Below are 57,671 nucleotides of genomic sequence, written 5' to 3' on the forward strand. Positions count from 1 at the left end.
TCTTTCCTTGGGAAGATCTTCTTTTTTCGTCTTTCTTCAGCTAAAAATTGTTTGAATGCCTGATAATGTTCAGTTGATACAGATTAACATATGGAACCTATCCACTACGCTCTTTTACCAAATTTTCCGATCAGCACATTTTCACCTCGCTCCAACATATCCATATAGTCAGCATACCATTGCAGCATTTCCCTGCGACCATCCAAATATTGGGCGTGATTGTATGTTCCTCTGATACTGTTCTTATCAACATGTGCAAGCTGTGTTTCAATCCATGCGGTGTTATAGCCTTGTTCATGTAAAATTGTACTCATGGTATGGCGAAATCCGTGGCCTGTTGCTCTGCCATCATAACCAATGCGTTTAAGAACCTGATTAATGGCATTAATGGCAGCTTCACTCATTGGCTTACTTGCATCATTCCGTCCATGAAAAACAAAGTTAAATCGACCTGTGATCGCTGCTAATTCTTTCAACAAAGCCAAAGCCTGCTCAGAAAGCGGGACGATATGAGGTCTACGCATTTTCATGCGCTCTTGAGGGATTTCCCAAATTGCTTTATCAAAATCAATTTCTGTCCAAGTAGAAGCGCGCAATTCTATGGTTCTCAATCCTGTAAGCAAAAGTAATTTGGTCGCGATTTGAGTAATTTTACTTCCGCTGTAGAAGGACAATGCTTGTAAGAATGCGGGTAATTCATCAACATTCAAATGTGGGAAATGCTTGGCTTTCGGTGTTGCTAATGCGCCAGCCAATTCAGCAGTAGGATTATATTCCGCTCTTCCCGTAACAATTGCGTATCTGAAAACTTGGTTACATGCCTGTCTGATCTTTTTCAGCTTATCGAGTACGCCACGTTGTTCCATTTTGCGCAGGACGGTGAGCATGTCTAAAGGTTTGATATCGGTGATGGCGTGTTTGCCAATGAAAGGAAAAATATCTTTTGTAAAGCCTTCTAAAAGGTCTTCTGCATATCCCTTTGACCAGTTAGGGAGCTTGTAAGTGTGCCACTCAAGGGCTATTTTTTCAAAGCTGTTATTTATGATGAGAGCCTTTTCCCTTTTTTCCTGCCTTTTGACCAGCCCCGGATCATTGCCATTTGCCAATATTTTTTTGGCGTCTTCTCTTTTTTTTCTGGCTTCTGCCAAGGTTACGGTAGGATAAGTACCAAATGCCAATCGCTTTTCTTTGCCAGCAAAACGATATTTTAACCGCCAACATTTGGAACCATTCGGGAAAATTTCTAAGTACATGCCCCCACCATCGGAGAGTTTGTACGATTTGTCTTTGGGCTTAGCGGTGTCTATCTGTCTGGCTGTCAACTTCATTTGGGGGCATCTATTTTGATTGAACCTAACAATGCCCCCGATTATGCCCCCAAAGATCTGTAGATTTCAACATACCTTAGTAGACATCAATAGATTGTAGTTTCTTGTTTTTCTTTGTTTCTTAAGGAATTTGTGGACTTTAAAAGACGTTTGGAGCCCTACAGGATTCGATATAAAGACATATAATGTTGATTATCAAAATATATATTTCATTCAATAAACATATATACCCCCAAATGTACCCCCCAATTAAAAAATCATTATTGTCTTTCATATAACAAATTGAATTTAAAGTAAAAATTAACACTTTTGGTTATCAAGTGTGATTTTTAGCTATAACCATTCTCGTTACGTGGCTTTATTGCATTTGGGATATAAAATAGATCTATGGTTTTTCTCAATTCTCTTAGTTGACTTGTTAAATTTTTTAACAAGTCAACTAAGAGAAGACAAGCGTAGCGCGTCAGCTAGAAAACACCCATGTCATAGTCATCAATAAGCTGATTTCGTCAGCGTATCTAATCAACCGTTTAATTCACTGATTAAATTATCTGTTCCCTATTGCTACGTGTTACATCCTGCGTTAACCTTGCTACACTTAATTGCTGTCATCGACAGCCGCCAATGTTTCCGAGGGAGCTGTAAGGAAACGCTTTCGAGTGATCCGCTATTGCTGCCATTGACAGCACTCAATGCTTCTAAAAGGTCTGTGAAGAAGCGCTTTCGAGCGACCATACCTAAAATTCTCCCTGATCTGAAAAGAGAAGGCCGTCAGATACCATGAGGCTGATAACCCCACTTATCCTTTGAGAGCGGGGATCGCGAAATGAAAGCGATGAAGGTGCACTTATACATTTGACTCACTCACGGCGTTGTTTATCCCGGAGGAAAAGAGTTCTTCTTATACCCAGGAGTCAGACAGGACAGCTTTACTTGCCTTTCGCTCCAATGAGATTAAGTTACACGTTTAACCTCATTCACTTCACGTAAGTTAAAGCATCCGCGGTTTGTGGTTTGCTTGGCTCACATCTTAACTATTGCTGCCTGAGTTATCAGGCGGTCAGGTAGGTTATATCTCAATATCAGCATATTGCGACAGTTTTACACTGCTACGGGCAGCACTTTGCTATGCCATCAGGCATCAGCAAACGCTTGCCCTCCTTCTGTTTACTCACTCCGATGTTCAGGCGTCACTTTCGCCGGTTTACCGCTGAAAGTGACGCCGCAGCATAAAGGCAACATTCATATTATAGGTGTATGCCCGTTCAACAAATCAGTGCTTCTGTCACTGCTAATTAAGATTAAAAAAACATCAAAAAGGAGGACTTGACGATATCGAGGCTGGCTTTTGCCAGAGGGGATAACCTGTTCACACAGGCGGTAGTACAGCGTACTGAAACCGATGCCCCGCAATACCTCAACAGCGTTCACTCTGGCGCACAGGTATCGTTCAAGGGCAAAACAGATAACCTCTGTTTTGTCAGAATTGTCGCGCGCCAGAGATTTAATGTTATCAGGTGAAAAATAAGGGGTGATATGAGTCGATTAGTCAGGGAAATGCAAACTTTTGCCCGACAGGCCGGAGGCAGTCATAAAACCTGCCATGACCGTATTAAGATAGCGGGACGATTAGGAGAGTTTTTACTGAGGCTGAATATCCAGGTGAAAAGCCTCAGCCATTTAAAAACCAAACACATTGAAAGTTATATCCATGCCCGACTGTCTCAAGGGATAGCCAAACGTACCCTGCAAAATGAAATGTCGGCGCTTCGCCATATCTTTCTTCTGGCGGGTCGGACCAAGTTAAGCACCTCTCCCCGGCTGAGTAATCAGGCATTGGGATTGAGTGGTGCCAGCCGAGCAGGGACAAAACAAGCTATTCCTGATGTGCTTTTTCAGGCGGTTTATCAGAAAGCAACAAAATACGATGCCGGACTGGCTGTCACTCTCCAGCTTACTCGTTTGATGGGGCTGCGTTCTCAGGAAGCCGTTCAGTGTAGTGCTTCGCTGAAAAGCTGGCAAAAACAGCTTAACCAGCCTGAACCTAAACTTCATATAATTTTCGGTACAAAAGGTGGTCGCCCAAGGCAAACCCATGTACTGAATGTGGAAGCCGTGAAAAAAGCCGTTGAGAAAGCCATTGAAATTGCAGAACAACGTGGCGGCAGACTGATTGATAAACCCAACCTCAAACAAGCTATGAACTACTGGCGTGCTCATACGACACAATTGGGATTAACAGGCTGTTATGCCCCGCACAGTTTGCGCTACGCATGGGCACAGGATGCATTGAAGTTTTACCAAGAAAGCGGTTTTACTCGTCAGGAAGCCAGAGCCTTAGTCTCAATGGATTTAGGTCACGGTGATGGTCGCGGGCGTTATGTTGAACGAGTTTATAGTCAAAAGGAAGATTGAAAAATGGCAGAGACAACCTTAATACGTCTGGCGGATGTCATGAAAAAAGTCGGTTTAAAGAAATCATGGATTTACCATTTGATGCAGCAAGGCGAGTTTCCTAAATCTGTCAGTCTGGGAGCACGCTCAGTTGCATGGGTAGAAAAAGAAATTGATGAATGGATTATCAATAAAATCAACAATCGCAAGGAAACACAGGGATGAGTCTGAATGAGACTTTTAACCTTAATTATAAGTTGATAATCAGTAAATTACTGAGGTATAGTTCACGCGCTGCGGCAAAATCCGCAGCCGGGATTTGCAGCCCGTACTCCTTACTGTCGATACCAATTTTCCTTGGTATTACGGCCTTAGCATACCTGTATTATATTCAGTATTGTCATTACTGCTATATACATCAGTCAATGGTAGCTCAGGCGGGGCAGCCTTTGGGCTGGCCGGTGTCCAGTAAGGCCGGTACTGCAAACTCCGTTTGGGCTACCACCAATGAGATTTGCAGCTCAGGTGGTAGTTATAAGTACTACTTACCGGAGGCCATTTTATGGCTACAATCCCCTATCATTCCTATTGGCTATCTTATCCACAATGTCAACTATTCTCCCGTTCTAAGGCTTTTTCTCTGGCAGGGGTGTTTTATGCATGATTACCGCCCTGAAAACTCAGAAGAAGTACTTGACCACTGCCGGGCACTTATCAATAGTATTATTGAGCAAAATAATCTCGCGTTTAAGGAAATCCTAGCTTTCATTTTATGGGAACGCATTGAACTGCTCAGTAAAATGCTGGTTGGAGAAACCTCTGAGGAGGAAAGTCATGCCCTCCTTCGTTTCTGATATTGTCCGGCAGTCCCGCCACCGCTGGCCCGCGATTCTGTCTCAGGCGGGCATTGTTGTGCCTGCCAATCATCGTCATGGGCCTTGCCCCATGTGTGGAGGGAAAGACCGGTTCCGATTTGATGATAAAGACGGTAATGGCACATGGATTTGTAATCGGGCTGAATGCGGTCATGGAGATGGACTGGATTTATTGGCAAAATTTAAAGGCTGTCAGTTGATTGAAGCGGCAAGGTGGATATCTGAGTTGTCAGAACTTCCGTCAACAGCGCCAGCCAGAAAAAAAGCCTCTGTTATTCAGGTGCCGATTGCTGAACGGGTCAGTTTATTATTAAATCAGTGCATTAAGGGCGCAAGCCCTTATTTGCTCCGCAAAAATTTAGCTGAACCCGTTTTTCTGTTCCCGCCGGCTTACTGTCAAAAGACAGGCAATGTGATGTTTCCAGAAAATACACTGGTGTTGCCACTGGTTAATATTTCGGGAGAATATTGCGGCGCCCAATTGATTCACCCTGACGGCAGTAAGCGACTATTATCCGGCAGTCAGTTAAAAGGGGCTTTTGCTGTTGTCCGCGAGCCTGATTCTCATGATGACATTATCATTACAGAAGGTTATGCCACTGGCTTATCACTGGCCGTTATTAACCGTAACAGTGCAATCTATGCCGCCATTTCCGCTAATAATCTGCTCAATGTAGCAAAAACGCTTAAAGCTCAACATCCCCACGGTGTTTTTATTATCGCGGGGGATAATGATATTAATGCAGATGAAGAGAACACCGGAAAAATTAAGGCAGAACAGGCCGCTAATGCAATACAGGGAAAGGTTGCCCTGCCACCAACAGACTATCAGGCTGACTGGGATGATTACCGCAGGCAATACGGTGATGAAGCCACCCGAACAGCCTTTTATCATCAGACAGATAAAATCATCAGTCCCCTTCCTGTAACTCGTCTTCCGACGACTTACAGCACATCATTACCTTTACGCAGAAATTCTGAAGGATTTGATACTCATCAGGATTATCTGATTAAAGGCCATTTGCCCAGTAACTCCTTAGCCAGTATTTACGGCCCCAGTGGTTCTTATAAATCTTTTTTGGCGGTGTCATGGGCATGTCATATTGCCACAGGTAAAGCATGGGCAGGTAAACGAGTCAATCGGGGAGCGGTGGTTTATGTAGTGGGTGAAGGGGGACTGGGAGTTCCTCGTCGTATCCGGGCATGGGAAAGCAGCTTGAATGATAACAGCCCGATAGACGCCCTTTACCGTATAGACTGCCCGGTATTTCCTGCTAACCCGGAAAGCGCTGAACAGGTGATTTGTGCCGCCAAAGATGTCGAACAGGAAACCGGATTACCTGTTCGTCTGATTGTACTGGACACCCTCGCCCGTTGTTTTGGCGGCTCAGACGAAAACACCGCTAAAGATATGGGCGCGTTTATTCAGGGTTGCGACTATATCAAAGCCAAAACAAACGCCACCGTACTTGTTGTGCACCATTCCGGCAAAGACCAAGATAAAGGCGCAAGAGGCTCCAGCGCCTTTCGGGCAGCACTGGATGCGGAGTTTAATATCCGCCGTGAAAATGATAAAGAAGCACTGATATTAAGCTGTACTAAAATGAAAGATGCTGATGAACCGCCACAAGTCGCTTACGACCTGCATCCGGTCAGCATTTGTATTGATGAAGATGGTGAAGAGATTACCTCTCTGGTGTTGTCAGATCAGCCCAGACAACCTCAAGATACCGCAGCCAGTGATGTGGCACTGGCCCATGTCCGGCGTCTGTCAGACAATCATCTGGCCCTATGGGAATCTGTTCGTAACCGAACAGCCCAAAGCGATTTCTGCACAAAATCACAGGTACGGGATGACTTACGGGCAAAAGGCATTGATGTATCAAAGAAATTCAGCCGCTGGCTGGACAAACTGGAAAATGATGGTTTATTAACCGTATTGGGTGAAGATATCCGCATTAATCAACGCCATTCCAATACGGGGGAATAAATGGTAAATGTGGGGGATATTGTCAGAAATCCGGCAATACTCCCCACTTGCCACTTATTAAGTACACCTAAAAGGGGGAAGCACGTGAAACCCTTATTCTGTCTGACCTTAAGCGACTTTAATAATATCAACGTGGGGGAAATAAAAATCCATATATCGTGGGGGATAAAACGGGGGAAACATGGGTATATTTCTTCTATGAACACGTAGTTATTTAATCCGTTCATAATATAATATCTAAAGCAATCCTATTCATTGACATTCAATAGAATACCTACATTGCTCTGCAATTATAAAAACACCTTTTCTTTATTTAAAGGGAATAAAATGGGTAATAAATGGGGGAGTTTCATTTAAACGGGGGAATAGTAAGATAATAGTATTTTTTAACTTCAACTATTTACAGATAGAGTCCATGAAAGGATAATTATTTTATGTCACCACTCAGGGGAATATAAAATATGATTCAACAAGATTGGCACCCAGCCGATATTATTGCCGGACTAAAAAAGAAAGGAATAACATTAGCTGCTTTATCAAGGAGCGCTGGATTAGCTTCATCTACACTAGCCAATGCATTGACACGCCGCTGGCCTAAAGGAGAAAGAATTATTTCTAATGCGTTAGAAATTGCGCCAGAAATTATCTGGCCTTCCCGTTATAAAAGGTAACAATATTAAAGTATCTAGGTCAGAGAGACTTTATAACTCTTAAAAAAACATCCCTCACTCAAAACATCTATTGCCCACTATTTAAGGTGGGCATTTTATATTATTTTTTGCTGTTTTTATCTGAAGAAGTGTAAGGAGCAATAAAATTTTTTACATTGTTTCAAATAATCTACTCATCATAGGAGTTTTTTATCTCTATCTCTGCAAATAATAATTAAGCTCTTTTGCCAAATGTACTATAAATTACATTTTCACCGTATTCTAAGCTATCCATATAGTCAGCATACCATTGCAGCATTTCCCTGCGACCATCCAAATATTGGGCGTGATTGTATGTTCCTCTGATACTGTTCTTATCAACATGTGCAAGCTGTGTTTCAATCCATGCAGTGTTATAGCCCTGTTCATGTAAAATTGTACTCATGGTATGGCGAAATCCGTGGCCTGTTGCTCTGCTACCATAGCCGATACGTTTAATAACTTGGTTAATAGCTGCTTCACTCATTGGTTTATTGGGATCATTACGCCCATGAAAAATAAACTCAAAACGCCCAGTGATGACCTCCAATGTCTTAAACAGAGACAGAACCTGCTCAGATAGTGGAACGATATGTGTGCGGCGCATCTTCATACGTTCTAGTGGAATTTCCCATATCTTTCTATCTAAATCTAATTCATCCCACTTTGCAGCTCTAAGTTCTATAGTTCGAACACCGGTTAACAATAATAGTTTTGTCGCTATTTGAGTAATGATACTTCCCTTGTATTGAGATAATGTTTGCAGGAAAAGAGGTAATTCATCGGCTAAAAGATGTGGAAAATGTTTAACTTTCGGTGATGCTAACGCTCCAGATAATTCAGCAGCAGGATTATATTCACTTCTACCAGTTACAATCGCATATTTAAATACCTGACTACAAGCTTGACGAATCTTCTTAAGCTTATCCAGAACGCCACGCTGTTCCATTTTACGAAGAGTTTCCAACATATCTAGAGGCTTAATATCCGTTATTATTCTTTTGCCAATATAAGGAAATATGTCTTTATTAAAGGATTCAAGTAAATCATCAGCATAGCCAACAGACCAATTCGGCAATTTATAGGAATGCCATTCTTTAGCTATGGCTTCAAAAGTATTAGTTGCTTGCCTGATTATCTCCTTCTGCTTTGTCTTCTTCACCTCAGCGGGATCAACACCATTAGCCAAGTGTTGCTTAGCTTCATCTCTTTTGGCTCTGGCATTAGCTAAAGACAAATTAGGGTATATCCCCAATGCAAGCAGTTTTTCTTTACCTGCAATCCGATATTTTAGACGCCAATAACGCGCTCCGTTCTTCTTCACCAGTAAATACAAACCACTACCATCAGCTAATTTATAATCGGTAGCTTTAGCCTTTGCTGACTCTACCTGTCTGGCATTTAATTTCATATGGGGGTATCACTTTCCATTGAACCTGAACATACCCCCAAATGTACCCCCAATATAGGATGGATTTCAACAAACTATAGTGGACATAGAAAGAATATGAACTGTAGTAGTGTCTTGTATTTACTGGGTTTAATGGACTTCGGTAGACATTAACGGAATTGATGATGGCACGCCCTACAGGATTCGAACCTGTGACCTACGGCTTAGAAGGCCGTTGCTCTATCCAGCTGAGCTAAGGGCGCATCTTGGGAGATGAGCTGCACCAGTAATGCTCTGATGCGGGGTGAGATTATACGGGGACAAGCCCTTGAGTCAATGGCTTTTCTGCTTATAAATCTTCATCTGGCTATTTTCTGATTATCAATAAAACTGACAGCACGTTCATGTTCTGACAAAATAGGCGATATCCCAATGTTTGATTTATGGATTTATGAGTACATGCCAGCAAAAATTATTGACGGGAAAACGATTGCGCAGACAATCAGAAGAGAAGTAGCAGAACGTGTTCAACAACGTGTCTCAGCAGGAAAACGTGCTCCCGGCCTCGCCGTTGTTTTAGTCGGAGAAAACCCCGCTTCTCAGATTTATGTCGCCAGTAAACGTCGTGCCTGCGAAGAAGTCGGGTTTGTTTCCCGTTCCTATGACCTGCCAAATACCACCAGCGAAGCAGAATTGTTAAACCTTATCGATCAGCTTAATGATGATTCAGACATTGATGGGATTCTGGTTCAGCTTCCTTTACCTGCCGGGATCGATAACGTTAAAGTTCTGGAACGTATCCAACCTGATAAAGATGTTGATGGTTTCCATCCTTATAATATTGGCCGTCTGTGTCAACGCGCACCAAAGTTACGCCCCTGCACTCCACGCGGCATTGCAACTTTGCTTGAACGTTGTGGAATCAACACATATGGCCTGAATGCCGTCATTATCGGTGCCTCAAATATTGTTGGTCGTCCAATGAGTCTGGAACTGCTACTCGCTGGCTGTACCACGACGGTTACTCATCGTTTTACCAAAAATTTACGCCACCATGTGGAACATGCGGATCTGCTAATTGTGGCTGTCGGTAAACCAAACTTTATCCCTGGTGAGTGGATTAAACCAGGCGCCATTGTGATTGACGTCGGCATTAATCGCCTGGAAGACGGTAAAGTCATTGGTGATGTTGATTTTAAAACCGCTTCAGAACGAGCAAGCTGGATCTCTCCTGTTCCGGGAGGCGTTGGTCCAATGACAGTGGCTACGCTTATCCAGAATACCTTGCAAGCTTGCGAGGAATATCATGATGTGGAAAAAACTGAAGGTTGTTAATGGAAATTTTTCATTTAAAAGGTCATCCCCATGTGGAGCTGTGCGATCTGCTGAAGTTTCAAGGATGGAGTGAAAGTGGCGCTACAGCCAAGGCAGTTATTGCTGAAGGTCTAATTGAAGTCAACGGCCAAACAGAGACACGCAAACGCTGTAAAATTACCGCCGGACAGGTTGTCACTTTCAATGGTGATTCTGTTTGCATCAAAGAATAACTAAAGTAGGCTCCCCAAAAGGGAGCCTTAATTACTAAAGCAGTTGTACTCTCTCGAGCTTATTTACGACGCCAGCTAGTCCCTTGCGGACCATCTTCCAGTTCAATGCCCATCTCATTCAACTGATCACGAGCAGAATCTGCCAGCGTCCAATCTTTGTTTTTACGAGCATCATTACGTTGCTTAATCAATGCTTCAATTTTAGCAATGTCTTCATCATCAACTTGAACACCACTATGCAGGAATTGCTCTGGATCTTGTTCCAATAGACCTAAAATTCCAGCCAGTTTACGTAACACAGCTGCCAGACCATTCGCGGCTGATAAATCTTCCGATTTCAGGCAGTTGATTTCGCGTGCCATATCAAATAGCACTGAATAAGCCTCTGGGGTATTGAAATCATCATTCATTGCTTCAATGAAACGCGCCTCAAATACTTCTCCACCTGCCGGTGATACAGACGCATCTGTACCACGCAGAGCCGTATAAAGACGCTCAAGCGCAGTACGTGCCTGCTTCAGATTCTCTTCAGTGTAGTTAAGCTGGCTACGATAATGACCTGACAGCAGGAAGTAACGTACTGTTTCCGCATCGTAATATTTCAGTACGTCACGGATAGTAAAGAAGTTGTTCAGCGATTTGGACATCTTCTCTTTATCCACCATGACCATCCCCGAATGCATCCAATAATTCACATACGGACCATCATGAGCACAGGTAGACTGAGCAATTTCATTTTCATGATGTGGAAACATCAGATCAGCACCACCACCATGAATATCAAAATGATTGCCCAACTGTTTACCGTTCATTGCAGAACATTCAATGTGCCAACCCGGACGCCCTTTTCCCCACGGCGATTCCCAGCTTGGTTCACCTGGCTTAGACATTTTCCACAATACGAAATCCATTGGATTACGCTTAACATCAGCCACTTCTACTCGTGCTCCTGCCTGTAACTGACTGAGATCTTGCCGGGAAAGCGCTCCGTAATCCGAATCACTTTCGACAGAAAACATGACATCACCATTATCTGCAACATAAGCATGACCACGTTTTATCAATGATTCGGTTAGTTCAATGATTTCTGGAATATGACGAGTCGCACGGGGTTCCAGATCAGGGCGTAAAATATTCAGCGCATCAAAATCTTTATACATTTCAGCCAACATACGGCTGGTTAGATCATCGCAACTTTCGTGATTTTCTGCTGCACGTTTGATGATCTTGTCATCAACATCAGTCACATTCCGCACATATGTCAAATCATATCCCAAATAACGCAGGTAACGAGCAATTACATCAAAGGCAACAAATGTTCTGCCGTGACCAATATGGCATAGGTCATAAATCGTGATACCACACACGTACATCCCTACTATCCCTGGATGAATTGGCTTAAATTCTTCTTTTTGACGACTGAGGGTATTGAAAATTTTTAGCATCGGGATTTTCCGTAAATTCACTGTACGCGTGATTAAAAATAACGAATTGATAACTCTGGACTTATGTCCCTATCTCATAAATAAATTTTCGATACGGCATCGTCCAATAAGATATTGAAACCCGATATTAAGCACTTTGCAAGGTTGACGATCAATATAGCTTACTGAAATTAATAGGTACTGACTCATTATGGTAGATGTGATATAAAAGCCACCTGGTCCAAATGCCCTGAATCGGGTTAATCAAAATTATTATTAGGATTTGAATTATGGTGACTTTCCATACCAACTTTGGCGATATTGTGATTAATACTTTCGCCGATAAAGCTCCTGTAACTGTCGAGAATTTCTTAAACTACTGCCGCAATAGCTTCTACGATAACACCATCTTCCACCGCGTTATTAACGGTTTCATGATCCAAGGTGGCGGATTTGAACCCGGAATGAAACAAAAACCGACTGATGCAGCCATCAAAAATGAAGCCAACAATGGCCTGAAAAACAATCGTGGTACCCTGGCTATGGCCCGTACCAACGATCCACACTCAGCAACTGCACAATTCTTCATTAATGTTGTTGATAATGATTTCTTGAACTTCCGCTCTGAACGCCCTGATGGTTGGGGTTACTGTGTGTTTGCCGAGGTTATCGAAGGTATGGACGTTGTTGATAAAATCAAAGGCGTTTCTACTGGCCGCAGCGGTATGCACCAAGACGTACCACGCGAAGATGTTATCATTGAAAGAGTGACCGTCAGCGAGTAACTTACTACGTATGTACACACTTTTTATCGCGGATTTACATCTAAGCGAGCACGAACCGGCAATCACTGCCGGTTTTCTGCGTTTTCTGCGTGAAGATGCTGTTCAAGCTGATAGCCTCTATATTCTCGGTGATCTGTTCGATTACTGGATTGGCGATGATGATAACAACCCTCTCCACCGAGAAATCGCCTGTGCATTAAAAACACTGCATCAACAAGGTGTTGCCTGTTATTTTATTCATGGCAACCGCGATTTTCTAATCGGTTCCCGTTTTGCTGAGGAAAGCGGCATAATATTACTACCACAAGAAAAAGCCCTGGAACTGTATGGTAAGCGCGTGTTAATCCTGCACGGAGATACCTTGTGCACTGATGACACAGGTTATCAACAATACCGTAAGCGGGTTCATACTCCGTGGATTCAGCGGCTGTTTTTACTATTACCACTGTCTATCCGCCAGAAAATTGCCGTAAAAATGCGCGCAAATAGTCAATCGGTCAACAGTCGGAAGTCGGAAACCATTATGGATGTCAATCAGCAAGCTGTTATTGATGCTTTTGAGCGGCATCAGGCTGACTGGATGATCCATGGACATACGCATCGCCCTGCGGTACACGAAGTTACTCTACATAACAAAATGTATCATCGCGGTGTGCTTGGTGCATGGCACTATCAAGGATCAATGTTCAAAATAACGGACAAATCAACCGATCTTATCTTTTTCCCATTCTGAATCACCTACCAGGTCACAATGTAAAGTATAAAGTAACGCAATCGTTTTCCTTAGCTTGTGAGCATGATATGATCCGCAGCCTTAAAGCGCTATATTCGTTCTGGTGGACGTTAAAATACAGGAGCATTTAACTTATGACTGCCCGGCCTGATTCAACAGGAACAGCTCAATACAACGCCAAAATCGCTATCGTCATGGGTTCTAAAAGCGATTGGACAACCATGCAGCACGCAGCTGATATTCTCACTTCTCTTGATGTCGCTTTCCATGTTGAAATTGTTTCTGCCCACCGCACACCAGATAAATTATTCAGTTTTGCCGAACAAGCCGAACAAAAGGGCTTCGATGTCATTATTGCTGGAGCAGGCGGTGCCGCCCATCTACCCGGAATGCTGGCTGCTAAAACCCTGGTGCCTGTTCTGGGCGTCCCCGTACAAAGTGCCGCGCTTAATGGTGTAGACAGCCTCTACTCTATCGTACAAATGCCAAAAGGTATTCCTGTCGGCACACTTGCTATTGGAAAGGCAGGCGCAGCAAACGCAGCGCTGTTAGCTACACAGATGCTGGCTCGTCATGATAAAGATTTGCTGAAGCGCCTTACTCATTGGCGTGAAACACAAACTCAGGATGTACTCGATAATCCCGATCCACGGGAGGAAGTATGAAACCAGTTTGTGTATTAGGTAATGGTCAGCTTGGGCGGATGCTACGTCAGGCCGGTGAGCCTTTAGGTATCTCGGTTTACCCTGTTGGTCTGGATGCAGAACCCGAAGCCGTTCCTTACCAGAATAGTGTGATTACCGCTGAAATTGAACGCTGGCCAGAAACAGCCCTTACCCGGGAACTTGCTCGCCATAAGGCTTTCACTAATCGGGATATTTTCCCTCGCCTGGCGGATCGTCTACCACAAAAGCAATTAATAGATAGCTTGGGGCTTGCAACTGCCCCATGGCAATTACTGGCTGATACCAACCAATGGCCACAGCTGTTCACCGAACTTGGTAATTTCGTTATCGTTAAACGTCGCATTGGTGGTTATGACGGCCGCGGACAATGGCGCATTCACCCCGGGGATGAAACAGAGTTACCAGATGATATTTATGGTGAATGTATTGCTGAGCAAGCCATTCCTTTCTCTGGCGAAGTTTCTCTGGTGGGTGCCCGCAACGAAAGTGGCAATTGTGTGTTCTATCCATTGACTCACAATCTGCACCAAGATGGCATTCTGCGTACCAGTATTGCCTTTCCTTCGGAAAATTGTCATCTACAGCAACAAGCTGAAAGCATGTTGTCAGCCATTATGCATGAGCTGAAATATGTCGGTGTGATGGCAATGGAATGTTTTATTGTCGGTGATAATTTACTGATTAATGAACTGGCGCCGCGGGTTCATAACAGTGGTCACTGGACTCAAAATGGCGCATCTATCAGCCAGTTTGAATTACATCTCCGCGCTATTCTGGATTTACCCATGCCTCAACCAGAAGTTACAGCGCCATCAGTCATGGTTAATTTGATTGGTACAGATGTCAATACACAATGGCTCAACTTACCATTGGTACATTTACATTGGTATGAGAAAGAAGTTCGCCCTGCACGTAAAGTTGGTCATCTTAATCTTTCTCACGCTAATAAAAACGAGTTAAAAAATACATTGCAGAAACTTATTCCAATGCTACCGCCTGAATATCAGAGTGGCCTTGAATGGGTGCAAGAAAAATTAACTTAGTTAACAGCTTCGTATATGGTCTTCCCCTGTATTGTTTAAGAACTATCAATTCAGAAGTACACGGATTCAAGCAAGCGCAGCTGAAGTCAAGTCTGATACTGACGTTGTTTATTTATTGATCTGATTATCTTGATTTGTATCCACAATAGTCCCACAGTAAGGACACAAATAGTAGGAAACAAAGAGGCACATATGAATACAGCCACGTTAAAAGTTCGTCTTTCTGAAGAGCTAAAAAATGCGGTAGCACAAGCCGCCCGGGATAATAAGTTTGGACATGTCTAGTTTTATTCGCTTGGTACTAACTAGAACTACAAAAGAGTACCATGTTCCTAATGCTACAACGCAGACAGCTATCCATGAATTGGAAAGTGGTGGCGGTACAAATGCAGATACCATAGATGAATTTTGGGACAAAATTTTCCAATAAAATATGCTAAAAATTCGCTATTCATCCGCTTTTAAAAAGGATTTAAAACCCTATCAACACGATAGATCAGTTATCGTCATTGTTTCACCCCGGTCACATAGTTAGCTATGCTCCCGGGGATTCGCTCCCTTGCCGTCGCGATGCATCTTGAAATCTATTGGGTATATATCGGATCGGAAGCCATGCAAAGTTATTCAAGATATGAGACTTATAATAGCCCAATAATAGCCCAACCCCTTGGGCTATTTTTTATTAAATTAGCTGAAAAAATTCCTCATGAATAGAATAAGAAGATGTAAGGCTTATCGCTCTGCATTCCAACCTATTTAAACGCTGCTTTGTTGGCTGCTTTCACTTACCCCAATCACATCATTATCTATGCTCCTGAGGATGCGTTCACTTGCCGCCGCACTGCAACTTAAAATCTATTGGATATATTCTTTCAATTATCATATTGATCTATTAACATTAATCGATCTAGATATAGTATCTACAATCGTTCTCGTTGTTTGATCTATTTCATAGTTAAGTAAATCACCAATTTTAATATTACCAAGATTAGTAGCTCTTAACGTTTCTGGAATTAAATTCAATTCAATGGTTTTATTTTCTTCATTTATACCATTGATTGTTAAGCTACAACCATGTAGCCCAATAAAACCTTTATGAAAAAAGTATTTTATATTATCTCCAGGAATATTAATCACTAATCGATACGTTTCTCCCGTTTTAATAAAATCAACGACTTTTGCAACACCTTCAATATGTCCATATAAACTATGACCACCATTTTCCTTATTCATTTGATGTGATCTTTCAATATTAACTTCATCCCCCACATTCAAAAACTTTAATGTGGTCACATCAGCCGTAAAATCTGATATATCAAAAGAGACTATATCGTCTTTAAATTGTGTGACAGTCAGGCATGTACCATTAATCGCAACACTAGCTCCCACAGAAACATCATCAAAGAAATGGTTATTATTACTGACGGTTAACGTACTAAATCCATCTCTTTTATCAAGAGATAAAACGCTTTCTTTTCCTTGCACAATTCCAGTATACATAATCACCCTCTTTTATTAAGTAGAAATGTCATTGTCACACTGAGATAATGTATTCTTTTCATGAACATATGTCTAATAAAAGTTTATTAAAGCTATTAACCACACTTTTCTAATCTATATTCAAAAAATGCCTTATATCCAATTGACTTAAATCAAAGTTTAAATCAAACATTAAAAAATCAATAAACTACTTTATCCTATGGTTTTTAATTATATTAAAGTAAATCTTCATTTATTATTTCCCATAATAAACTTGAATTAATTAACAATGCTATTTCAAATTCACAACACAAAATTAAACAAAAAGTCCCATTGCTAATTAAATAATCAATATATTACTGATACTAAAAAATCACTAAGGTTAAAATAATCTTATTTTTTTACTCACCTCACCTTTACATCAATAAAATCAAATATCCCTTTGACAAAACCACCCTGTTAGATCAATGTTAACTCCCATCATCCCAATACCACATGAGAAGGGGAACCTTCGTGTTATTTGCCCCAAAAACCCACGATACGAAAAACTGCCTAGCGCTTTTTTTCTCTTCAGGGATCTCTTTTCCATTTCCTTGTACCTCTTATTTAACAATTGCCTGGCACTGGATCGACGCCAGATTAAAGAAGAGTGGATTACTTTCAATCCTATTATTGTTGCCAGTAATCCATCAAGCTCGGGCCAACAATTTTGTTAATTTTCAATCTATTGATACCAGCCTTTATATGCAATTTGAAAATCGGGTCGATCCCAGAAAAACCATTTCACCGATTTTAGAGGCTTTCGGTGACTATAGCGTCGGAGATATGTACGTCTATAGTATTTGGCAAAACTCGCTGCAAAGTGATTATAAAGGCGATAAAAGCACCTACTATTATAAATTTGTGCCAAGAATGAGCTTTAGTAAAATCACGGGTAATGACCTCTCTTTTGGTCCGTTCAAAGATATTCTGTTCGCTCAATGGGTTGCTAAAACTAAAGATATAGATTACGACTATTTCCCTGGTATCAGTATTGATTGGCAGACAAATTGGATTAGTTGGTTACGTACAACTTTTTATTTTGAGAATAACGACAAAGGGAGCTGGAACGATCAGCGAATCCATATCGATTACGGAATTCCCTTCAATAATCGTTTAGGTGATTTCCGTGTTGTCGGTACTTTTGATTATACTTTGGGTTTACATGGACAACCTGAGACTATCGATTTCAAACCCGAGTTACATTACGATTTAGGAAAACGCCTTGGTAACCAACCCAGCCATTTATGGATAGGCATTGTCCTGAATCCAATAAAAAATAAATATAAAATAAGAGATACGTCTTATTATCGAACGGATCAATTTAGCTATGGGATCTTTCTTCGATATAGTTTTTTCTGATACCGCAATAAAATATCAGAAATTTTCTGATTACCTTTATCCATTATGGAGTCAAGATGCCCATTCAACATGACAGGTTCGGACGTACTTATCAGTGGCTCCTGCTGATACTTTTAGGTCTGGTTTACTTTCTGGTCACCGCAACCACATTTACCTCACTGGGTGTTGTATTACCCAGTATGATCAAGGAATTAAACTGGAGTTGGACTGATGCAGGTCTGGGGTTCACTTTACTTGGCCTGTCATGTGGACTATCCAGTTATCTTCCAGCAATGTTTATCCGCCGGACAGGTGTTCGTGCCACCTTACTGATCGGTACACTTACTTTTATCACCGGCTTTTACATCCTCTACAACACTCACAGTATCACCGCTTATTTCACCGGTACAACACTATTAGGCATTGGCTTTAGTCTTATGGCTACTGTTCCCGGAACTTATGTCATTAGCCGGCTCTTTGAAAAACAGTCATTAGCTTTCGGTATCTATTTCACCATCGGAGGATTAGGCGGCGTGGTCGGTCCGTGGATCTATTTCCTGGCAACGGTGTTTTGGGGAAACTGGCGTATGCATTGGGCAATTTCCGGGGTATTACTTACGTTGATCAGTATATTGACCATTTTGATTATGCGAGAAGGCAAAAAGGAAAATGCCCATGCTGAAAGAGTCAGCAAAAATCAACAAGACCATGTCCCTTCCAGTATCTATCGCACGAGGGAAATATGGAATGTCCGGCAAGCATTGCATACTTGGCAATTTTATGTCATTGCAGCCGCTTATACCTCTTTTTTACTGTGTGGGATAACCGTTAACAGCTTTGCTGTCGCCCATATTACTGAAAATGGATTCAGCGAATCTGTTGCTGCTTCCTCGCTCAGCATTTTGGCTTTTATCAACGCATTCTCCAGATTTGCGGGAGGCGCGGTTGGTGAATGGCTTGATCCCAAGAAACTGCTTATCGGCAGTCTGTCGATAATTATCTGTGGTCTTATCGCACTCAGCGTCGCCACATCATGGACATTTTTAATCCTATTCACTTTGTGTATTGGCATCGGCTATGGCATGACCTTTCTGGCATCCAGCATATTACTGTTCAATTATTTTGGTCGCGCACCCTATCTGGAATTATTCTCAGTGGTGAACTTAATCTCCACTATCGCATGTTTCGCCCCTTTTCTGGTGGGAGTAATTAAGGATTATTCAGGTAGTTTTACCCCCGCATTTCTCATTATTGCTATACCGGTGCTTACCATTCTGATTATCACTTTTAGGATGCAACCGCCTTTACAAATAGTCAGGAAACATTCTGACAACAGTTCCTTACTTAATTGAATTTAAAAATAAGAAAGCAGCAACTTGAAAGATGAAGGGTATAAAAAGGTATTCCTTATAACACACAAACAAGGAATTAATGATGGCAAACAAAGAATTCGGAGTTTTTCTACCTATAGCGAAAGGTGGATGGATTATTTCTAAAAATACACCACCGCTGGATGGCTCTTATCAGCAAAACCGTGAAGCCGCTATTTTGGCTGATCAAATTGGTCTGGATTTTATTATGTCCATGAGTAAATGGCGTGGTTTTGGCGGCGAAACAGAGCATTGGGGCTGTTCGTTGGAATCTGTCACGATGATGGCGGGCATTGCCGAAGTCACTCATCATGCCCGACTTATCGCAACCATGCATGCCGGGCTGCATAACCCTGCCGTGACAGCCAAAATGATCGCGACATTAGATCAAATTAGTCATGGACGTGCCGGGCTAAATATTGTCTCCGGCTCATTTAAAGACGAATTCGAGCAAATGGGGGAATGGGATAGCAATTTAGATCACGATCAACGTTACACCATGACCGAAGAATGGACTCAATTGATTAAACGGCTTTGGTGCGAAAAACAGGTTAATCACCAAGGAGATTATTTTAATTTAAAGCATTGCGTTTCCGAACCCAAACCAGTTTCTGTTCCACGTCCTTATTTGGTCTGCGCCGGCCAGTCAGAACGCGGATTACATTTTAGTGTACGCCATACTGATGTGTGTTTCATTGGTGGTAAAGATGAAGAAGAAACACGACAAATCAGTCTGATGGCTAAACGTATTGCAGCAGAATACGGTACCACCACCAAAACCTTTTGTATGAATACCATTATCTGCGCTGAAACAGATGAAGAAGCTGAAACGCTGGCTCAGTTCTATCGTGATGGTTTAGATACAGAAGCAGTTAAGAACATGATGCACAGTTTTGGTGTCGATGTTGGCGAAAAAAGCAATGCTATGGTTGAAAGATCCCAAAATGCTTTCATGACCCACACCGCTATTGGTAACCCGGAAACCTGTCGCAAACAATTATCAGATTTACTACGTGAATGCGAACTGGATGGAGTTATGTTGATCTTCCCTGATTATATTAAGGGCTTAACCACTTTCGGCGAAAAAATCTTGCCACAACTCAGAGCAGAATTTGCCTAAAATTAATATCTTTACTCATTACTGGCTTAAAAATCGGGACAACTCAAGGTCAAAAGGTTGTCCTGATTGCAAAACGTCATAAATAACATAAACAGTAAAGTTAACGTTCTGTTTTTTCGGTAAAATGATCACTAGTGTCACAATTTCATTACATAGAATAATTTTATAATTAAGGGCAATGGATGAAATGGCATCTTGAAATTGGTACTCTGACTGTGGCTCTGTTGCCTATAGGTAATACTCCGAACAATAAGAATAACGAAAATAACAGGTTATTCCTCTTTGACTGGCCAATAGCAATATTGGCCTTTTTTTATCTCGGTTCTTCTAGCAACATCTGAAGCAAATTGCCTTCCCCATACAGGTGCAAAGCGCCGACAACAACCAGATACCGCCCGGCAGGCAATTCCCGCAAGTATTTATTCCACTGCTTATTACGATCAATCATCAGTAGTTGATAGATATCCTCACTGAAAGTTGTTGGTAAAGAATGTGTTTGCTGTTTAGGTTGATAATCCATCCACCAGCTTATCATGGTTTGTAAAGCACGAGCGTTGGTGTGCCAATGTAATAATGTATCTTCTAGTAGTGACAAACCATTATTCGGGAGCTGATGAAGTAAATTAATCTGTGAGTCAGTCCCCTCAAGCTCGATAATCATTTTTCCTTGCGCTTTAGCCGCATTAAGTAGCTGATAATCAATACCGTAGTGAGGATATAATCCTAGGTTTTGCGCCTGCCCAACTTGCAAAATTAAAGCAATTTGCCATGAAGGTAATAAATTGAGTAGTTCTTCTTGTTGGCGGATTTCATTGCAATAGCGCCGAAAATCCTGATACATCTCAGAAGATAGACGTTGCTCGATACGAGAGTATGATTGAAATTCATCATTAAATGGGAAACCTGCCTGAGTAATATCTGCTTCGACGATTAACGTATCGGATTGATTAAGCTGATCCATTAATATTCCAGAAAGTGGAAACATATTTTCAGTTCCCATATGAATACTGCCTACCAGGTGCAAATATTTGCCGCCTGTCAGTGTAATATCATGAGCTGGATAAGGATAACGGCGGGAAGGATTCAGCCCCAGCATATTGGTAAGGTGTTTAATCAGTCGTCCCATTTGTATCTCCGGTTCAGCATTTATTTTAGGCTAACCATTTTCCAGCTAATATTACAGCTGTACCTCTGCTGTATCTTTATTTATTTCCATTGATATTTCTTTACTCCTATCAGCATACAAGATTACCTTGATTAGGTAAGGAATATTCCTTTCTATATGATTAAATGAATAACTAGAGAATTGCTATGATGTCTATCTATGAACTTGCAACATTGACTTCCAAAGGTCAAATAACGTCACCTAAGCTTATCCATCAGGCATTAGGTCTTGATACAGGTAGCAAGCTAGCCTTTGAGCTGCATGAAGCAGTAAAAAAAGCTGAGAAGAATACTCCTGGCAGGTTTGAGAGCAATGTTAATTTGTCAGTCAGATAGGTGAGATAATATAAAGTGCGATCATATACCTGTTATCTTTCAAGTTGCCTCTTTGTTGGCTGCACTCACTCACCCCGGTCACATAGTTCTCTATGCTCCCGGGGATTCGCTCCCTGGCCGTCGCGATGCATCTTGAAATCTATTGGGTATAGATACCGCACTTTTACGATCTAACCAAGTTGATGCATTATGATTTAGGCTTAAATCTCAACAAACGATTAGCATTACTCACCACCGTAATTGAAGAAAGCGCCATTGCCGCACCCGCTATCACGGGATCTAACAATGTTGCGGTAAATGGATAGAGCACCCCAGCTGCGATTGGAATACCCAGTGTATTGTAGATAAATGCCCCAAGCAGGTTCTGTTTCATATTACGCAGAGTTCCTTTGGACAATTCAACCGCATCAGCGACACTATGCACACTATGGCGCATTAGGGTCATCGCTGCGGTTTCAATAGCGATATCACTCCCCCCGCCCATTGCAATCCCGACATCAGCCCGCGCCAACGCTGGAGCATCGTTAATACCATCCCCTACCATAGCAACTTTACGGCCTGCCGCCTGAAGTTTCTGGATAGCCTCAGCTTTGCCATCAGGCAACACACCAGCGATGACTTCATCAATCCCTGCTTCTTGCGCAATCGCATTGGCTGTAACTGGATTATCGCCGGTCAGCATCACTAAACGGTAGCCTTGATGATGTAATCGTTTCAGTGCGGTAACGGTATCTTCACGCAGTGGGTCACGAATAGACAGAACTGCCGCAGCTTTGCCTCCTACCGCCAGAATAACCGGTGTGATGCCTTTCTCTGCCTGTTGGGCTATCAGTGGCTTTAATTCCTCTGTATCAATTTGATTTTGTTCCAGCAATGCTTGATTACCCAACAACAAAGTTGTGCCATTCACTTCACCACTAATACCCAACCCAGCCAGAGTGCGGAATTGTTCAACTTGCGGTAATGCTAACCCTTCAGTTTTGGCAAGTATTGCTTTGGCTAATGGATGATTAGAACCATTTTCCAGTGCGCCTGCCCAACACAATACGTCTTGTTCACTGTATCCATTGAAAGTATGGATATCAGTAACTTGCGGCATACCTTCGGTCAATGTACCGGTTTTATCGAAAACAATCGTGTCCAATTCACTGGCTTGTTGCAAAGCATCGGCGTCCCGAACCAAAACACCGAATTCTGCTGCCCGGCCAACACCAGAAATAATCGACATAGGCGTTGCCAGCCCAAGGGCACAAGGACAAGCAATAATCAGTACCGTGGTAATAATGACCAACGAATACATAATCTGTGGTGCTGGACCGATGAAGTACCAAATAGCACCTGAAATCAGAGCTATCGCGACGACAGCCGGAACAAACACTGAGGAAATTTTATCTGCCAACTGACCAATCTCTGGCTTACTGCTTTGCGCCTGACGTACCAATTTTATAATTCGCGCTAATGTCGTTTGGCTACCCACTGCGGCGGCAGTAAACAACACTGTGCCATCCTGTACGGTCGTACCGGCATGAACGTTATCACCTTTGGATTTTTGCTGGGGAATCGGCTCACCGGTCAGCATCGCTTCATCTATCCAGACTTCACCTTGAATGATTTCACCATCAACGGGGATACGATCACCGGTTGTCAAACGTAATGTCATTCCCGGTTTGACATTAGCCAAAGGTAGCTCTTTTTCGCCATCTTCTGTCACCACACGGGCAGTCGGTGGTGTCAGATCCAGCAGACGTTCCAACGCTTTTGAGGAACGCTGGCGGGCACGTTGTTCCAAAGCATGACCCAAATTTATCAAGCCGATAATCATAGCACTGGCTTCGTAATAAAGATGGCGCGCCTGTGGTGGAAAAATATTCGGCCACAGGTTGACACTAATAGAATAAAGCCAGGCGGCCCCTGTTCCCAATGCCACCAATGTATCCATGGTGGCACTGCCGTTTTTTAGGCTTTGCCATGCATTGCGGTAAAAATGACCACCGGCAAAGATCATCACAGCAAGCGTAATAGTCCCGATAGTCAGCCAGATAGTCTGGTTTTCTGGCGTGAGCATCATATTATCGCCCATCATCCCCCACACCATCACAGGAATACCGACGACCAATGCGAATGCTGACTGCCAGCGAAAACGGCGCATATTGGCCTCAGAAACTTGTTGCTGACGTTCACGCCGTTCAGCTTCATTCTGAATCAGTTCTGCACCATAGCCGGCTTTTTCCACCGCTTGAATTAGTACGTCAGGTGAGGCGCTACCGGTAATTAAAGCGCTGCGCTCAGCAAGGTTCACTCTGGCATTTTCCACGCCTTCGACACTCTGCAACGCTTTCTGAACTTTATTCACACAACTAGCACAGGTCATGCCATCCAACAGCAACTGGATACTATCATCGCTATCACGGACAACGGATTCGTCAATTTTTTCGACCGGAACAGAAGAAGTTGCCGCTGACAAAGGTTCCGGTCTGTTTGAAGCAGGTATTGTCAGCGGCTCAGATTTTGGGAAATGTTGACCAGAAGCCAGTTCTGCGTGATAACCCGCCTGCTCAACTGCGGCAATCAGCGCATCGGCATCAACTTTGCCATAAATTTTAGCCGTTTTAGTATTCACATCTGCAGCGATAACCCCTGCTACCACTTCCAGAGCTTTACGTGTCGTGCCTGCACAATGCATACAACTGAGGCCAGATAGTGCCAGTTCGATATCAGGCCGGCTGGCAATTTCGGCGTCATAACCTGCTTCTTTAATCGTTCCGATTAATGATTCAGGGGAGGCTTCACCAATAACTTTAGCGTAATCGATAGTAATTTCCGCCTGTTCCACGTCTGCACGATTTCCCAGTGCTTTTTTCACACTGTTAACACAGTGCATACAGGAGAGCCCCTGTAACGTTAAAATAGTTGTATGTGACATAAAAAAACCTCCTAATGCATAAGTGACGTAATTATTCTTCACACCTGTGTGATAATTGTTGATGATATCTACAGCCCAGATGAATTTCTGGCTTGTTACAAAGGTTAAACCTTCCCGTCAGGGTAAGGTCAAGGGGGAAAAAATGAACATCAGTGAAATTGCCCAAAAAACCGGCCTGACCAACAAAGCCATCCGGTTTTATGAAGAAAAGGATTTGATCACACCACCAGAAAGAGGAAATAACGGTTACCGTTATTATCAGCAGAAACATATTGATGAACTAACGCTGCTACGTCAGGCGAAACAGGTAGGTTTTACGCTTGATGAATGTCGTGAGTTTTTAGTGTTATTTCGCAACCCTAATCGTCACAGTGCCGATGTAAAAGCGGCAACGTTGCATAAAGTGGCTGAGATAGAAAAGACGATTGAAGAGTTACAGAAAATCAGAAGTAAATTGTTATCTTTGGCGGAAGAGTGCCCTGGAGATGACGGGGCAACGTGCCCCATCATAGATCATTTATCAGGTTGTTGCTCTCATCACTGAGAATTGACGGGTTTTACTTTCAGAGTAATACCATCAACAGCGATCACTGCCACTTCGGTATTGGCTGGTAGTTCACTTTCACAGTGAACACGCCAGCTGCCATCTGCAAGCTTGACCCGGCTGTAACCATTCTCAGTATCGACAATCAATTTGGCTCGGATACCGATGAGCTGGTGATCTTTCTGGTTCAACGTATCGCTACCTTTTGCTGGGTGACGACGTAACCAGTAGCGCCACAGTATTGCCGAGAGCAGCGTCAGAGTTGCAAACAGAATACCTTGCCATTCCCAACTCATTCCTGGCAGAAACCAGGTGACAAGTGCCACAACAATAGCGGCTGTCCCCGTCCAGAGTAGATAGCCGCCAGTTCCCAAAAGCTCTGCAATTAACAGTAAGCCCCCAAAGGAGAACCAAAGCCAAGGAATCTGATCTGTAATCTGTGCAATCATGCTTACTTACCTTTTTTGCTTTCGCCAATCAGTTCAGTAATACCGCCAATAGCGCCCATCAGATTGCTGGCTTCCAAAGGCATCATAATCACTTTGCTGTTATCGGAAGCGCCAATACTGGTTAGTGCATCCGTATATTTCTGGGCAACAAAGTAGTTAATTGCCTGCATGTTACCGTCAGCAATTGCATCAGAAACCATTTTGGTTGCACGAGCTTCCGCTTCAGCAGCACGTTCACGCGCTTCTGCCTGGAGAAACGCAGACTGACGTTCCCCTTCCGCTTTTAGAATCTGAGACTGTTTTTCACCTTCAGCTTTCAGAATAGCAGCCTGACGGATACCTTCCGCTTCCAGAATATCAGCACGTTTTGTACGTTCTGCTTTCATCTGGGCGTTCATGGCAGAAATCAGCTCTTTCGGTGGACGAACATCACGGATTTCGATACGGGTAATTTTCACGCCCCATGGGTTAGTGGCTTCATCGACAATATGCAGTAAACGGCTGTTGATGGAGTCACGCTGAGATAACATTTCATCCAGTTCCATCGAACCCAGAACAGTACGGAAATTAGTCATCGTCAGGTTAATGATGGATAGCTCAAGGTTGCTGACTTCATAGGCAGCCCGAACAGGATCGACAACCTGAATAAAGCAGACCGCATCAATGGTAACATTGGCGTTATCACGGGAAATAACTTCCTGTGAAGGAATATCCAACACTTGTTCCATCATGTTAATTTTACGGCCAATACGGTCGATAAACGGGACAATAATATGCAGACCCGGTAATAACGTTCGGGTATAACGCCCGAAGCGTTCTACTGTCCATTGATAACCTTGCGGCACTGTTTTTACACAAGTAAATACCACCACCACGGCAATGAATATCAGAATAGGTACGGCACCAAAAGCAAATAAATCCATAACAATTCCTTAATTAAATAAATCAGTAAAGCAGCGAATAAACCTGACGACGATATTTCGAAGCCAGAGCATTACCGGTTCCCATTGCAGACATAATATCCATCATCGTTTTTCGGATTGCCCCATTGGCCGCAGAAAGATCCTTTTTCAGAAAACCCAGTAATAATTCCAGGGCTTCTTCATTACGACTAACTTCGTGCAATTTCAGCGCGAGTTTAACAGCCAAGTCTGCATTTTCCGGTTGAGCGGAGAATTCTTGTTGCAATTGCTGGATTTCCGGTGTATCCGCGGCCTGCTTTTGTAACTCAATTTGAGCCAGTAAACTGTGATAATGAGAATCCTGGTCCTGTAATGGAATTAGATTCAGAATTTCCTGAGCTTCTTGTATATTATTGAGCATAATTTGCACTTCGGTCAACTTAAGTGCAATCTCACTGTTTTTGGGGGCTAATTGCCAGGCTTCTTTCAATAGCGGTAGAGCTTCCTGATGTTTTCCTTCTGCGATAAGTTCCTCAGCTTGAGCAGCTTTTAACTCTTCTGGCTTGGGTAATACGCGAGTAAGCATCTCCCTGATAGCTTTTTCCGGTTGTGGTCCCTGAAAACCATCTACTGGTTGGCCTTGTTGCAAAACATAAACAGTAGGAATGGCTCGTAAACCAAATTGTGCTGCGATCATTTGTTCTTTATCGCAATCCACTTTTGCTAATACCAATTGCCCGGCATATTCTGTGGCTAGTTTATCCAGCGTTACACCTAATTCCTGACAGTGAGAGCTACGCTCAGACCAGAAATAAAATAAAACCGGCACAGTCATAGACTGTTCAATAGTTTGATGCAGATTACTTTCGTTGATATCAATTCCAGTAGTGGTTGGCAGCATATAATGAGTCTCTTAAATTCAGTGTTGTAGGGTATTATTGAACAGATGAGGTTACTTTGCTAACTTTCAAGTTGTACCACTCTGTTTAGTCAGTATTTTATCCATTAATCTTCCCGGCAAAATCCGGCGCATAATGGTTACCGCGTGAGTTATCCAAGTCACTGGATAACGTAATTTAGGGTTTGGGCTTTCTAAAGCATGAATCAACTTACGCACAACAGCTTCGGGTGTCAGTGTGAAATGGCGGGCAATGCCCGGGTTTTTGACTGGCTTATCGCTTTGTGTCTGATTCACGTTTTCGGTAAAACGTGTTTTTATCGGGCCTGGTACAATCAGGCTGGCTTTAATACCTGTCCCTGCCAATTCCATTCTTAAGGCATCTGACCATGCTTCTAAAGCATATTTACTGGCAGAATAAGCACCACGGCCTGGGGTTGAAATTAGTCCCATCACCGAACTGGTTTGGATAATACGACCTTCACCATGAAGTTGCATGATTGGGAGTAGCAAACAAGTAAGTTGATGTGTACCAAACAGATTAGTTGAGAATTGATGTTCCAATTGTTCACGACTGATAGTGTTCAAAGGGCCATAAATACCAAAGCCGCCATTATTAAACAGTCCGTACAGGCGGCCATTGGTTAGCTTGATGACTTCAGCAGCGGCTCGTTCAACACTCATCTTGTCATCAAGATCCAATTCGATAGGTTCCAGTCCTAGTTCGCGCATACGCTGTAAATCTGCGGGTTTTCGACAGGCTGCTAATACTCTATAACCCCGCTGATGTAGTGTTTTTGCCGCCACCAGACCAATTCCACTAGAACAGCCTGTGATAAGAACTGACTTTTGCATAACTTTACCTACTTATATACATCAATGTGTTGAAACTAATAGTTTACTACTTAAGAATAATTAAGATGTGCTGATAGTGTGTCAGACATCCAGTCAGCAATAAATGGCTGGGCGGCCAGATTAGGATGTAATCCGTCTTGTTGCACCCACTCCGGTTTAATAGCGACTTGTTCCATATAAAACGGAAGCAGAGGAATTTGATTATGTTCTGCCAGTCTGGGGTAAATCTTGGCAAAAGATTCGGTATAACGGCGCCCGTAATTTGGCGGCAGACGGATTTGCATCAATAAAGGTTGAATATTGGCTTGTTTCACTAATGTGATGATCTGTTGCAGATCGTGTTCTGTTTGTTGTGGGGGAAAACCGCGTAACCCATCATTGGCACCCAATTCTATCAGTACCCAACGGGGTTGATGTTGTTTAAGTAATCCAGGTAGCCTTTCAAGGCCCTGAGCGGCGGTGTTACCGCTGATGCTGCCGTTGATGACAGTGATTTTATTACCGGATTTTTGCCACTTTTTTTCCATCAGAACAGGCCATGATTGTTCAACAGGCAGATGGTAACCCGCACTGAGACTATCGCCCAAGATCAGCAGGGTATCTGCCGCAATAGCTCTGGCGCTGGATAACACCACTAGTAATAGGAAAAGTAAATGGTAACGGGAAATATTCTTGAAGTTCAGCATCTCAATAAGCACGTTGGTCAGGGGGAACATAAGATCACTATATTGCAGGGAGTCAAGTTGGTTGTCGAGCCTGCGCAGACTATTGCTCTGGTAGGCGAATCTGGATCGGGTAAATCCACACTGCTTGGCATTATTGCCGGGTTGGATGATGGTAGTGACGGTGAAGTCCGGCTGTTAGGGCACAATTTAAGCCAAATGAATGAGGAGCAGAGGGCAAAACTACGAGCTGAAAATGTCGGTTTTGTATTTCAGTCATTTATGTTAATTCCAACGTTAAACGCCTTGGAAAATGTCCAGCTCCCTGCTTTATTACGCGGTGAGTCTGAAAATAGTAGCAAGAAACAAGCAATCGAATTGCTTGAACAATTAGGATTGGGGAAACGTTTGAAACATATGCCAGCCCAACTTTCTGGTGGTGAACAACAAAGGGTTGCGTTGGCTCGAGCATTTAGCAGCCAGCCAAAAATTTTGTTTGCTGATGAACCAACAGGTAATTTGGATCGACAAACCGGTGATCGCATTGCTGACTTACTGTTTTCTCTGAATCGTGATTATGCCACAACATTAATTCTGGTTACTCACGACAGCCAGCTTGCTGCTCGCTGCCAACGTTGCTTACGACTGGTTGATGGAACATTGAGGGAAGAAAGATGATTTGGCGCTGGTTCTGGCGCGAGTGGCGCACTCCCTCTTTATTGATTGTTTGGTTATCTCTCACTCTGGCAGTCGCTTGCGTGTTGGCATTAGGCAGGATAAGTGATCGCATTGATCAAAGTGTTCATTACCAAAGCCGGGATTTTCTGGCCGGTGATCTGGTTCTGCGGGCTTCTTATCCGGTAGATGACAGATGGTTACAACAGGCGAAAGATCTCGGGTTAAAGTTGAGTAGCCAGCTCTCTTTCACCACAATGACCTATGCCGGGGATATTCCTCAACTGGCTAATGTGAAAGCCACAGACAATCTCTATCCGTTATATGGCAAGCTGGAAACTGATCCACCTGGTTTGAAAGCAGAAAAAGGTACCGTTCTGGTCGCACCTCGCTTGCTTGAACTGTTGAAAATCAAAATTGGCGATAATCTGGATGTCGGTGATACCACACTCAAAGTCAGCGGAGAACTCATTCAGGAACCAGACAGTGGTTTCAATCCATTTCAGATTGCGCCACGGATTCTAATCAGTCTTGATGATGCCCAATCCACCGGTGCGATTCAGCCAGGTAGCCGTCTGACCTACCGTTATATGTTTTCTGGTGATAAAGAAGCAATTTATCAATATCAGCAATTGATTGATCCACAACTTAAGGCCGATCAGCGCTGGTATACCTTGAAGCAGGATAGCGGCGCGCTGGCAAAATCTATTGAAAGAGCACAGCAATTCTTGTTGTTATCAGCTTTGCTCACATTATTACTTGCTGTCGCTGCTGTCGCGGTATCAATGACTCACTATTGCCATAGCCGCCATAACTTGATCGCCGTGCTTAAAACCCTTGGTGCGGGACGCTGGGCTTTACGTAAATGGGTGATCGGTCAGTGGTTGGTGTTATTAGTTGCAGCGACGTTGGTAGGTACCTTTTTAGGATTGATGTTTGAATATCTACTGGTGCAAACTCTGGCACCTATGCTGCCAAAAACGTTACCAAAAGCAGGATTCTGGCCGTGGGTATGGGCACTGGGAGCATTATCTGTTATTACCTTACTAGTTGGGATGCGTCCGTACCGGCAATTAATGGCAACCCAGCCATCACGGGTGCTGCGTGACGATATTATCGCGCCTGTCTGGCCATTGCGTTATTACTTGCCATTAGTGACATTGATTGTGATTAGCGGACTTGTTTTCCTGACTGGTACCAATCCTATCTTATGGGCGCTACTTGCTGGCGTAATGATTGTTGCTTTGTTATTGGCCGTACTCGGTTGGGGAGGATTATGGCTATTGCGCCACCTGAAATCCCGCCATCTTAGTTTTCGTTTAGCCGTTAGTCGACTGCTGCGGCAGCCATTTCAAACTGTGACTCAATTGGCGTCTTTCTCTTTATCATTTATGTTACTTGCTTTGTTGTTAGTGATCCGGGGCGATTTACTTGACCGCTGGCAGCAACAATTGCCGCCGGACAGCCCAAACTATTTTCTGATTAATATGACTGGCCGGCAAATTCCACAGGTAAAACATTTACTGGCTCAATATCAAATTAAACCAGCGGAATTTTATCCTGTGGTCTTGGCCCGCCTGACAGAAATTAATGATCAATCAGCCATCACGTGGGCAGATGCCAAAGAACCGGACAGCAACATTGTACGGCGGGAATTGAATCTGACATGGAAAGAAGAACTACCACCGTTTAATACTTTGATAGAAGGTAATTGGCCACCAAAAGAAAATGAGGTTTCTATTGAGCAGAAAGTTGCTGAACGTTTAGCAATCAAAATCGGCGATAAACTGACATTCAGTGGTGATACCCAGCAATTCAGTGCCACAGTCAGCAGTATCCGGTTGGTGGACTGGGAAAGCTTGCGGCCAAACTTCATATTTATCTTTCCAAAACAAACACTCGAAAATCAACAACAAACCTGGCTGACCAGTTTCCATTATGAAGGTGATGGTCGCCTCTTGACCGATCTTAATCGTCAATTTCCCACATTGAGCCTACTTGATACGGGTGCAATGATTAAGCAAATTCAGGATATTTTACAACAGGTAGGCAAGGCATTGGAGGTGATGGTCGGGTTGGTCATGGTATGTGGCGTATTACTCCTGTTAGCACAAGTTCAGGTAGGAATGCACCGGCGGCGGCTTGAACTCGTGGTTTACCGGACCTTGGGAGCAAGTAAGCAATTACTGCGCCGTACTCTCTGGAGCGAATTTGCATTGCTTGGGTTAATGGCGGGTTTTGCTGCGGCATTAGGCGCAGAAGCTGCGCTTTGGTTGTTGCAAACCAAGATTTTTGATTTTCCATGGCAACCAGAATGGCAAATGTGGCTCTTACTGCCAATCATCAGCAGCTTATTACTTTCTTTATGTGGTAGTTGGCTGGGAATCAGGTTGTTACGAGGAACGGGATTACACCGGCAGATTCAGGGATAAAAGCGTATTTTTGCCGACATTACCAAAGCTTAAAGATCAGGGCTGCCAGATTAAACTGCCGCCGATAGTTGGTTTTGACCAACTTTACGCGGTCAGTGCAAAATTGCAGCCCTGCCGATTTATCGCCTTATCAGGGGTTATTGATAAACGATTTCACCTTTTGGCTCATAATCAGCCGCTTCTAAGGGTGAATGCTTCTCGATATACCCTTTTAGCACTTCTGCATCAACAAAACCCGTGTTGACATAGGTTGGATGATTGTCCAGACGTGGATAACCATCACCACCGATAGCATTAAAATCAAGCATTGCCAGGCGGTAAGTTTTGTTGGGTTCTAAAGGTTTTCCTGCGATGTTTACATCTTTAATACCCTTACCATCAGCAATCAAACTGACATTCAAGAACTGAGCATAAGCACCAGAGTCAACCTTCATGTTAGCAACGACTGCCAGATATTTTTCAACTTCGCTACCTTTCAGATCAACATAAACCAATGAGTTGGCAAATGGATGCACTTTCAGGACATCTTTATAAGTAATATCGCCTGATTCAATAGAATCACGAATACCACCGCCACTGATAATAGCAAAATCAGCATGAGCACGTTCCATCAAAGCAGAAAGGACAACATGCGCCATATTAGTCTGAACAAAACGTACTTTGTTGCGATCACCTTCCAATTTACCCTCAACAGAACCTACTTTTACGTTTAACTGTTTATCACCTTTATTCTGGTAAGGCGTTAGTAACGTTATCATTTCCGGGTTTTGCGCGATTTGATGCGTGTAATAAACTCGTTCAGTAGAACCGTCTGCTTTTTTTATATTATTTTTAAGATTAATGGGAATTAACTGATAATGAGTCAGCTTAAATTCACCATTACGGAACTCAAAATCAGCACGGCCAACATATTTACCCCACTCGTGAGCTTGAACAATCCAAGTACCATTCTGGCGATCAGGCGAACATGGCGTTCCCGGCACATAATCAATCTGCTTATAATTTTTATTTTCCGCAGACATACAAACCGGATCTTGCGAGTGACCACCTACAATCATATCCAAATAACCCGCTGGCAAACTACGCGCCATTTCAACATCACCTGGCGCGTTAGAACCATGATGACCGTCGTCATAGTGCCCCATATGGGTTGCTGCAATAATCACATCTGGCTTTTCATTTTTTTTCAGATCCTCAATGACCATTTTAGCTTCTATAGCGGGAACCCGAAATTCAACATTAGGGAAATTAGCAGGGTTACCGATTTTCGCCGTATCATCAGTCGTCAGGCCGATAACCGCAATCTTCACCCCTTGTTTATCAAAAAGGGTATAAGGCTTGAACAAACGTTTACCGGTGCTGGTATCGTAAATATTGGCCGAGAGGAAAGGAAAGTTTGCCCATTTTTCCTGCTGACGCAATACTGACAGAGGATTATCAAACTCGTGGTTACCCAACGCCATTGCATCATAACCTATCAGATTCATTCCTTTAAAATCAGGCTCCGCATCTTGCAGATCAGACTCTGGTACGCCAGTATTAATATCTCCACCGGAAAGCAATAACGTACTACCGCCTCTTTCGGTGACTTCTTTACGAATTTCATCAACAACTGTTTTTTGAGCGGCTAAACCATATTCTCCGTGGTCGTTATACCAAAAATGCCCATGATGGTCGTTGGTGTGCAAAATAGTAATGTTATAGGTTTTGTCTTTTTCCCATGCATTTGCTATTGCTGGAAGTAGTGTCATAGAAACAACCAAAGCACAAGCTGAGGTCTTAAACGAAAATTTCATGGTATATCTCCATGTTTTTTAAGTGAATTGCCATGCAAAAACAGTTTCAAAAACTAACAAGGCGGGATTAACAAATCATTTTCTGAGATAGGTTATGAGGTTATTAGAACATATTTCGTTTCATTTTTCTGAGCGTATCATCAAACTACCTCCAGTGTAGTAAAAAATTAACTATCAACCTAATATGTAAAATGTAACCAATAACCAACAAACTCACTCTCAATAAGACAGGCTGACAGTCAATTATGAGCGAACAGAGCGACACAACTACAGTTCCCCCTCGTGCAAGCAAAACCAGGAATACCGTTTTTACTATTCTTGGTGCAATTAGCATTTCACACTTATTGAACGATATGATCCAATCGCTAATCCTGGCGATTTATCCTTTACTACAATCAGAATTCAACTTGAGTTTTGTGCAAATCGGTATGATCACATTGACCTATCAAATTACCGCGTCGTTATTACAGCCACTGATAGGTCTCTATACCGATAAACATCCACAGCCTTATTCATTACCTATTGGGATGAGTTTTACCTTGTCGGGTCTGCTACTGCTGGCCCATGCTAACAGCTTCCCATTAGTTCTATTAGCGTCTGCATTAATTGGTACTGGCTCTTCGGTATTCCATCCAGAATCATCGCGTGTAGCACGCATGGCATCTGGTGGCCGCCACGGACTGGCTCAATCGCTCTTCCAGGTCGGGGGGAATTTTGGCAGTTCCCTTGGGCCTTTATTAGCCGCTGTATTTATTGCACCTTATGGCAAAGGCAATGTTGGTTGGTTCTCGCTGGCAGCATTACTGGGCATTATCGTGCTGTTGCAGATCAGTAAATGGTATAAGGCTCAGAATTATATTAAGAAAAATCAAGTCAGAACGGGTCCTGTCGTCAAAGTTTTACCAAAAAAAATCGTGATAGGCTCCCTGACTATTTTGTTAATTTTAATATTTTCCAAATACTTTTATCTCACCAGCATTAGCAGCTATTACACTTTTTACTTAATCCACAAATTTGGCATTTCTGTACAAAACGCCCAGATTCATCTGTTTCTCTTTTTATTCGCTGTCGCGGCAGGGACCATCATTGGCGGACCTCTTGGTGATAAAATCGGCAGGAAGTATGTTATCTGGATATCTATCCTTGGTGTTGCTCCTTTTACTTTGATTCTGCCTTATGCTTCTCTGTACTGGACAAGCATACTGTCAGTGATCATTGGTGTGATTCTCGCTTCTGCGTTCTCTGCAATCTTGGTATACGCACAGGAACTCATTCCAGGTAAAACCGGGATGATATCTGGTCTATTTTTCGGATTGGCTTTTGGTATGGGAGGTATTGGCGCAGCGGTACTTGGCAACATAGCAGACAGAACAAGTATTGAACTGGTTTATCAGATCTGTGCTTTTCTGCCATTACTTGGCATATTTACCGCCTTATTACCTAATATAGAAGATAACAACTAGAAAAATCGCTAAATTCCCCCACATAAAAGTCATTTTTTATGTGGGAGAAATCTCTATATACCTCATAAATAATCAAATATAATGGCAAAAATCTCTGTTATGGGTAATTTAATCCTTTCAATCGATATTTTTTTATGTTTTAGTCATTTTTTTAGCGAATTTACCTCGAATTACCTATAAAATGTTGTTACAGCTACCTCTTCACAATACTACTTAATAGCCTCAATAAGAAGGAGCCTTAATGGAGCATTCGACACCACTTATCACCACTATCGTTGGCGGGTTCTTTATCGCTTATCTGCTTGGCATGTTGGCACAGCGTCTGAAAATTTCACCACTGGTCGGTTATCTTACTGCGGGAGTACTCGCTGGTCCTTTTACTCCTGGTTTTGTCGCTGATGCATCGCTAGCACCAGAACTGGCAGAAATTGGTGTTATCTTATTAATGTTCGGTGTCGGACTACATTTTTCACTTAAAGATCTGCTGGCAGTAAAATCTATTGCAATCCCTGGCGCTATTGCGCAAATATTGGTAGCAACACTGCTTGGTGTGGGACTATCAACAATACTGGGTTGGGAATTATTTAGCGGCATCGTCTTTGGCCTCTGCTTATCAACCGCCAGTACCGTTGTTCTGTTACGAGCGCTAGAAGAGCGTCAATTGATCGATAGCCAACGAGGTCAGATAGCCATCGGCTGGCTGATTGTCGAAGATCTGGCCATGGTGCTGACTCTGGTATTACTGCCTGCGGCTGCTGGTATTCTTGGCAATAAAGAAGCCAATATCGGGCAGTTAATTATGGAACTCGCCATGACAATCGGCAAAGTCATCGCTTTTATCCTGCTGATGATTGTTGTTGGCCGCCGTCTAATCCCGTGGGTATTGGCAAAAACTGCCAGTACAGGTTCCCGAGAACTATTTACCCTTGCTGTATTGGTTATCGCTTTGGGTATTGCTTACGGTGCTGTTACGCTATTTGACGCCTCATTTGCGCTAGGTGCATTCTTCGCCGGTATGGTACTGAACGAATCAGAACTCAGCCACCGTGCCGCTCAAGATACACTGCCACTAAGAGATGCTTTCGCCGTGTTGTTCTTCGTATCCGTTGGTATGCTGTTCGACCCAATGGTACTGATTCAGCAACCACTGGCGATACTGGCAACGCTGGCAATTATCATTATCGGTAAGTCCGCCGCCGCCATGTTACTAGTTAAAATGTTCGGCCATTCACGCCGTACTGCGCTAACAATTTCGGTCAGTTTGGCTCAAATCGGTGAATTTGCCTTTATTCTGGCAGGCCTTGGTGTTGCACTTGGCCTACTTGATGGAGATGCTCGTAATCTGGTTCTGGCTGGTGCAATTGTTTCTATTATGCTGAACCCAGTTCTGTTCAGCCTGCTGGATCGCTATCTGGAAAAAACAGAAACAATTGAAGAGCAATTATTAGAAGAAACGCTGGAAGAAGAAACTCAAATTCCTGTCGATATTTGTGGTCACACTATTATTGTCGGCTATGGACGTATCGGCAGTTTGCTATGCCAGCGCTTACAGGAACAAGAATTCCCGCTAGTTGTTATTGAAAATACCAGAGCTAAATTTGAAGAATTGGGTGAACAAGGTATCAGTGCAGTCATGGGCAACGCCGCCAGCAAAGATATTATGTCACTAGCGCGTCTGGACTGTGCCTATTCCCTACTACTGACAATACCGAATGGCTATGAAGCAGGCGAGATTGTTGCCAGTGCAAGAGAGGCTCGTCCAGATCTGAATATTATCGTCCGAGCTGACTATGACGACGAAGTGACCTACATCATGGAACGTGGGGCTAGCCATGTCATTATTGGCGAGCACGAAATTGCCAAAACAATGGCAAGTGTGTTGGCAAGCAGCAAAGGCCATTTAGTTGAGCCTTCCCCTGCATCGCCCTTTACGCCACTAATTTGAGGAAACGCGCACTGATAGAATAATTTCTTCATTCTCATCATTGAGCTGAACCATGATTTTATCCTTTACTCTATACCCAATAGATTTCAAGTTGCAGCGCAGCGGCAAGTGAACGCATCCCCAGGAGCATAGATAACGATGTGACTGGGGTGAGTGAACGCAGCCAACAAAGCAACAACTTGAAAGATGAAGGGTATATATCACGTCAGAGATATAAAACACCTTTCATTGACGTATAAAACATTGAGAATGAAAAAAACAGATAACACTAAAGAAGCAAAACGATAAAACAGTTCGGGTTTTAAACGCCTTTTTCCCATATTTCCCAGACATAGCACCTTTCCCGCCCCCACCCAAATCAGGGAAACAGGCAATAACGCACAAACAAAAGCCGTCATAGAAGGAATATATTCTGCCCACACAGTAAATGCAGTAAGAGGAAATACATATGTAGCAAACACAAAAGCCTTAGGATTAAGCAAAGTAGCAAACAATACCGTACTAAAATGAACTTTCGCCTCTCCTTTACCTAATGAGAAATGCCAAACTTTAAAAGCCAAATAAGCAATGTACGTCGAAGCGCAAAGTTTTAAGGCCACCAACAACCATATGAAAGTGTGAGAGAGTGAAGATAAAAATAACCCCCACAAACTAATTGCTGTTAAATAACCAAACGCCTCAGCCAAAATCAACCTGAGGGTACTAATAAAACCATGTGAATATCCAGATGATACTAAAAGAGTATTTGTTGGTCCTGGCATAATTAAGACCATACTCACCATACTGGCAATGATTATATAATCGTAATAGCTATTCATAGTATCCTCAATGGCTGTTATATATAATAATTAATCATTTGAAGTGTAATAGGACACTCCTAATACAAACTTCATCATGTGCCTTCATCCCCTTAAATTAATGATCATAAAATTATTGTCATTAAATATCATTACTCTCACTTTGCAACGACTAACTGCCCCTTTTATTATAATGTTAATAATCTCAATCGCTCCGATTTAATAAAAACCAGATAAAAAAACCTGCACTAATATCAGCAACAAGGCCAAACAATTGCGACAGGCGATAAATATTTCACAGAATGATATTTCTAAATTATCAAGCATCTCTAGAACTACACGATCGAAACCAGAATCGGTAAACCTAACCTAAGTATCGACACACTGGATGCTATCACCATAGCGCTACGCTGCTCTTTTGGTGATTTCCTGGCAGGAAATAATGAACAGTATCCCCATTTAGAAAAATGCCAATCTATGAAAGGATACTATACAAAAAAATATAAATTTTTTTATCGGCTTAAGACATGTTACATAAACATGACATTTCTAATCCATGTACAACCAATATTATTTTCATATATTCCTAATAAAGTAATATTTGCTAACCGACTATCTTGATTCTAGTTAACAGAATCCGAAATTGTAAAGGCCGGCTGAGAAATTTTTTACAAATTTCTCTTCCAACCCAATCCATTCTTTAACCAGGCTAAGATTTCTCCGGTATAAATCGCAAAATCAAAGAGTTTGATCGATGATTTTTCTCAATTATTCTCCTTATAAATACAGAAAATGAAATAATTCCATCCCTATACTTTGCAATAACCATAAAATAAAAATGGATAAAACAACAATTTTCTTGTAAGTAAAATACCTACACTATCACTAATTAAGTTAAGGTAATATTTACCAATTAATGATTTTCACTCAGCGTTTTACTCTCTAAATTTTATTACCTATTTACAGCGTTAATTTTATTTAAGAAAACCGCCATAGAAATCATCAATGTAATTTCTTCTACAAGACTTAATTAAATCAATAATATAATTACGCCTCCCGCACTCACAATTTTCAATAATTACATTTTTTTCAACATCAATAAGCGATAAAAAAACAGATTTCCATAATATATTTTTTGCATATGTTCAACTGCAATGTAATTATGTTGCACTGACCATGCAAAACCGCGATAGATTACTAAGATTAATCATATAACCAACAATGAGGCTGAAAATTACACTAAACTATTTGAGTGATAGTAAAGTAAAAAATTATCTTATGCAGAAAACTAAAACCATACAAAACCAATTAAATCAAACGATTAATTTAAAGATATAACATAATGAAAAAGAAAGACAATTTGATAGTTTTAAAAAAAACATCATTTTTTTTGTTTAACTTGTTGAAAAAGATCATATTTTAGTTAATACTCCACAGCGTCGAGTGATAATAGCCCTACAGAAAGATGAAAATTCCGAATTGAAAATAAATTGAAGACATTAGAAGAAACTTATTGCTATCGTAATCATAACGAGGATGGCAGTTTTCCTAGTTCTATTCCAAAAGAGTTTTTCACTGCATTATAGTCATCATCTTGTAAGAACTTTATTACTGATATGGCAGTTTATCGCTTGCAATATCGCAATAAAAGTGAGAATCATTATCGATAACGCGGATATATTTACAGTAAAAGATGATCCTTTGGAGAACAAATAATATACTTTTTGTGCTAAAATTAATATCAGAGATTATTATCACCAAACATGATGATATATTCGGGGTCAATTATTACCTTGAGTAAATACCCAAAGAATAACGAAAACCATTCAAAAGTGGTGATATATTCAAACTACAGTAAGCGAGAAATAAGTATCCAAATGGGTGTAACCTATTCATCATAGAAATATTCAAGGAGATTAAAGAAAAACCATTTATTAGTAATGACTTATCCACATCAATAAAAAAACACAAGGATAGAGGTAGAATCAATTGAGTTTCACGCCACTATAAAAATGTATTCAATTATATAATCAACCATTAAACTATAATTCTGGTTAGATATATAATTTTATTATACAGACACAACTATACCCAATAGATTTCGAGTTGCAGCGCGGCGGCAAGTGAATGAATCCCCAGGAGCATAGATAACTATGTGACTGGGGTGAGTGAACGCAGCCAACAAAGCAGCAACTTGAAGGATGAAGGGTATAAAACACATATTTATTAAGGTAAGGTATTTTTGAATGAAAAAGAATTTTATTTTGGCTTCTTTAGTGATGATATTAGGGACTTTTAGCAGTTTCAGCGCGTTATCTTATGATGGAAAAATTCAATTTACAGGTAAGATTATCGAAAATGGATGTACAGTGGCCGCAGGAGCAAAAGGCAAAGAAGTTGAAGTAAATTTCGGTTCACTGTTAAAAAGCACGTTTGGACCGGATAAAAATACAGTTGGTGTAAGTAAAGGCTTTTCTATCTCCTTAACAACCTGTCCCAGAGCAGAAGCTCTAGGTATCTCATTTGATGGTGAGCCTGATGCTAATAATAAAGCGGTTTACAGTTCCGGAGTTACTGGCGTAGGTATTCAAATATTCAGGGAAGATGGTACAACGGAAATAAAACCGGGAGAATATGCTACAAGAGTTGCAACAGTAGGAGCCCCAAATGGAAACACTGATATGCAATTCATTGCAAAACTAATTTCGACAAATACGAATATTGCAACAGGTAATATAAATAAACCAATCAATTTCACAATCATATATCCATAATTACCCAATAAATATCTTTAATCAGTAAAGGAGTAAAAATGCTTCGCTTTATTACTCCCTTTTTACTTGTCCTTTTTATAGGACAAGTACAAGCAGGGATTACCTTAGGCGGAACTCGCCTTATCTATAATGGCTCACAAAAAGAAGCTACAATTTCTATCACCAACTCGGATACAGAAAGACCTTATCTTATTCAATCGTGGGTAGATAATATCGATAATAGCCAAAACAAAGTACCGTTCGTTATTACGCCGCCATTATTCAAAGTATCAAAAGAAAGTGAGCATCAGATCCGTGTTTCATATGTGGGAAATTATCTACCATCAGATCGAGAATCGATATTTTTGCTCAATGTCAATGCAATTCCGGCGGTTGAAAAAAATGACAACAGCAAGATGATTATAACCATCAAAAATATTATCAAACTGATTTATCGCCCAACAGGGTTATCTGATGATGATGCGAATAATGCTATTAATCATTTAGAAGCATCACGTAATACCAATGGTGTTCAATTAACTAATCCCACTGCTTATTACGTTAATCTTAATGAGATGAAAATAGATGGAAAACCAATAGCCAGACCAGGATTTATTCCACCTTTTGGTAACAAGGTATTTCCAGCTCAAAGTGGCATAAAAAGTGTGACGCTGACGGCTATCAATGATTACGGTGGCACAACGGAAGAGCGCCAGTTTAATTTCTGATAATATTATCTGATGAGTGTATTGTGAAAAGAATAATCAGCTTTGCTTTACTCGCTTATTGTTTATCATTGCCAGCATATGCAGAGCTGTACTTTGATATAAATGCATTACAATTATCAGACGAAGACAGAAAAAACATTAATCTGGACAGCTTGGCAAAAACAGATAGTCACATTCCGGGCATCTATAAAGTGAATGTTATCGTCAATCAACAGGATATTGGCATCAAAAACCTATCCTTTATTGACTGTGGTGAAAAACTTTGTCCTGAATTATCTGTCAGATTACTGAAAGAAATCGGGGTAAAAACAGAAAGCTTCCCTGAATTAGCATTACTTTCCGATCAGGAAATCATTTCTCAACCAGAGAAATATATCAAATACGCATCAGCAGATCTGGATTTAAGTCATCTTACTCTGACGCTAAATTTTCCTCAGGCTGCAATGAGATCACAAATCAGGGGAGATATCTCTCCTGATCAGTGGGATGATGGTTTGCCAATGTTTTTTACCAATTACAATCTAACAGGCATGCAATCTTGGAATAAAAACCAAAGTGAACAAAACCAATATTTGAATTTACGCAGTGGCTTTAATTTAGGTCCGTGGCGCGTTCGCCATAATAGTTACTATAGCCGTAATAGCACAACATCTGAATGGAAATCACTTAAAGCTTATGCTGAGCGAGATATTCGCCCATTAAGATCCCGATTGGTATTGGGCGAAACGACAACTGATAGCACGGTTTTCGATAGTTTCACTTTTAATGGCGTTAAACTGATGTCTGATAGTCAAATGCTGCCAGACAGTCAACAAAGATTTGCTCCTGTCGTTCGCGGTATTGCCATGACTCACGCTAGGATAGAAGTCCATCAGAAAGATAATCTAATTTATCAGACTTTTGTTCCACCAGGTGCATTTGAAATTACTGATATTTATCCCACTGACTCGAATGGTGATCTGGAAATATCTATTTATGAAGAAAATGGCAAAGTCAGAAAATTTACTCAACTCTTTTCTGCCTCACCATTGATGATCCGCGAAGGACAAATAAAATATTTTATTAATGTTGGTAAATTCAGTGGTAGCAAACAATCCAGTAAAAAAAGATTTATCCAGACAGAAGTTATTTACGGCCTATGGGATAGCACTACAATTTATAGTGGAACCATTGCTTCTTCTGACTATCAAAGTCATGCATTAGGTCTAGGTCATAATTTAGGAAACATTGGTGCGGTGTCAATAGATGTCACAAATGCAGCAACCCATTTCCCAAATAAGGAAAAGAAAACCGGCCAATCTTATCAGATACGCTACAGTAAAAATTTTACTACAACGAATACAACGGTGACACTGGCTGGCTATCGTTACAATACCAACGGTTATTTTAGCTTCAGCGATGCTAATAATAGCTACCAATTTAGTGATAACAATAGAAATAGTGTGCCTAAAAACCGCATGCAAATAACAATGGGACAAAGCTTAGGTCAATTTGGTAGTCTTTCATTATCAACCTGGCAACAAGATTACTGGCAAGATAAAACTGGCAAGAATCAGTCATATTCTATGTCCTATAATACTAATATTCATGATATTTATTTATCATTGGGTTACAATTATCACCGTAATCGCTCAAGAATTAATGACGATCAGACTTTTTCACTGAATATCAGTATCCCCTTGGATAAATGGCTACCGTCAGGAAATTACAGTGCATCCGTAGATTATGATACTACTTATAATATAAATGGTGACAGCCAACACACGATGACATTATCCGGATCTTTATTGGAACAGCAGAATCTGAGCTATTCCATTTCTCAAAATTACAGTTACGAAAAATCAGAGAAAGAAAGAGAATCAGGTAATGCTGCCAGCTTATATTACAAAGGCTCATATGGCTCAGTAAATGCAGGTTATACCACCAATCATGGTAAAAATAAGCGTATTAATTATGGATTAGAAGGAGCAATTATTGTCCATCCCTATGGCGTTACCCTGGCGCAAAATATTAGTGAAAGTGGTGCCAGTGCTTTAATTCGTGCTCCTGGAGCAAGCCATACCAAAGTGCTTAATAATACGTCGATAAGTACAGACTGGCGGGGATATACCGTTGTCCCTTATATATCGCAATATCGGGAAAACATGTTATCTCTTGATACCAATACATTTGATGATGACGTAGATATTGATAACCCAACCACTAAGGTTATTCCCACAAAAGGAGCTTTGGTATTGGCCGATTATTCTATTCGCGTTGGTCATCGAGTATTTTTAACTTTACAACATAAAGGTAAAAGACTCCCATTCGGGGCAATAATCACCGGCCCAAATGGTGTCAATGGTATGGTGAATGAAAGGGGAGAAGTTTTCCTCAGCGGTGTTAGTGATACAACAAAATTAACAGCTGATTTAGGTGATCAACAAAGATGTTACATTAAATTTGATAGTAAAAAATATCAAAAAATTAATGGTATTATCCTGGCTTCATTGAGCTGTCAATAATTAAGAATAAATCTCAACCGGAATTTATATGAAACACTACTTATGGTTATTCATTGCTTCTATACTACTGTTAAACAGCAACAAATCATTCGCCGAATGTCACTTAAATCCAAACGCTAAACCTATTTCTTTATATTTTAATTTAAAAGAATCTGAACAAGATATTAACAAAGCGAACAATAAAGATATTAACGTAAAAACCTTCAGTGCTGAACAGATAGCCTCAGAGATGGGCATTGATGTCAATGCTCCAATTTTTTTATGTGATGAAGAAAATATATCCCTCATGTTTGGCGACAGTGTTCTTACTGGAAAATCGGCTAATACTGAACATGGCACTGGTGGATTAAAAATAATCGAAGACAAATTATATTTATATTTTGTTATTTCTGGCGGAAATATTGGTAAAATAGGCTATCCCAAAGCAGATGGAACTAACTATTCATATAACCTTGGAACAAGAAAAAAAATCACCTGGAAAGATATAGGAAATGTTAGTATTTACCTTCATAAGAAAGGAGCAATTAATTCAGGAAAATCACTATCTTCCGGAGTAATTTTTAAATTAGAAGCATTAGGAAGCCCAAAATTAAATTTAATTTCAGTAAGGCATTCAAGTACATATAGATTTAGGACCATGGGTTGTATGACAACAACACCATCACCAAAAGTCAACTTCGGTAACGTACAAGGTTCTTTATTTAAAGGAAAAGGAACTACTGCCGGTCATGCTAATTTTGATATCATCATTAATTGTGTAGAAAATGTTAAACCAAAAATTACTTTCTTAGGACAAAAAATTAAAAACCCTTCAGACACTCCAGATAGTGTTATTCGATTAGATAATAGCAACCATGTAAATACAGCAAAAGGTGTCGGTGTCCAAATCTTATATTATGGAACACCTATTTCTCTAGGAGAACCTCTGGTTTTCGGTCGCACACCAGCAGACTCTAGCTATACAGCCCATTTTACTGCCCGCTATTACCAGACCAGAGATAAAATAACAGGCGGAACAGCTAATGCTACAGCACGTTTTACAATTCAGTATGAATGATATTAATATAAACTCTGTATAGCATTTTCTTATCTGGATAATCAACATGGAACAAACAGTTATACGCACCAGTCAAGCCACACTGCCAAAAGATGGTAATGGATTTATCACTCAAATCGAGTATGGAACGGTTATTCAATATCCTCAAGTACATCTCTGGCAGGCTCATTTTGATCTCTCTTATTATCACGATGAACTATTCAGACAGTTAAATCTTTCCTTCCCTGCCCAATTAAACAAAGCAGTCAATAAACGACGGGCTGAATATCTGGTAGCACGCTATTGTGCCCGCCAACTTTTAGCGCAATTAGGACAACCAGAGTTTAATTTAATATCCGGCAATGATCGCGCACCTATCTGGCCCCAGGGTATTTGTGGTTCTGTTTCTCATTCAATTCATCGTGCTATTGTACTGGCAGCACCGCAAACCAATAACCGATTAATTGGTGTTGATATAGAAACCATTGCTAACCATCAAAATATGAATGAAATGATAAAAATGGTATTGAATGATAGAGAAATATCCTTCTTAAATAATTACCATTTACCACCTGAACAAATGTTCACATTGGCATTTTCTGTGAAAGAAAGCTTATTCAAAGCACTCTATCCACACGTAAAACGATTTTTTGGCTTTGAAGCCGCTGAAGTTATTGCCCTATCCCTCGAAAATAATGAAATAACATTACAATTGCAGGAGACACTGACTCATCACTATCCAGCAGGTACCCTATTCCGTGGGCAGTTTATTATCTACCCACAGGATATATTGACGCTCATTATTCAGTAGCCAAGACCAGTACAGAATGGTTATTTATCTCATATTTTCCACCTTGATAAATAACCTTAGTTCCTGTAGATATCAATACTCGTTACGAATCTGTTCTCCCTGATTATCGCCCAAAATTAATATGATATTGAAATTCAATGGGAAAATTTGGCATTATTAAAAATTAATACGAGCTTATACCATTGTACGTCATCATTTGAAATGAATTGGGTGTGCCCTGTAAAATGAGCTCCCCTAATGAATATCAAAAGAAACACGATGATTCGACTGCATAATACAAGCACGATAAACAGGAAGCACGAATTAGCCCTAAAAAAACCAATTTTTCAGCTAATAGGATTAGTCTTAAGGTAAATGTTCTGAAGTATTCCATGACTTAAATCACATTTTTTTAAATTAAACAGAAATCCATCGATCAAATATCCAAGACACTTTAAATTTTTTATTATATTCTCTCCGTTATATATTAATCGGATGAAAGTATTGGTTACTTGTCTTTATCATCACTGAGGCTGTGGACCCAATAATACTGCATCACTATACCTAATAATTTCGAGTTGCAGCACGGCGGCAAGTGGAAACAGCCAACAAAGCAGCAACTTGAAAGATGAAGGGTATATATTGATGTTCTTTCCCAAGATGGCTTCTTTACCCCTTTGATTAGTTATAACTCACATCGCAGAACGTTGCCGGGCTGATAATGCTATACGTGAAGCCGTTCAGAAATAACAAGGAGCACTTTATATGTCATTCCAGAAAACCTCCGCCGGGTTGCCCGGTGTGGTAAAACAAATTGCTGACCGATTGAGTACCCAGAGCGCTGGCGGCTTACAGTTTACCTTCTCCGCTGCCGGCCTGCCGCCCCACACCTTTGTGGTCGCTGCCTTTTCACTGAATGAAGCCTTCTCCACCCCATTCAGCCTTGAGGTCAGCTTAGCCAGTGCCGACCCGGCGATTGATTTCTCCGCCGTCCTCGATAAAAGCGCCACCCTGTCTATCCTGCGTGAAGGCAAAGTCCAGCGTACCGTCACCGGCATGGTCTCCCGTTTTGTACAGGGCAATACCGGCAAACATCAGACCCGCTATGAGATGTCGGTCCGTCCGGACATGTGGCGTACCACCCTGCGCCAGAATTCCCGCATTTTTCAGCAGCAGGATATCAAAACCATTATCACCACTCTACTCAAAGAAAACGGCGTCCGGGATGTGGTGTTCAGTCTGCGTAATCCGCACCCGGAGCGGGAGTTCTGTGTCCAGTACCGGGAAACCGATTTTGATTTTCTGCAACGGCTAGCCGCCGAAGAAGGCATCTTTTATTTCTTTGAGTTTAGCGGTCATAAAAACACGTTGGTGTTTGCCGACGATGCCGGCTCCATTGCTAAAGGCCCGGTACTGCCCTATCACCCGGAAGACGCCTCACAGGCTCAGTCGTTGTGTATCACCGCCCTGACCCGCAGTGCTCAGGTACGTCCGGCTACCGTCGAGCTCAAAGATTACACCTTTAAAAACCCCGTCTGGGCTGCTGAGTTTCGCCAGCAGATGCGGGAAACCGACCTCCAGTATACCGGCTATGAACACTTTGATTTTCCCGGTCGCTTCAAAGATGAGCAGCACGGTGCTGATTTCACCCGCTACCGGCTGGAAGCCCTGCGCAACAATGCTCTGATGGGGTACGGTGACAGTAACGATGCCGCCATGCAACCGGGCGTGCTGTTCACTCTGACCGACCACCCGCGTCAGGACCTCAACCGGCTCTGGCAGCTGGTGAGTGTGGCGCATACCGGCAGCCAGCCGCAGGCACTGGAGCAGGCCAGCGGTGAATCAGGCACCGTGATGAGTAACCACTTCACCTTTATCCCCTATGACCAGCACTGGCGTCCAACGCCACTGCCCAAGCCGCTGATGGACGGCCCGCAGATTGCCAAAGTGGTTGGTCCGGAAGGAGAAGAAATCTTCTGCGACCAGTATGGTCGTATCCGGTTACAGTTTTTGTGGGACCGTTACGGCCAGAGTAACGACCACAGCTCTTGCTGGATACGAGTAACCCAGCCGTGGGCCGGTCAGGGCTGGGGGATGCTGGCGATCCCGCGTATCGGTCAGGAAGTGGTGGTGGACTTTCTGCACGGAGACCCGGACCAGCCGATAGTCACCGGACGGACCTATCATGCCAGCAACATCCCGCCGGGCGCGTTACCGGGCAGTAAAACCCAGATGGCCTTCCGATCAAAAACCCATAAGGGGGAAGGCTATAACGAACTGCGTTTTGAAGATGCCAAAGGCAGTGAAGAGCTGGCTTTGCACGCACAGCGCGATATGAATACCGTGGTGCTCAATAACCGAGAAACCCGGGTGATGAACGACCATACCGAAAGCATCGGCCATAATCAGGTACTGTCGATCAGGAACGACCGCCATAAAGAAGTCACGGGCAATGAAGTCAGCGCCATCACCGGCCTGCGTCAAATCACCGTAGAAAAAGACAGTCTGCTGAACGTGAAAAATAACATTCAGATACATTCTCAGGCGGGGGGTATCGAGATTGCCACCGCCGGCGGCAGCATTACCATCGACAGCGCCGGCAATATCAGCATTCAGGGGCTTAATATCACCATCAACGGCAAACAGGTCAATGTGAACTGACAAGCAGTTACGCTCAGCACTTTTAATGTATGAGATCAAATAACGGAAAAAAGCATGAAAAACACAGTTTATCAGATGAATGAAGGCACCCTCGCTATCCCAGACAACTGGCGGGATGAATCCATGCATGTCTTTGTTCTGCCGGACAACAGCGGCATTAATCTGGTGGTCAACCGCACCCCGGTGCCGGCCGGCATGGATAACGACGCTTACTATGAACAGACCCTGGCACAGTTCCGCACGCATCTGCCCGGTTACCAGGAACACCAGCGCAGTATTCTCACCCTGAGTCAGGAACCTGCCCGCCGGCTGGATTACCAGTGGAAAAGCCCGGAAGGGGATATGTACCAGACTGTGGTGCTGCAAATTCGCGGCACACAGCTGCTCGCCTTCAACCTGACCTCCCCCGTCCCCTTTGAAAACGGTCAGCGGGATGCACTGCTGGCAGTTATCAACAGTTTTCAGGCGATCTGATCCGGCAGGAGGCAAACATGTCACTTGGTGATGAAATTGTCACCCGAATTGCCCGGGTCGGCGCCCGACACGCTGCGCCCGTTTCTCCCCCACAGGGTACGCCCGGTCCGGCTGCTGCCCGGAAAGACGACCCGATTAAACATGCCAGCTTCCTTGGTGCGCTGGCCGGGGCCATCACCGGCGCCCTGATAAGCGCTGCGGTCTTTGCCGCAGCCGCTGCCGTGGTCGTCGGCACCGGCGGTTTAGCCACCGTTGCGGTAATTGCACTGGGCACTGCCGGCACACTGGCTCTGGGGAATGTTATCAGTGCTGCCAGTTCCGCGGTCACCCGTATGGTGGACAGTATTGGACCGCCCGCTGGCACACTAATAAGCGGCTCGCCGAATGTGTCTGTCGAAGGCAAACCCGCGGCCAGAGCCACCGTCGATACTGCCGGCTGTACGAAACACCCTGCCGCACCGTCCCTGATTGCCCAGGGCAGTGAAACGGTGTTCATCAACGGCTACCCGGCGGCCCGGGTAGATGACAAGCTGGTCTGCGGTGCCACCATCAAAGCCGGGGCCGGAACCGTGTTTATCGGTTCCGGTCAGGGCACCTATCTGGACATTGAGGAAGAATTCTCCGCCTGGGAGCGCGCGATTCTGATAGCGGTGGAATTTCTGGTACCACCGTCCCGGGGCACCATTAAGGGGCTCGGTAAACTGTTCACTAAAACCGGTCGTCAGGCGGTACTGAACGGGGCGAAGACCGGTGCCCGGCATGTCGGAAAAATCGTGTCTATGGGCACGATTTCCTGTGCTAAAACCGCCTTTAAAGAAACCCAGGGTGCAAAACGTTACTGGGCAGCGACCAAAAAATTCTTCACCGGCGACCCGATTGATGTCACCACCGGCCAGCTGTTCGACCAGCGCACAGATATCACCCTCGGTCAGACCCTGCCGCTGGTGTTTTTACGCAGCTGGGCCCCCGGAGAACAGGGCCTGCTGGGACCGGGCTGGACCGACAGCTTTTCCGAATGCGTCCGGGTCACCGGCGACCGGGTGGAAATCAGCACCACCGAAGGGGCCTCACTCTATTTTGCCTTACCCGCCACCTGTACACACAGTATCAACCCGGATCACCCGGATTTTACCCTGAGCCGGGGCACATCGGGATACATCCTCAGCCACCGAGATTCCCCAGTCCGGAAATATTTTACCCTGCCAGTACCGGCTCCCGCCGGTGACACACAGAGCTGGCTGCTCACCGAACACCGGGACGTGTATGATAACCGGCTGCATTTTGTCTATAACGACCGCTGTCAGCTGACCGAAGTCATCCACAGTGACGGACCGGTGCTGACACTGTGCTATAACCTGTGCGGGCAGCTGACGGAGATTATCCGCACCGATGAAGGGTTACAGGAAGTCATGGCCCGCTATCACTACCATGATAATGGCCGGCTGGCGGAAGCAGACAGCACTCAGCAATTTCACCTGTACTATGAATACAACGCGCAGGGCCTGATAAGCCGCTGGTCTGACGGCGACCAGACCTGGGTGGATTACCTCTACGATGAACAGGGGCGCTGTACTGACAGTGTGGGGGCCGGCGGTTTTTACCCGGTCCACCTGGACTATGCCCCCGGCATCACCCGCTCTGCGACACCACAGGGGCACACCACCACCTGGTATTACAATGACCAGCAGCAGGTCACTGAAGTCCACACCCCGGGCGGCAGTATCACCCGTTATGACTATGATAACCAGGGCAATCTGATACAACAGACGTTACCGATGGGAGAAATCCTGACCCTGACCTACCTGGCTGATACCGGTCGGGTGACTGCATTCACTGATGCAGCCGGGGGGGTCTGGCAATACAGCTATGATGCCGACACCCTGCAACTGACCGGCATGACTGACCCGCTGCACCGCACCTGGCTGCAACTGTATGATGAACGGGGCCAGCCAAAAGGATTTATTGCCCCGGACGGTCGGAAAACCACCCTGACCCGTAATGCTTTCGGGCTGGTGACCGAGGAAGAAGACACCGACGGTAACCGCCGTACTCAGGAATATGATACCCATCAGCGGCTGGTCAGACTGTTTGACGAGGAAAACCGCACCGTCAGCCTCGGCTACGACAGTCAGGACCGGCTGCGCAGCCTGACCGCCGCCGGAGCACTGTGGCGCTGGCGTTACGACCGGCATCACCGGGTGGCCGTCAGCGACCGGCCTGATAACAATCTGGAGCATTTTCACCATGACCGGCACGGTAACTTAACCTGCTGGACCGACGCGCGCGGGGTGGCATGGCAGGTGGAATATGGTCCGTTTGACCTGCCGATAGCGCGGCATGATGGCGAAGGACACCGCTGGCAGTACCGCTATGATGCTGACACGCTGCAACTGACTGAAGTGATTAACCCACAGGGGGAAAGTTATACCTACACCCTCGATGCAGATGGCCGGGTGGTTACTGAGCAGGATTATGCCGGCACCTGCTGGCACTACCGTTATGACTTATCAGGCAACTGTATTGAGAAGCGGGACGGGGAAGAGAATGTGACCCGCTATGACTATGACGCGGCACACCGCCTCACGGCCCTGCATCCTCCGGAAGGCACGACCCGTTATCATTACGATATTGTGGGACGACTGCTGAGCGTCGAGTCACCGGACAACACGCTGGCTTTTGAATATGATGAACAGGACCGGATAGTCCGGGAAATCCAGCCATACGGAGAAATTCAACGCCACTACCCGGATAACCGTACCGTAGAGCGACTGCTGCTGACCGGTGAAACCAAACCCGCAGAAGGACCGTCCCGGTTCGCCGGACAGACTCACCCGGAACACTGGCAGAGCCGGATGCAGGTTAACCGAGCCGGGGAGCTGACCGGACTGACGCTGGACGGCCTGTTACCTCTGACGGTGGAACGGGACGAAGCCGGGCGGGACACGGGCCGTCACACCGAAAGCGGTTTCATCCTGCGCCAGCAGTATAACCTGATGGGCCTGTTGACAGCCCAGCGTGCCGGCTGTAACCCCCATTTTTTCCGGCAGACTGACCTGCCCGATATTCCGGCCCCCACCTTTGCGGGTCTGGTACGTCAGTATGAGTATGATGCCGCCCTGAACCTGACGGCGGCCAACGATGACAGGCAGCCACTACACTATCTTCTTAACGGAAATGGTCAGGTGGTATCAGTTGGTGACGGACGAAACCTGCGTGAGCATTATCAGTATGACGCCAGCGGTTACCCCTCCCGGCGGTTCGACGGGATGCAGGAAATCGGGGGGGAAACGCTGTATCAGGAAGGTCACCGTCTGAACTGGATTGGCCCGCACCGGTTTGTGTACGACCGGGCCGGTCGTATGAAGGAGAAACAGCGTTTAGAAGAAGGTTACCGTCCGGCGCTGACCCGATACCGCTGGAACAGCCAGAATCAGCTGACCGGCCTCATCACCCCGGACGGTATCCGGTGGGAATATCGCTATGATGCTTTTGGACGGCGGACCGAAAAGCGCTGTACCCAGACCGGTAAACTGACCACGTATCTATGGGACGGCGATGTGCCGGCGGAAATCCGGGAATATCAGCACGGCCGGCTGAAAATGGTCCGCCATCTGGTGTTTGACGGCTGGGAGCTGATAGCGCAGCAGACGCGGGCGGTTACCCTCAATCTGGACAACCGGGTGGAACTGATGGCCGGGGCAGTGCAGACCCAGTATGCGGTCAGCGCCCCGACCGGGGAACCGCTGGCGCTGTTCGACCCGACGGGGAAACGGGTCTGGCGGCGGCCGAAACAGTCCCTGTACGGGCTGCGGCTGGGCGGACAGGGAGAAAATCCGCAACTCGATCCGGGCCTCCGGTTTGCCGGGCAACTTTTTGATGAGGAAAGTGGTTTATGCTATAACCGGTTCCGTTATTATTTGCCGGAAGGCTGTTGTTATCTCAGCCCTGACCCGCTCGGGCTGGAAGGGGGTCCGAATCCCTATTCGTATGTTCATAACCCGGCGAACTGGATTGACCCATTCGGGTTAGCAGCTTGTCCAACACAAAAATACGAAGTTAGTACATTCGATGATTTACAGAGACGTTCTAAGGTGGGTGATAAATTAGATATCCACCATGCGGCTCAAAAACATCCTGCGGGGCAGGTAATTACTGGTTATGATCCTAAAGTAGCTCCATCAATAGCTCTCCCTAGAGGAGAACATAAACTGATTCCTACTATGAAAGGACCGTATACGGGATCGGCTAGAGATTTATTGGCAAAAGATATTAGAGATTTGCGCAATTATACTAATGCCCCTCCTTCAGCAATAAAAGATTTGCTCAATTTAAATAAAGAAATGTATCCAGAAGCCTTCACTAAAATAAGGTAATAAGATGAATTCTCAACTATTTGTAGATATATTAAAGCTTGTAGTAAGAGATGCTGCTATCGAAGACACTATCTCAATACTTGAATCTCCCCCAGGTAGAAAGCCACAAAGGGAATTAACTGAACTATCTGATTTTTATAATGAAAAATCGAAGGAAGAGAAAGAAACAATCAATAAAATAATAAGAATAGTGGCTGATAATACACTGTTCGGTATTCTTTGTGTTATTGATGGTGTACGTGCAATAGAAAATGAAGAAAATAAAGGTGAGCTAATATTGACCTATAAAAAGGAAAGTATAATTAACTTAAATAAAAATAGTAATCTACACGATATATATAATGCTAGTTAATTAATAAAGTCGGAAGATCCCCGAGATCTTCCGGCTTTATTATGATCTATCGTGGCGCATACCCTCGGTAAGCCAGAGCGGATTGGAGCTTAGCGATCGCATCCTTAATCTGATACGCTTCCTCGTCATTCACGGCACAGGCGCGTATCTCCGCCCAGTTCAGCCGCTTAACCAGTTGTGCTAAGGCCAGTGCTTCAATATGGGTTAACTGAATGTCCTGTAAATGTTCAATCACCACGTTCATTTTATCCCCTCCCTTAGCCCGCGTTGTATTCAGCCAGCATCTCACGCATCCGCAGCTTAATCTCATTAAGCTGGCTCCGCTGCCGCTGGCATTGCTGCTGATAGTGTTGCGTGGCTTCACTGTCAGGAATGAGCACCAGACAGCCATCCATCACCTTCACCGTAATCTGGCCGCCCGTATTAAACCCCGCCTGTCTGAGCCACTGGCCCTTAAGATGTATCGCCGGTGCAGCGTTGTTGACCTTGTTCCCGTTCAGCACATAACCCACCGTGTAATAACGTTCTGTTTTCACGGCTTTATTTACAACGACTTCTGCCTTAGAATGCGCCTTAGCCATAGTAACTACCTCTTTTAGTTGCTTGTGGTGAGCGGCTGTGACAGGGGGCAACCTGTCTCAGTCGCGCTATCTCTCTTTACTCTCTGTTATGACCAATCACCGTATCCAGCATCTCCGACACAAACTTCTGTCTGGCTTTCGGCAACTGACTGATAATCTCAATCTGTTGTTCCAGTCGGGAACTGGGTCCCCGTTTACTATTACGCCTGACCGAGGGCAATCCAAGCAGTTCATCCAACGATAAGTTCAGTATCTGCGCCAGTAATGGCAGAAGTGCCGCTGAAACTTTTAATCGCCCGCCTTCATAATGCGCCATTGTCTGCTGAGCAATCCCCAACTGGTCCGCCAGTTGCTGCTGGGTGAGTTGTTGCTCCTTGCGAGCCAGCGCAATCCGCGCGCCTAACTCTTTAAAGAATGTTTCATCCTTCGTCTTCATGGCCTGTATCTGCCTGTGAGTTAACGGTGCCATGAGGATACTCCCTGTTTTTAATCTTACAGTTGACAATACTCTATTTTAGAGTACTCTGCAACAGAGTTATTTTTACTCTTTGCATCTTGACAGGTTTTTGGAGGAACAGCTATATGGCACGGATACCCGAAGCCGAATTACAACACCTGAAAGCCGCTGTCTCCTTAGTGGCCGTGGTGGAACAACAGGGCCGAAAGCTGGTTAAACGGAGCAAAGATTACGTGCTATTGTGCCCGTTCCATCAGGAGAAAACCCCGTCAATGGTATTGAGTCCTGAAAAGAACCTCTATCACTGCTTCGGCTGCAATGAAGGCGGCTCGGTACTGGACTGGGTGATGAAAACCGAAAGCTTAAGCCTGCGCCATGCGGCAGAACGGTTGCGTGCCTTGCTGGGCGAAAATCCGGCGGTCAAGCCGCTGGTTGCGCCGTCTGAACCAGCGTTGCTGGCCGAAGATGAAGCGGGCCGGCAGGCGCTGCTGCATCGGGTGGTGGAGTTCTATCACCATACGTTGCTGAACGCGCCGGAGATGCAGGCGTACCTGACACAGCGGCGGCTCAATCACCCGGAGTTAGTCGCTCACTTCCGCCTGGGCTTTGCCAACCGCACGCTGGGGTATCGGCTGCCGTCGAAGAAGCTCAAACCGGGCGCGGAAATCCGGGCGCGACTGCGGGCAGTTGGCCTGATGCGGGAATCGGGTCATGAACACTTTACCGGCTCGCTGGTTGTGCCGGTTATTAATCCTCAAGGGCAAATACAGGAAATCTACGGACGTAAAATCGGTGACCACCTGCGGGCGGGTACGCCATCGCACCTTTATCTGCCGGGCGCACATGGCGGCGTCTGGAATGAAACGGCGCTGATGGCCGCGAAAAGCCTTATCGTGTGTGAATCGCTGATTGATGCGATGTCGTTCTGGGTCACCGGTCATCGGAACGTGACCGCCGCTTACGGGGTCAACGGGGTGACAGCCGACCACTGGCAGGCGTTCGAACGGCATGGCATCAAACAGGTGCTTATCGCGTTCGACAATGACAGCGCGGGCAATGAAGCCGCGGTGAAACTGGCGGAGGCGCTGCTTGTGCGGGGTATCACACCGCTGCGCGTGATGTTCCCCCCTGAAATGGATGCCAACGACTATCTGTGTCAGATGGCCGAGCCGGAAGCCGCTTTCGCCCTGCTGCTTGAGAGCGCGACGCCAATGTCAACCGCAGTGACAACGCGCACGGAAGTGAAGGTATCAGCAGAAGCCGCCCCGCCTCCGGCTTTAGCCGCTGCTGTGGCGGCAGTGCAAAACCCGACGCCCGGCCTCATCTGGGAAGCGGGGGCAGACGGGGAACTTAAGGTCTCGCTGGGCAGCCTGCACTGGTGCATTCGGGGGTTGTCTTCCGTGAAAGCGGGCGCAGTTGCCATGAAGCTCAATGCGCAGGTCATTGATACCCAAAGCGGCGTGATGTTCCTGGATGGCGTTGACCTGATGAGCGCACGCAGCCGTCAGGGTTACGCGCGGATGGCAGCGGCTGAGCTGGGGCTGGCTGAGGGGGATATTCGCCGGGCACTGGGACAGGTATTACTGGCGGTTGAACAGTGGCAGCAGCGGGCGGAAATGGGAACTGAGCAGAAAACGCAAGAAATGAACGACGCCGAGCGGGCAGCGGCGCTGGCGCTGCTGCAAGACCCGCAACTGAGTGAGCGCATCACCGCTGACTTAGCCGCCTGTGGCGTGGTGGGGGAAAGCACCAACCTGCTGGCCGGTTACTTAGCTGCCGTCAGTCGCAAGCTGGACCGTCCGCTGGCCGTGCTGATACAAAGCAGTTCGGCGGCAGGTAAAAGCAGCTTAATGGATGCCGTACTCAATCTGATACCGGAAGAAGAACGGCTGCAATACAGCGCCATGACCGGCCAGAGTCTGTTCTATCTGGGGGAAACCAATCTCCAGCATAAAATCTTAGCCATTGCCGAAGAGGAAGGGGTGCGGCAGGCCGCCTATGCGCTTAAGCTGTTGCAAAGCGACGGCGAACTGACCATTGCCAGCACTGGTAAAGACGATGCCAGCGGTAATCTGGTCACCAAACAATACACAGTGAAAGGACCGGTGATGCTGATGCTCACCACCACCGCGATTGATGTCGATGAAGAGCTGTTAAACCGCTGTTTAGTCCTGACCGTGAACGAATCGCGGGAACAGACCGAAGCTATCCATGCCTTGCAACGTCATAAGCAGACCCTTGAAGGTTTACTGGCGGAAAATGAGAAGACCTATATTACCGAACTACATCAAAACGCCCAGCGGCTGTTGCGCCCGCTCAATGTGGTTAACCCTTATGCTTCACAGTTAACGTTCATGAGCGATAAAACCCGTACCCGCCGCGACCACATGAAATATCTCACCCTGATACAAAGTATCGCCCTGCTGCATCAGCACCAGCGCGAGGTGAAGACAGCGGAACACCGGGGCAAACGGCTTGAATATATCGAAGTCGCCAAAGAAGATATCCGCCTGGCGAACCGGCTGGCCCACGAGATATTAGGCCGCACACTGGATGAGATGCCGCCGCAGACGCGCAGGCTGTTGCTGCTGATACAAAACTGGGTCAGGGAAAGCGGGCAGCCGCGCCATGAAATGTTATTTACCCGCAAAATGTTGCGGGATGCGGTGCAGTGGGGCGATACCCAGCTGAAAATCCATCTCTCGCGGCTGGTTGAAATGGAGTACCTGCTGTTGCACCGGCGCGGGCTGACGTTCATCTACGAACTGTTGTTCGACGGGGAAGACAGCGACACCGCGCACCTGAGCGGGCTGATAGTGCCCTGAATGGGACAGTATGAAATCGTCCGGTCGGGGTAAGGCGTTAAATGGTCGCCTTCCGGTCGGTAT

The 57,671-nt window shown here is 44.1% G+C and carries 48 protein-coding genes, 1 tRNA gene and 2 pseudogenes (2 of these 51 only partly in view); 33 read left to right on the forward strand and 18 right to left on the reverse strand.

Going from position 1 to position 57,671, the window contains the following annotated elements; translation table 11 throughout:
* Positions 1 to 50, reverse strand: a pseudogene (locus BDD30_RS24050) (DUF6387 family protein); its annotated part reaches 223 nt to the left of the window's first position; the annotation flags it as partial.
* 54 nt (positions 51 to 104) lie between these two features.
* On the reverse strand, positions 105 to 1,328 hold the full coding sequence (locus BDD30_RS06380) for a tyrosine-type recombinase/integrase (protein ID WP_012777184.1): 1,224 nt from the start codon (positions 1,326 to 1,328) through the stop codon (positions 105 to 107).
* A gap of 1,326 nt (positions 1,329 to 2,654) precedes the next feature.
* On the opposite strand from BDD30_RS06380, the gene BDD30_RS23060 reads away from it, so the two are divergent.
* From BDD30_RS23060 to BDD30_RS06410, 7 genes and pseudogenes are all read left to right on the forward strand, one after another.
* Positions 2,655 to 2,849, forward strand: coding sequence for a hypothetical protein (locus tag BDD30_RS23060; protein WP_132346831.1), 195 nt, complete (start codon positions 2,655 to 2,657; stop codon positions 2,847 to 2,849).
* Between the two features lie 15 nt (positions 2,850 to 2,864).
* Positions 2,865 to 3,743, forward strand: a complete 879-nt coding sequence (locus BDD30_RS06385; protein ID WP_012777183.1) for an integrase domain-containing protein — start codon at positions 2,865 to 2,867, stop codon at positions 3,741 to 3,743.
* A gap of 3 nt (positions 3,744 to 3,746) precedes the next feature.
* Complete coding sequence (locus BDD30_RS06390) at positions 3,747 to 3,947, forward strand: helix-turn-helix transcriptional regulator (protein ID WP_012777182.1); 201 nt, start codon at positions 3,747 to 3,749, stop codon at positions 3,945 to 3,947.
* Positions 3,944 to 4,576, forward strand: coding sequence for an ash family protein (locus tag BDD30_RS06395; RefSeq protein ID WP_012777181.1), 633 nt, complete (start codon positions 3,944 to 3,946; stop codon positions 4,574 to 4,576). The genes BDD30_RS06390 and BDD30_RS06395 overlap by 4 nt, the downstream gene beginning before the upstream one ends.
* Positions 4,557 to 5,453, forward strand: a pseudogene (locus BDD30_RS24055) (primase-helicase zinc-binding domain-containing protein); the annotation flags it as partial. The gene BDD30_RS06395 and the pseudogene BDD30_RS24055, both read left to right, overlap by 20 nt.
* A gap of 51 nt (positions 5,454 to 5,504) precedes the next feature.
* A complete protein-coding gene (locus BDD30_RS24060) occupies positions 5,505 to 6,587 on the forward strand; it encodes a helicase RepA family protein (protein ID WP_041382720.1) in 1,083 nt (360 codons plus the stop codon).
* A gap of 461 nt (positions 6,588 to 7,048) precedes the next feature.
* Complete coding sequence (locus BDD30_RS06410; RefSeq protein ID WP_012777179.1) at positions 7,049 to 7,258, forward strand: helix-turn-helix domain-containing protein; 210 nt, start codon at positions 7,049 to 7,051, stop codon at positions 7,256 to 7,258.
* A 214-nt stretch (positions 7,259 to 7,472) separates the two neighbouring features.
* On the opposite strand, the gene BDD30_RS06415 is transcribed toward BDD30_RS06410, so the two are convergent.
* Both BDD30_RS06415 and BDD30_RS06420 read right to left on the reverse strand, forming a co-directional pair.
* Positions 7,473 to 8,687 carry a tyrosine-type recombinase/integrase gene (locus BDD30_RS06415; RefSeq protein ID WP_012777178.1) on the reverse strand — a complete coding sequence of 405 codons (1,215 nt, stop codon included), beginning with the start codon at positions 8,685 to 8,687 and terminating at the stop codon, positions 7,473 to 7,475.
* Positions 8,688 to 8,852: 165 nt separating this feature from the next.
* A tRNA-Arg gene (locus tag BDD30_RS06420) sits at positions 8,853 to 8,929 on the reverse strand.
* Between the two features lie 196 nt (positions 8,930 to 9,125).
* Between BDD30_RS06420 and folD the strand changes: the two genes are divergently transcribed.
* Together folD and ybcJ are read left to right on the forward strand one after the other, a co-directional pair.
* Positions 9,126 to 10,001 (forward strand): bifunctional methylenetetrahydrofolate dehydrogenase/methenyltetrahydrofolate cyclohydrolase FolD, encoded by an 876-nt coding sequence (gene folD / locus BDD30_RS06425; RefSeq protein ID WP_012777177.1) that lies wholly within the window; start codon positions 9,126 to 9,128, stop codon positions 9,999 to 10,001.
* Complete coding sequence (gene ybcJ / locus BDD30_RS06430; RefSeq protein ID WP_012777176.1) at positions 10,001 to 10,213, forward strand: ribosome-associated protein YbcJ; 213 nt, start codon at positions 10,001 to 10,003, stop codon at positions 10,211 to 10,213. The genes folD and ybcJ overlap by 1 nt, the downstream gene beginning before the upstream one ends.
* 59 nt (positions 10,214 to 10,272) lie before the next feature.
* Here the strand turns inward: ybcJ and cysS are convergent, their stop codons facing one another.
* The gene (gene cysS / locus BDD30_RS06435) at positions 10,273 to 11,658 is read right to left on the reverse strand and encodes a cysteine--tRNA ligase (RefSeq protein ID WP_012777175.1); all 1,386 of its coding nucleotides are present in this window, start codon (positions 11,656 to 11,658) and stop codon (positions 10,273 to 10,275) included.
* A gap of 269 nt (positions 11,659 to 11,927) precedes the next feature.
* On the opposite strand from cysS, the gene ppiB reads away from it, so the two are divergent.
* The 4 genes from ppiB (at position 11,928) to purK (ending at position 14,884) form a co-directional block, all read left to right on the forward strand.
* Entirely contained in the window at positions 11,928 to 12,422 is a 495-nt protein-coding gene (gene ppiB / locus BDD30_RS06440; RefSeq protein ID WP_012777174.1) for a peptidylprolyl isomerase B, read from the forward strand.
* Positions 12,423 to 12,432: 10 nt separating this feature from the next.
* Complete coding sequence (gene lpxH / locus BDD30_RS06445) at positions 12,433 to 13,155, forward strand: UDP-2,3-diacylglucosamine diphosphatase (protein ID WP_012777173.1); 723 nt, start codon at positions 12,433 to 12,435, stop codon at positions 13,153 to 13,155.
* 134 nt (positions 13,156 to 13,289) lie between these two features.
* The gene (gene purE / locus BDD30_RS06450) at positions 13,290 to 13,820 is read left to right on the forward strand and encodes a 5-(carboxyamino)imidazole ribonucleotide mutase (RefSeq protein WP_012777172.1); all 531 of its coding nucleotides are present in this window, start codon (positions 13,290 to 13,292) and stop codon (positions 13,818 to 13,820) included.
* On the forward strand, positions 13,817 to 14,884 hold the full coding sequence (purK, locus tag BDD30_RS06455) for a 5-(carboxyamino)imidazole ribonucleotide synthase (RefSeq protein ID WP_012777171.1): 1,068 nt from the start codon (positions 13,817 to 13,819) through the stop codon (positions 14,882 to 14,884). Before purE ends, purK begins: the two co-directional genes overlap by 4 nt.
* 879 nt (positions 14,885 to 15,763) lie before the next feature.
* Here the strand turns inward: purK and BDD30_RS06465 are convergent.
* Positions 15,764 to 16,384: a riboflavin synthase gene (locus tag BDD30_RS06465; protein WP_012777169.1), complete on the reverse strand. Its 621-nt coding sequence runs from the start codon at positions 16,382 to 16,384 to the stop codon at positions 15,764 to 15,766.
* A gap of 492 nt (positions 16,385 to 16,876) precedes the next feature.
* Between BDD30_RS06465 and BDD30_RS06470 the strand changes: the two genes are divergently transcribed.
* The 3 genes from BDD30_RS06470 to BDD30_RS06480 all read left to right on the forward strand — a co-directional run bounded on the left by BDD30_RS06470 (position 16,877) and on the right by BDD30_RS06480 (position 20,233).
* Positions 16,877 to 17,764, forward strand: a complete 888-nt coding sequence (locus BDD30_RS06470; protein WP_231849188.1) for an outer membrane protein OmpK — start codon at positions 16,877 to 16,879, stop codon at positions 17,762 to 17,764.
* Positions 17,765 to 17,820: 56 nt separating this feature from the next.
* Positions 17,821 to 19,095 carry an MFS transporter gene (locus BDD30_RS06475; protein ID WP_012777167.1) on the forward strand — a complete coding sequence of 425 codons (1,275 nt, stop codon included), beginning with the start codon at positions 17,821 to 17,823 and terminating at the stop codon, positions 19,093 to 19,095.
* Between the two features lie 82 nt (positions 19,096 to 19,177).
* On the forward strand, positions 19,178 to 20,233 hold the full coding sequence (locus BDD30_RS06480; RefSeq protein ID WP_012777166.1) for an LLM class flavin-dependent oxidoreductase: 1,056 nt from the start codon (positions 19,178 to 19,180) through the stop codon (positions 20,231 to 20,233).
* 313 nt (positions 20,234 to 20,546) lie between these two features.
* Here the strand turns inward: BDD30_RS06480 and BDD30_RS06485 are convergent, their stop codons facing one another.
* The gene (locus BDD30_RS06485; RefSeq protein ID WP_012777165.1) at positions 20,547 to 21,359 is read right to left on the reverse strand and encodes a TraB/GumN family protein; all 813 of its coding nucleotides are present in this window, start codon (positions 21,357 to 21,359) and stop codon (positions 20,547 to 20,549) included.
* Between the two features lie 188 nt (positions 21,360 to 21,547).
* Between BDD30_RS06485 and BDD30_RS24975 the strand changes: the two genes are divergently transcribed.
* Positions 21,548 to 21,733, forward strand: coding sequence for an AbrB/MazE/SpoVT family DNA-binding domain-containing protein (locus BDD30_RS24975; RefSeq protein ID WP_422615912.1), 186 nt, complete (start codon positions 21,548 to 21,550; stop codon positions 21,731 to 21,733).
* Between the two features lie 187 nt (positions 21,734 to 21,920).
* Here BDD30_RS24975 and copA read toward each other — a convergent pair whose 3' ends face one another.
* The gene (gene copA, locus BDD30_RS06495; protein WP_012777163.1) at positions 21,921 to 24,656 is read right to left on the reverse strand and encodes a copper-exporting P-type ATPase CopA; all 2,736 of its coding nucleotides are present in this window, start codon (positions 24,654 to 24,656) and stop codon (positions 21,921 to 21,923) included.
* Between the two features lie 142 nt (positions 24,657 to 24,798).
* Here copA and cueR point away from each other — a divergent pair, with 142 nt between their 5' ends.
* On the forward strand, positions 24,799 to 25,200 hold the full coding sequence (cueR, locus tag BDD30_RS06500) for a Cu(I)-responsive transcriptional regulator (RefSeq protein WP_012777162.1): 402 nt from the start codon (positions 24,799 to 24,801) through the stop codon (positions 25,198 to 25,200).
* Here the strand turns inward: cueR and BDD30_RS06505 are convergent.
* The 5 genes from BDD30_RS06505 to tesA all read right to left on the reverse strand — a co-directional run bounded on the left by BDD30_RS06505 (position 25,194) and on the right by tesA (position 28,990).
* Entirely contained in the window at positions 25,194 to 25,649 is a 456-nt protein-coding gene (locus BDD30_RS06505) for an NfeD family protein (RefSeq protein ID WP_012777161.1), read from the reverse strand. The genes cueR and BDD30_RS06505 overlap by 7 nt on opposite strands.
* Before the next feature lie 2 nt (positions 25,650 to 25,651).
* Complete coding sequence (locus BDD30_RS06510) at positions 25,652 to 26,572, reverse strand: SPFH domain-containing protein (RefSeq protein ID WP_012777160.1); 921 nt, start codon at positions 26,570 to 26,572, stop codon at positions 25,652 to 25,654.
* A gap of 22 nt (positions 26,573 to 26,594) precedes the next feature.
* On the reverse strand, positions 26,595 to 27,452 hold the full coding sequence (locus tag BDD30_RS06515) for a co-chaperone YbbN (RefSeq protein WP_012777159.1): 858 nt from the start codon (positions 27,450 to 27,452) through the stop codon (positions 26,595 to 26,597).
* Positions 27,453 to 27,518: 66 nt separating this feature from the next.
* Entirely contained in the window at positions 27,519 to 28,304 is a 786-nt protein-coding gene (locus BDD30_RS06520; protein WP_012777158.1) for an SDR family oxidoreductase, read from the reverse strand.
* A gap of 50 nt (positions 28,305 to 28,354) precedes the next feature.
* Positions 28,355 to 28,990, reverse strand: coding sequence for a multifunctional acyl-CoA thioesterase I/protease I/lysophospholipase L1 (gene tesA, locus BDD30_RS06525; RefSeq protein WP_012777157.1), 636 nt, complete (start codon positions 28,988 to 28,990; stop codon positions 28,355 to 28,357).
* On the opposite strand from tesA, the gene ybbA reads away from it, so the two are divergent.
* Complete coding sequence (gene ybbA, locus BDD30_RS06530; protein ID WP_012777156.1) at positions 28,958 to 29,644, forward strand: putative ABC transporter ATP-binding protein YbbA; 687 nt, start codon at positions 28,958 to 28,960, stop codon at positions 29,642 to 29,644. The two genes, tesA and ybbA, sit on opposite strands and share 33 nt — an antisense overlap.
* Complete coding sequence (ybbP, locus tag BDD30_RS06535; protein ID WP_012777155.1) at positions 29,641 to 32,073, forward strand: putative ABC transporter permease subunit YbbP; 2,433 nt, start codon at positions 29,641 to 29,643, stop codon at positions 32,071 to 32,073. The genes ybbA and ybbP overlap by 4 nt, the downstream gene beginning before the upstream one ends.
* Positions 32,074 to 32,210: 137 nt before the next feature.
* On the opposite strand, the gene ushA is transcribed toward ybbP, so the two are convergent.
* Complete coding sequence (gene ushA / locus BDD30_RS06540) at positions 32,211 to 33,869, reverse strand: bifunctional UDP-sugar hydrolase/5'-nucleotidase UshA (RefSeq protein ID WP_012777154.1); 1,659 nt, start codon at positions 33,867 to 33,869, stop codon at positions 32,211 to 32,213.
* 245 nt (positions 33,870 to 34,114) lie between these two features.
* Here ushA and BDD30_RS06545 point away from each other — a divergent pair, with 245 nt between their 5' ends.
* Both BDD30_RS06545 and ybaL read left to right on the forward strand, forming a co-directional pair.
* Positions 34,115 to 35,332 carry an MFS transporter gene (locus BDD30_RS06545; RefSeq protein WP_012777153.1) on the forward strand — a complete coding sequence of 406 codons (1,218 nt, stop codon included), beginning with the start codon at positions 34,115 to 34,117 and terminating at the stop codon, positions 35,330 to 35,332.
* A 241-nt stretch (positions 35,333 to 35,573) separates the two neighbouring features.
* Positions 35,574 to 37,277 carry a YbaL family putative K(+) efflux transporter gene (gene ybaL / locus BDD30_RS06550; RefSeq protein ID WP_012777152.1) on the forward strand — a complete coding sequence of 568 codons (1,704 nt, stop codon included), beginning with the start codon at positions 35,574 to 35,576 and terminating at the stop codon, positions 37,275 to 37,277.
* Positions 37,278 to 37,477: 200 nt separating this feature from the next.
* Here the strand turns inward: ybaL and BDD30_RS06555 are convergent, their stop codons facing one another.
* Positions 37,478 to 38,095: a LysE family translocator gene (locus BDD30_RS06555; protein WP_249039917.1), complete on the reverse strand. Its 618-nt coding sequence runs from the start codon at positions 38,093 to 38,095 to the stop codon at positions 37,478 to 37,480.
* A 2,225-nt stretch (positions 38,096 to 40,320) separates the two neighbouring features.
* On the opposite strand from BDD30_RS06555, the gene BDD30_RS06560 reads away from it, so the two are divergent.
* The 9 genes from BDD30_RS06560 to BDD30_RS06600 all read left to right on the forward strand — a co-directional run bounded on the left by BDD30_RS06560 (position 40,321) and on the right by BDD30_RS06600 (position 53,745).
* Entirely contained in the window at positions 40,321 to 40,848 is a 528-nt protein-coding gene (locus BDD30_RS06560) for a fimbrial protein (protein ID WP_012777149.1), read from the forward strand.
* Positions 40,849 to 40,886: 38 nt separating this feature from the next.
* Positions 40,887 to 41,555 carry a fimbrial biogenesis chaperone gene (locus BDD30_RS06565; RefSeq protein ID WP_012777148.1) on the forward strand — a complete coding sequence of 223 codons (669 nt, stop codon included), beginning with the start codon at positions 40,887 to 40,889 and terminating at the stop codon, positions 41,553 to 41,555.
* A gap of 23 nt (positions 41,556 to 41,578) precedes the next feature.
* A complete protein-coding gene (locus BDD30_RS06570; protein ID WP_012777147.1) occupies positions 41,579 to 44,059 on the forward strand; it encodes a fimbria/pilus outer membrane usher protein in 2,481 nt (826 codons plus the stop codon).
* A 28-nt stretch (positions 44,060 to 44,087) separates the two neighbouring features.
* Positions 44,088 to 45,116 carry a fimbrial protein gene (locus BDD30_RS06575; RefSeq protein ID WP_012777146.1) on the forward strand — a complete coding sequence of 343 codons (1,029 nt, stop codon included), beginning with the start codon at positions 44,088 to 44,090 and terminating at the stop codon, positions 45,114 to 45,116.
* A gap of 46 nt (positions 45,117 to 45,162) precedes the next feature.
* On the forward strand, positions 45,163 to 45,906 hold the full coding sequence (locus BDD30_RS06580; RefSeq protein WP_012777145.1) for a 4'-phosphopantetheinyl transferase family protein: 744 nt from the start codon (positions 45,163 to 45,165) through the stop codon (positions 45,904 to 45,906).
* 744 nt (positions 45,907 to 46,650) lie between these two features.
* Positions 46,651 to 48,546, forward strand: a complete 1,896-nt coding sequence (locus BDD30_RS06585; RefSeq protein ID WP_012777144.1) for a type VI secretion system Vgr family protein — start codon at positions 46,651 to 46,653, stop codon at positions 48,544 to 48,546.
* A 54-nt stretch (positions 48,547 to 48,600) separates the two neighbouring features.
* Positions 48,601 to 49,020: a DUF1795 domain-containing protein gene (locus BDD30_RS06590; RefSeq protein ID WP_012777143.1), complete on the forward strand. Its 420-nt coding sequence runs from the start codon at positions 48,601 to 48,603 to the stop codon at positions 49,018 to 49,020.
* A gap of 17 nt (positions 49,021 to 49,037) precedes the next feature.
* Entirely contained in the window at positions 49,038 to 53,393 is a 4,356-nt protein-coding gene (locus BDD30_RS06595) for an RHS repeat-associated core domain-containing protein (RefSeq protein WP_012777142.1), read from the forward strand.
* 4 nt (positions 53,394 to 53,397) lie between these two features.
* Positions 53,398 to 53,745 carry a hypothetical protein gene (locus BDD30_RS06600; RefSeq protein WP_012777132.1) on the forward strand — a complete coding sequence of 116 codons (348 nt, stop codon included), beginning with the start codon at positions 53,398 to 53,400 and terminating at the stop codon, positions 53,743 to 53,745.
* Between the two features lie 46 nt (positions 53,746 to 53,791).
* Here BDD30_RS06600 and BDD30_RS06605 read toward each other — a convergent pair whose 3' ends face one another.
* From BDD30_RS06605 to BDD30_RS06615, 3 genes are all read right to left on the reverse strand, one after another.
* Positions 53,792 to 53,989 (reverse strand): DUF7706 family protein, encoded by a 198-nt coding sequence (locus BDD30_RS06605; protein WP_012777131.1) that lies wholly within the window; start codon positions 53,987 to 53,989, stop codon positions 53,792 to 53,794.
* 13 nt (positions 53,990 to 54,002) lie between these two features.
* Positions 54,003 to 54,326 carry a SymE family type I addiction module toxin gene (locus BDD30_RS06610; protein WP_012777130.1) on the reverse strand — a complete coding sequence of 108 codons (324 nt, stop codon included), beginning with the start codon at positions 54,324 to 54,326 and terminating at the stop codon, positions 54,003 to 54,005.
* A gap of 76 nt (positions 54,327 to 54,402) precedes the next feature.
* Positions 54,403 to 54,795: a helix-turn-helix domain-containing protein gene (locus BDD30_RS06615; protein ID WP_012777129.1), complete on the reverse strand. Its 393-nt coding sequence runs from the start codon at positions 54,793 to 54,795 to the stop codon at positions 54,403 to 54,405.
* Positions 54,796 to 54,908: 113 nt separating this feature from the next.
* Between BDD30_RS06615 and BDD30_RS06620 the strand changes: the two genes are divergently transcribed.
* Both BDD30_RS06620 and BDD30_RS23070 read left to right on the forward strand, forming a co-directional pair.
* Positions 54,909 to 57,608 carry a CHC2 zinc finger domain-containing protein gene (locus tag BDD30_RS06620; RefSeq protein WP_012777128.1) on the forward strand — a complete coding sequence of 900 codons (2,700 nt, stop codon included), beginning with the start codon at positions 54,909 to 54,911 and terminating at the stop codon, positions 57,606 to 57,608.
* Between the two features lie 10 nt (positions 57,609 to 57,618).
* Positions 57,619 to 57,671, forward strand: partial view of a hypothetical protein gene (locus BDD30_RS23070; RefSeq protein ID WP_147408123.1) — the beginning only. 145 nt of this gene lie beyond the right edge of the window; only the first 53 of its 198 coding nucleotides appear in the window; it begins with the start codon at positions 57,619 to 57,621; its stop codon lies off the right edge, out of view.

Origin of the sequence: Photorhabdus asymbiotica (assembly GCF_003634575.1) — a bacterium.
Lineage (GTDB): Bacteria > Pseudomonadota > Gammaproteobacteria > Enterobacterales > Enterobacteriaceae > Photorhabdus > Photorhabdus asymbiotica.

Excerpts from the sequence above, each read along its gene's own strand:
- BDD30_RS06620 (WP_012777128.1), top strand. The coding sequence starts at position 54,909 with ATGGCACGGATACCCGAAGCCGAATTACAACACCTGAAAGCCGCTGTC.
- BDD30_RS06605 (WP_012777131.1), bottom strand. The coding sequence starts at position 53,989 with ATGAACGTGGTGATTGAACATTTACAGGACATTCAGTTAACCCATATT.
- ybbP (WP_012777155.1), top strand. The coding sequence starts at position 29,641 with ATGATTTGGCGCTGGTTCTGGCGCGAGTGGCGCACTCCCTCTTTATTG.
- purE (WP_012777172.1), top strand. The coding sequence starts at position 13,290 with ATGACTGCCCGGCCTGATTCAACAGGAACAGCTCAATACAACGCCAAA.
- BDD30_RS24975 (WP_422615912.1), top strand. The coding sequence starts at position 21,548 with ATGTCTATCTATGAACTTGCAACATTGACTTCCAAAGGTCAAATAACG.
- cueR (WP_012777162.1), top strand. The coding sequence starts at position 24,799 with ATGAACATCAGTGAAATTGCCCAAAAAACCGGCCTGACCAACAAAGCC.
- ybbA (WP_012777156.1), top strand. The coding sequence starts at position 28,958 with ATGGTAACGGGAAATATTCTTGAAGTTCAGCATCTCAATAAGCACGTT.
- BDD30_RS06510 (WP_012777160.1), bottom strand. The coding sequence starts at position 26,572 with ATGGATTTATTTGCTTTTGGTGCCGTACCTATTCTGATATTCATTGCC.
- BDD30_RS06610 (WP_012777130.1), bottom strand. The coding sequence starts at position 54,326 with ATGGCTAAGGCGCATTCTAAGGCAGAAGTCGTTGTAAATAAAGCCGTG.
- BDD30_RS06485 (WP_012777165.1), bottom strand. The coding sequence starts at position 21,359 with ATGGGACGACTGATTAAACACCTTACCAATATGCTGGGGCTGAATCCT.
- tesA (WP_012777157.1), bottom strand. The coding sequence starts at position 28,990 with ATGCTGAACTTCAAGAATATTTCCCGTTACCATTTACTTTTCCTATTA.
- BDD30_RS06595 (WP_012777142.1), top strand. The coding sequence starts at position 49,038 with ATGTCACTTGGTGATGAAATTGTCACCCGAATTGCCCGGGTCGGCGCC.
- ushA (WP_012777154.1), bottom strand. The coding sequence starts at position 33,869 with ATGAAATTTTCGTTTAAGACCTCAGCTTGTGCTTTGGTTGTTTCTATG.
- BDD30_RS06475 (WP_012777167.1), top strand. The coding sequence starts at position 17,821 with ATGCCCATTCAACATGACAGGTTCGGACGTACTTATCAGTGGCTCCTG.
- ppiB (WP_012777174.1), top strand. The coding sequence starts at position 11,928 with ATGGTGACTTTCCATACCAACTTTGGCGATATTGTGATTAATACTTTC.
- BDD30_RS06515 (WP_012777159.1), bottom strand. The coding sequence starts at position 27,452 with ATGCTGCCAACCACTACTGGAATTGATATCAACGAAAGTAATCTGCAT.
- BDD30_RS06585 (WP_012777144.1), top strand. The coding sequence starts at position 46,651 with ATGTCATTCCAGAAAACCTCCGCCGGGTTGCCCGGTGTGGTAAAACAA.
- cysS (WP_012777175.1), bottom strand. The coding sequence starts at position 11,658 with ATGCTAAAAATTTTCAATACCCTCAGTCGTCAAAAAGAAGAATTTAAG.
- BDD30_RS06415 (WP_012777178.1), bottom strand. The coding sequence starts at position 8,687 with ATGAAATTAAATGCCAGACAGGTAGAGTCAGCAAAGGCTAAAGCTACC.
- BDD30_RS06615 (WP_012777129.1), bottom strand. The coding sequence starts at position 54,795 with ATGGCACCGTTAACTCACAGGCAGATACAGGCCATGAAGACGAAGGAT.
- lpxH (WP_012777173.1), top strand. The coding sequence starts at position 12,433 with ATGTACACACTTTTTATCGCGGATTTACATCTAAGCGAGCACGAACCG.
- BDD30_RS06390 (WP_012777182.1), top strand. The coding sequence starts at position 3,747 with ATGGCAGAGACAACCTTAATACGTCTGGCGGATGTCATGAAAAAAGTC.
- BDD30_RS06505 (WP_012777161.1), bottom strand. The coding sequence starts at position 25,649 with ATGATTGCACAGATTACAGATCAGATTCCTTGGCTTTGGTTCTCCTTT.
- BDD30_RS06600 (WP_012777132.1), top strand. The coding sequence starts at position 53,398 with ATGAATTCTCAACTATTTGTAGATATATTAAAGCTTGTAGTAAGAGAT.
- BDD30_RS06465 (WP_012777169.1), bottom strand. The coding sequence starts at position 16,384 with ATGTATACTGGAATTGTGCAAGGAAAAGAAAGCGTTTTATCTCTTGAT.
- BDD30_RS06560 (WP_012777149.1), top strand. The coding sequence starts at position 40,321 with ATGAAAAAGAATTTTATTTTGGCTTCTTTAGTGATGATATTAGGGACT.
- ybaL (WP_012777152.1), top strand. The coding sequence starts at position 35,574 with ATGGAGCATTCGACACCACTTATCACCACTATCGTTGGCGGGTTCTTT.
- BDD30_RS06410 (WP_012777179.1), top strand. The coding sequence starts at position 7,049 with ATGATTCAACAAGATTGGCACCCAGCCGATATTATTGCCGGACTAAAA.
- BDD30_RS06545 (WP_012777153.1), top strand. The coding sequence starts at position 34,115 with ATGAGCGAACAGAGCGACACAACTACAGTTCCCCCTCGTGCAAGCAAA.
- copA (WP_012777163.1), bottom strand. The coding sequence starts at position 24,656 with ATGTCACATACAACTATTTTAACGTTACAGGGGCTCTCCTGTATGCAC.
- BDD30_RS06395 (WP_012777181.1), top strand. The coding sequence starts at position 3,944 with ATGAGTCTGAATGAGACTTTTAACCTTAATTATAAGTTGATAATCAGT.
- BDD30_RS06385 (WP_012777183.1), top strand. The coding sequence starts at position 2,865 with ATGAGTCGATTAGTCAGGGAAATGCAAACTTTTGCCCGACAGGCCGGA.
- BDD30_RS06580 (WP_012777145.1), top strand. The coding sequence starts at position 45,163 with ATGGAACAAACAGTTATACGCACCAGTCAAGCCACACTGCCAAAAGAT.
- BDD30_RS06565 (WP_012777148.1), top strand. The coding sequence starts at position 40,887 with ATGCTTCGCTTTATTACTCCCTTTTTACTTGTCCTTTTTATAGGACAA.
- BDD30_RS06480 (WP_012777166.1), top strand. The coding sequence starts at position 19,178 with ATGGCAAACAAAGAATTCGGAGTTTTTCTACCTATAGCGAAAGGTGGA.
- folD (WP_012777177.1), top strand. The coding sequence starts at position 9,126 with ATGCCAGCAAAAATTATTGACGGGAAAACGATTGCGCAGACAATCAGA.
- BDD30_RS06520 (WP_012777158.1), bottom strand. The coding sequence starts at position 28,304 with ATGCAAAAGTCAGTTCTTATCACAGGCTGTTCTAGTGGAATTGGTCTG.
- BDD30_RS06555 (WP_249039917.1), bottom strand. The coding sequence starts at position 38,095 with ATGAATAGCTATTACGATTATATAATCATTGCCAGTATGGTGAGTATG.
- BDD30_RS06575 (WP_012777146.1), top strand. The coding sequence starts at position 44,088 with ATGAAACACTACTTATGGTTATTCATTGCTTCTATACTACTGTTAAAC.
- purK (WP_012777171.1), top strand. The coding sequence starts at position 13,817 with ATGAAACCAGTTTGTGTATTAGGTAATGGTCAGCTTGGGCGGATGCTA.
- ybcJ (WP_012777176.1), top strand. The coding sequence starts at position 10,001 with ATGGAAATTTTTCATTTAAAAGGTCATCCCCATGTGGAGCTGTGCGAT.
- BDD30_RS06590 (WP_012777143.1), top strand. The coding sequence starts at position 48,601 with ATGAAAAACACAGTTTATCAGATGAATGAAGGCACCCTCGCTATCCCA.
- BDD30_RS06380 (WP_012777184.1), bottom strand. The coding sequence starts at position 1,328 with ATGAAGTTGACAGCCAGACAGATAGACACCGCTAAGCCCAAAGACAAA.